This window comes from Sulfuricurvum sp. RIFCSPLOWO2_12_FULL_43_24 (assembly GCF_001829605.1).
Taxonomy (GTDB): Bacteria; Campylobacterota; Campylobacteria; order Campylobacterales; family Sulfurimonadaceae; genus Sulfuricurvum.
Map to the genome: position 1 here is coordinate 1 of NZ_MIBT01000096.1, position 45,612 is coordinate 45,612.

A 45,612-nucleotide genomic window follows, 5' to 3' on the forward strand; every position below is an offset into this window, starting at 1 on the left:
TATTCTCTTGGATGAGGGTTTTGAGCTCGCTCTTTTGGGTGTGAGCTTGGATTTCGAGTTGGTTCCCTTCGTACAATGCCATCAAGAGGTTGAGCTCACCGTACTCTTTTAGCTGGAGATTAATTTCACAATAGAACTTTTTGTCGGCGGTTTTTTTAAACGCCATAGAACCCGATTCGAGTTGATCCCATGAAAAGGGGATGTAAATAGAGTTAGAAGCACCCAGATAGGAGGTGAGCTGATGATAATCGATTTGGGTGAGGAGCTTGTCCGTTAGCTCCAACAGTTTCGGTGCATTGGGATCACTTGAACGGGAGAGCTCATTGTGCAGTGAGAGGAGATTCGATTTTAGATCATTGCTCATCGATTCACGTAAAAAGGTTTCGGTGACCAGCTCTTTAGGATTCGCAAACTCTCCTAGTTTCGTCATCAGGGTGGAGAGCTCTTTCGTGACATCTCCCTCTTTAATCGCGTTTTTGAGTTGCTGGGTAAAAGCTTTTAACTCATCGGTTGGGGAATCGGGCAAATTTTTGAGGAGTTTTTCGATGGAGTCGAGCAGATCATTGGTTTGTGTTGCGTTACTGGACAATAAAGAGCCATAGAGCTGCGAGAGGGTACTTCTGATCTCTTGGGCGACGCTGAGCTGGTCGAGTTTTTGGGCGAGTTCTGAGACCTCTTTGGAGTAAAGAGGATCGCTTTTGGAGAGGAGGGTGTGGAGATTTTCAGAGAGTTTTTTTAAGCTTTCGGTGAGGGTGACGGCGCTTTGCAGATTTTGTGAGGATGCGGTGAGAATGGGGTTTTCTAACAGTTTGGTGATTTGTGTCTGAAGTGCTTTTGCCTCGTTTTGGGGAGCCTGAGCGAGAACATTTTTAAGCTGTTCGAGGGTTTGGGTGAGATCAGGGAGCTTTTGTAACGCAGCGGCAAATTTGGATTCCATAAAAACCCCGCTGTTAGCCACTTGATTTTTCAGCGTTTGGGTATCTATGAGAGCGATATTTTTGAGAAATTTCTCCAACACGGCGGTTTTAGGGGAGAGATCGGGAGAGGTTTTGAGATCTTTGAGGAGCGATTCGAGGTTCTCGCTCAGGCTCCCCATCGTTTTAAAAGCGGTCGAGTTTTTTAAAATATCGAGTAAAACAGTATCGGATTTGGAGGCAGTGATTTTATCCTGAAACACCGAAGTAAGGAGGCCTTTGAGGTCTTTTCCCTCTTTGAGGGTTTCGAGTTGTTCAGGGGTAGCGTTTTGTATTGCTTCACCGAGGGCTTTGTTCATGTTGGGGAGGATGATGTTAAGCCGTGCTTCGGTATTTAGATTTATCATGAGTTTAATAATAACACAAAATCATTTTTTCGTTGCCGTGATAAAGATGAGGTTATCGATGATGTCGATGCTCTCACGGGTATAATTTTCTTCTATTTCACGAATCCCCTCTTCAATCTCTTCGTCGCTAAAGACTCCGAGATCTGACATAAAACGGTGCCGAAGCATCTCGTACCAGCGCTCTTTTGAGAGGGTGAAGGTATGGCTTCGTAAAGTGGTTTCAACCTCAAATCCGCACTCTCTCAACTGGGATTCGAAAAGTTCGTGCGGAGGCTGGTTTCGGGCAAAGGCTTCTTTAGCCGCTTTGAAAAATGGAAAAGCGACATGTTGCGGGCGGGTAATGATCAGGAGTTTTCCTCTATGAGGCAACATCGTATGCACGGTTTTCCAAAAAGCTTCTCTCTCAGGGATATGGTGGATAACCTCTTTGAGAAGTATTTTGGTAAATGGCGTTTTTGTGGCTAGAAAAGTATGAGCATCACCGCAGATTGCTGTGATATTGGTTAGTTTTGAAGCCTCCTCGCACATCGCAGATGCGGGTTCGATGCAGTACGCTTTTTTCAGACAGCTTTCCTGTTCGAGTCGGCTGGTAAATGTTCCTGTTCCCCCTCCGATATCGACGAGAATATCCTCCCCTGACAAGGTAAGCTCATCGATAATATGTTGAATCACAAAATCTTTGTAATCGTCGGAAAAATACCATAGACGGTTAAAACTATCTGCGATAGAATCGAAATGGTTGGAAGTACTCACAAAAAGTTCCTCAAAATATAAATTCATCTTTGGAAGTATGACGTAAAAAGAGAACACAAATCTTTTGTTTTGAGCAAATTTAAGAGATGTTTGGCTATTCTCTTTCAGATGACTAAGGATAGGAAACATGGTTGATCCCAATGCGCTGAAACAGTTACGGATTGCTTTGCAGCCTTATACTCTATTGTACGTAGAAGATAATGTTGGGCTAAATAACCAAGCAACCATTCTATTCCAAAAAATTTTTGAGACGGTGTACAGCGCGTATGATGGAGAAGAGGGATTAGCCCTGTTTAAAGAACACCATCCTGCCATCGTAATCACCGATATTATCATGCCGAAAATGGATGGCTTAGAGATGGCGGAAGCGATTTTGCATATCGATCCCGATGTAAAGCTAATCGTTACCACAGCCCATGATGATCATGATCTGCTTCATCGTGCGATTCGTGTCGGTGTGTTTGAATATCTTGCCAAACCGATGCATATTGAAAATTTGGTTGAAACGCTCACCCGATGTGCCATTATCCTAAAAGAAGAACTTCACCGTAAAATTTTTAACGCCAATTTGCACTCTATTTTTAACTACCAAAACAGCCTGACTCTTTTACTGCAAGATCAAAAAGTGGTGATGGCAAACCAACCTACTTTGGATTTTTTTGATGTACAGAGTGTTGAGAAATTACGAGACAAGTTTGTCTCCTTTGGAGAGATGCTGTTATCTCATAACACTTTTTTGTATAACCATGACGAGTGCGACTGGTTTAGTGAAATCTCTAAAAATCCAGGGAAACTGTTTAACGTCAAAATAGAGGGAAACGATGATGTTCATCACCATTTCATCCTTAGATTTCAAAGTATTCCCGATAAAGCAGGATATGGGGTGTTATCGCTGAATGATGTGAGTGAACTTGGGCTTCTCAAACTCTATGATGCTTCCGCAGTAGAACAAGAACGTTTGGCCAAAGATGAAAAAATCGTTCGAGGCTTACTCGATATGGCGATGCGAAGCGGAGCAAAAATACGGGCACACAATCTGTATAAAGGTCTCAGTATCACCAATGATGCGTTAATAACCGGGGTCGCTAATGCAGAAGTTATCCTTCAAACTCCGTATGTACAGCTTAAGGCGATGCAATACGAAGAGGTGTTTTATCTTACGTCTGAGCTGTTTCCGACGGCAATTTTTTGTGAGGGAATCAAACGGTTTGATTTTGAGGCACAGCGTGTCCATTTTAGCCATTATAAAATGGTGAAAACTTCTCCGACGCGCAGGGCCGCAATTCGGGTGATTCCCGATGATAATTTGACGATTACCTTTTTGTACGAGGGGAGAAAATTTGAAACCGACGTAGATATTTTAGACATTTCAATCAATGCCGTACGGTTGTCTTTTCCTTCGCTTCCCGCAGGTTTGGCCCTGAAACAGTTCGTTGTGCTGGACATTGTTATAAAATCGGTACAACGTCCGGTTATTATTAACACAGAAGCCGAAGTGTATCGGATACAGGAGAATCAACGTCATTATGAGGTGGTTTGCAGCTATGAACTTCATGCTCAAGCTCAAAAAAATCTGATCGATTACATCGCAAAACGACAGATGGTGTTAATTCGCGAATTTAAAGGACTGCAATTATGAATAATGAAACTCTGCTGTATCAAGATGAAAAGCATAAATGTGTGATGTTCAGTCTCGAAGATGAGGAACATCAAGAATACTCCCTCTCGGTAAATCAGTTTTTGATTATTCAAAATGACAGTGCGGTGTTGATCGATCCGGGAAGCGGAGGGATCTTTGGGGAGTTATACGATGCTGTATCCCGTCATATTGACCCGCAAAAGATTAAATTTATCTTTTTCTCTCACCAAGACCCTGACGTTGCCGGGGCAATTGCCGAATGGAGTGTTGCCACGTCGGCTAAACTGGTGATGTCACAACTGTGGACCCGTTTTATGGGGCATTACGGTTTGATGGATATGGGGCGGCTTGTGGCTCTTGAAGATCATGGTGCACGTATTAAATTCGAGCACGATTTTTTACAATTCATTCCGGCTCATTTCCTCCACTCTCCGGGAAATTTTTCGCTCTATGACAGCCGCTCAAAAATCCTTTTTTCCGGTGATATCGGAGCAGCGGTTCTCTCTCCTCAAAATCTCAATAAAAACGTTGATAATTTTGAAGAACACCGTGTGTTTTTGGAGAGTTTTCACTCTCGTTACATGGCATCAAACCGTTTTTGTCGAGCATGGGTTCAATGTGTACGAAAATACGAGGTTGAGATGATCGCTCCTCAACACGGCTCTTTGTTTAAAGGGATAATGGCACAACACTTTTTAGAGTGGTTTGAAAATGTCGAAGGTGGCTTGGAACAGTGCGAGAAGCTTTACGGGTGCAACTGATATAGACTATCACCCGCTCATTCACGTTAAGTTGAAGATTTTCAAATAAAGTGACAAAAAAAAGATACTGATATTAATGATTTAAGCCTATACTACAATTATCTAAACAGTGGAGAATTACCATGTTAAAAGAATTACTGTATACGGGAATGGGTGGAGCGCTTCTTTTAAAAGAGCGCGTTGAAGAGGAGCTAAAAAAACTCGAAGAGAAAGGGAAACTGAACACCAGCGATACCAAAAGCTTTTTAGAGAGCCTGAAAACCAAAGGGGAAGACGAAGAGAAACGTCTCAAAGAGGAGCTTAAAACTGCGATCAAAGAGGTGATTGAAGAGCTTGGAATTGCGACGAAAAAGGATATCGAATCGCTGCGATCGTAAGTTCTCTCTATTCGCCACGACGGCTTTGGAGTGTTTTTCGGCTTCTATTGTCCTTTTATCTGCTGATTAAAAAGAGGGAGAGTTTTTTAGGCTTTTCGCCTCTCTCACCCGATAAACTTGCTTTCACGATCACACGTTTGGGGGCGAGTTTTATCAAGCTGGCACAGGTGTTGGCAACGCGAAACGATTTTTTTGATGAATCATATCTAAATGCCCTCAAAACCCTTCATGATGATCTCCCCCCGATGCATCAAGCGGCTTATGAGCGGGTAATGGCAAAGGCTTTTCCCTCTTCGCCGTTTATCCGTTTTGATCCCCAGCCGATTGCTTCGGCATCGATCGGACAGGTGCATGCGGCATGGATCGATGAGAGTACGAAAGTAGCAGTGAAACTGCGACGAGAGGGGATCGAAAAACAGGTGCGTGCCGATATACGGATACTCATTCTCTTTAACGGACTGTTTAGACCCCTCTTTTCTCATACCACCGCGCACTCGATCGAATCGGTTATTGCCGAATTTGCTTCGATGATCGTCCAAGAGTGCAGTCTTAACCATGAACGAAGCAATCTGGAAAAATTTTCAGCGATGTATAAAGGCTCAGGGATTATTTTTCCTAGTTGTTATCCCTCTCTTAGCTGTGATGACGCACTGGTAATGAGTTTCGAGGAGGGGTGGCGGTTTGATGATCGTGACGCTATCCTTTCACACGGATTGGATATCAAATCACTCATCAATCAACTGGTCCGTTTTTATACCGATCAAATGTTGGTAAAAGGGTATTTTCATGCCGATCCTCATCCCGGAAATCTTTTGGTCAATTCGCAGGGAAAATTGGTACTTCTTGATTTTGGAATGGTAAAACGGGTTCCTAATGAGACCCGTATCGCCATCATCGAGTTGATCAAAGCAGCGAATGAGCGTGATTTTGATGCGTATGTGAGTGCGGCCAAACGGCTGGGAACGGTAGCATACGATGCACCTGCCGCAGAACTGGCTGAATTTACGGAACGGATGTTTGATATTTTCGGTAATGATGCATTAGATAGCGGCAGTATGCAAAAGCTGGCATTCGAAGTGTTGGAACAGACCCGTAATCTCCCTTTTAAACTTCCGCAAGAGGCGATTTACATTCTCCGGGTGAGTGCGATTATCGAGGGGCTTGGAACCACCTACATTGAAAATTTTAACGGGATTAAAGACATTCTCCCGATCTTGCAGAATAATATCCCAAGAGCGCTAGGGATGAAAGAGTCGATCATCGAGACATTAATCGATGAGATAAAGCGTATTCCTACTGATATCGCGGCGTTTCGACATGTCATCGAACGTGCCAGCAAAGGGGAACTCAACGTACATCTCTCAGCACTGCAGTATGGAATGATGAAAAAAGAGCTGCGTGAAGCGACAGCTCCACTCTATGGCGCACTGATTCTCGCATTGGGAGCGTTCGGTGCATGGATGGGAGGAGTAGAAGAACTCGCCTACGCACTTTTAGGCGGAGCAATTCTGAAGCTGTGGTTTAGATAAAGAAGATTGAGGAGATAGGTTCTTTTTCTCTTAATCCTCACAAATAACCCTAAAAAGGGTACGAATATTTCAAGAATTTCATTACAATGGCATGATTAAATACAAAGGAACTCTCAATGGCATCGTATGACGCACTTTTTGAAGATGAAGACGATATTTTCGGAGGGACTCCCGAATCGAAATATTGGGATATTGTAAAACAGGTCAGCACCGATATCGCACGTTATGAGTTTGATACGATGATCGCTAAAATGGCGGCCATGGAACAGATGCTGATGGAAAAATACGATGAAGAATCACTTGATAAAGTGATTGATCGGCATATTTGCTCGAATGAGAGTGCCATCGAAAACCGAAAAAAAAGTCTTTACATGGAATACGCAGGACGTCTTATCTATAAACTTTCAGATTGAACCTCTAAAGAGGTTCCCAACATCTATTCTTTGCCCTCTTTTGCTTCTGCATACATAAGTAACCCCAAAGGATCAAAGCGGTATTCTTATAACGAATTAAAACAATAACATTTTTAGACAAAGCAGAAAAATTGAAAGAATACAATACGTTTCTATGGCAATTGCATGACCGTAAGTGGATTCAACCCAAGCCTTTGACGCGACGTTTAATGATCCCCCTGACACTGCTCATCTTTGTGTGTACATTTGGAGCAGGTCTATTACTTTACCAACTGCATTTCCACTATCTGCATGACACATTTCATAATAATATTGCTGAACTCAATCACGACATGGAAGTATTGCTGAATGAACAATCTTCAGCACTCTCTCTCGCCATCAAACCGATCGCAAACGATCCCGTAGTCCTAAAAGCGTTGCGTGAAGGAGACAGTAATACCCTTTTGATACGCTGGCAAGATGTTTTTGAAAAAATGAAAGAGGAAAACAGCCTTACCCATTTTTATTTTTTGGATAAAAATCGTGTTTGTTTGCTGAGAGTTCATAACCCCGGGAAAAAAGGGGATGTGATTAACCGTTTTACCGCATTGGAAGCGGAGTGGACACATAAAAGTTCATCGGGGCTTGAGATAGGTCCTATGGGGACATTAACCCTTAGAGTGGTTCAACCTGTGATCGTGGATAATGAACTGATCGGATACATTGAACTGGGCAAAGAGATCGAAGATGTACTTCAACAACTCCATTTCCAATCTTACAATCATGTCGCAGTCGTTTTACATAAAAAGGGGTTAAAGCATTCCGATTGGGAACAAGGGATGCGATTACTCTCCCGGGAAGGGAATTGGAATCTTCTCAAAAATGATGTTCTTATCTACTCATCACTCGAGAAGCTCTCTCCTCCTTTGGTAGAGATGATGAATCAACAATTAGAGATGCGACAGGTACTCAAAGAGGAGGATGAAGAGGTTTATGCGCAGGGGAATACCTATCGCGTCTCGATGGTAAATCTCAAAGATGTATCCGGTAAAGAGGTGGGCAATCTCTTTATCATGAGGAATATCACCAATGAAAATGTCGAGTTTTTCGATGAGACGATGATTGGTGCGATGCTGGGATTGGTAGTGATTGGATTGGTCACCACGTTTGTCTATTTGCTGCTTCGCCGAACCGATAAGGGGATAAAAAATCAACAGCACTATTTGTATGAGAGTCAGCAGCGTTTGGAACAGCTGGCGCGACACAGCCGAAGTATTGCTTGGGAAGTGGATATTGAGGGTATGTATACCTTTGTGAGTGATGTCGCATATGAAGTTTTAGGTTACACGCGTGAAGAAGTGATAGGAAAGTATTTTTATGATTTTCATCCCATCAGCGGACGAGAAGCATTTATGAAAGCTGCTTTTGAGGTTTTTGAACGCAAAGAGCCCTTTAGCAATGTTAAAAATAGAGCGGTGACTAAAGATGGAATCAATATTTGGTTCATGACGAACGGTATCCCGATCATTTCGCCTGATGGGCGATTAGTCGGATATCGTGGAAATCATACCGATATTACGGCGTGGCAAAAAGCCGAAGATGCGATTATCGAATCGCGTAATCTTCTGAATACGATTATTGATACGATTCCGATTCGTGTTTTTTGGAAAAGCAAAACATTGCGCTATTTGGGGTGTAATACCCTTTTTGCCCACGATGCAGGATTGAAATTACCGCAGGAACTTATCGGAAAAGACGATTATCAAATGCGATGGGCTCCGCAAGCTGATCTTTACCGTGAGGATGATCATGCCGTAATGGAGTCGGGGGAATCGAAACTTTTTTACGAAGAAGAACAAACGACACAAGATGGAGAGAGTATTTGGCTGAGTACTTCAAAAGTACCGCTTAAAAACAGTTCGGGAGAAATTATCGGAATCTTAGGGACGTATGAAGATATTACGGCGCAAAAAGAGATGCAGCTCAAACTCCTTTTAACTGCGAAAATGCTTAATGAAGCACAGCATTTTGCACGTATGGGGAGTTGGTCTCTTGATTTGAGAGAAAATACCCTTGTGTGGTCGGATGAAGTTTATCGGATATTTGAAGTCGATAGTGAACGTTTTGGGGCAACGTATGAAACCTTCTTGAGCCGAATCCATCCCGAAGATCAAGAGTTGGTCAACAGTGCCTATCTTAATTCCCTCAAAAACAAGCAGCCATATGAGGTGGTACATCGTCTTTTGATGGAAGACGGGCGGATAAAATGGGTTCATGAAGTTGGAATGAATGATTTTGATGAAGAGGGGACCCCATTACGTTCTATGGGGACGGTTCAGGATATCAGTGAACGTAAAACGGCGGAGGAGGCGATTAACAGGTTGGCATTTTTTGATTCTTTGACGGCACTGCCTAACCGTACATTGCTAATTGACCGAATCAATCAGGCGCGTGTATTGAGTGATCGAAATAAACAATTTTACGCTCTTTTATTTATCGATTTGGATAACTTTAAAACACTGAACGATACGTTGGGGCATGCAACGGGGGACAATCTGCTGCGCCAATCGGCCCAGCGGCTTATGAGCTGTGTCCGTGATGAAGACAGCGTTGCACGGTTGGGAGGTGATGAGTTTGTTGTTCTCCTCTCAGGCTTGGGAAGGGAAGAACAACATGCCGCAGCATCGTGTGAGATGATCGGTAAAAAAATCTTGACAGTTTTGAATGTACCGTATGAACTGGAGGGGACAACGTATCAATCGACTGCCAGTATCGGAGCTACCCTCTTTAACGGAGATGAAGTGAGCGATGATGAACTGATGAAGCAGGCCGATTTGGCAATGTATAAATCCAAAGAGGGAGGGCGAAATGCTCTGAGCTTTTTTGATCCAAAAATGGAAAGTTCTCTCAAAGAGCGTGCATTGCTCGAAGAGGAGATCCGCAGAGGAATCGAAGAGGAGCAGTTTCTTCTCTATTATCAGCCGCAGGTACGGCAAGACGGGAGAGCTTACGGAGTCGAAGTATTGGTTCGCTGGAACCATCCGCAGCGAGGGATCGTATCACCGGCGGAATTTATTCCGATTGCAGAAGAGACGGGGCTTATTTTACCGCTGGGAGAGTGGATTTTAAAAACAGCTTGTTCTCAAATTACGCGTTGGGCAGCTCAGGAGATCTTCAAATCTTTAAGTGTAGCGGTGAATGTGAGCGCACGCCAGTTTAATCAGAATGATTTCGTGGAACAGGTTCTGAAAATTTTGGAAGAGAGCGGTGCTGCCCCGGATCGTTTGAAACTCGAACTCACCGAAAGTCTGCTGATTCAGAATGTCGAAGAGACAATCATGAAAATGGAGCACCTAAAAGCAAAAGGGGTCCGTTTCTCACTCGATGATTTCGGGACAGGGTATTCCTCGCTCTCCTATCTTAAACGGCTTCCGCTCGATCAGCTCAAAATCGACCAAAGTTTTGTACGGGATGTTTTAACAGATCCTAATGATGCTATTCTCTGCAAATCAACCATAGCCTTAGCCGATAGTATGGGGTTATCGGTTATTGCTGAGGGGGTTGAAACACAAGAACAGCTCGATATGCTTCTTTCATTTGGGTGTTACGCGTATCAAGGGTATTGGTTTAGTCGGCCATTGACATTGGAAGCATTTGAAGAGTATCAGCGCAATACTATTTTAGACTATTTGCAAGAGGAGATCAAAAGATGAAAAATATAAAATATAAAATCATTCTCATCTTGAGTTTCCTGATCGTTATCGTTTCATCGATCATTACGATTTATAACCTCTATCATGAGAAGCAAGAAGATCAGCGGCGGCTTAGTGAAGCGTACAATCAAGTCCATCGTACCTATCATGAAACGCTTCACGATACCATCCGTTTTTATTCTTCCAGAGCCGAAGCCAACCTCCGTTCTCCGGGCATCATAAAAGCATTTAAAGCAAGAGATCATGATAAACTTTACGAGCTTGTTCGTCCCCGTTGGGAAGTGATGCAGCGCGAAAATCCTTGGTTGGTTGTCATGCAGTTTCATAATGCGGACGGGACATCCCTTCTCAGACTTCATCAACCGAACGTGTATGGGGATAAAATTGCTGCACAGCGTTCGATGGTAGCGTATGCACACAAAAGTGCTCAAAGTGTTTCAGGGTTTGAAGAGGGACGTCAGGGGCTGGCGTTTCGTATTCTTGTTCCGGCATTTGATAAAGGAGTCTATGTCGGTTCCGTTGAGTTTGGTATTTCAGCCCCTTATTTCACCGATAAAATTCGCCGGTTTGCGGGGTATGAATCTTTTTTCTTTGTGAATGAAAATGCTTTGGGGATGTTTGGACGGATCACTCAATTGATCGCTATCGGCGATTATATCGGAGTAGACATCCCCACTGGATTTCGTCCTCTGATACAAAAATATGCTCAGGAGCGTTCAAAACTCGAAAATGCTATTATTCATCATGCTAACCAAAGCTATGAAGTGAATGTGTTAACGGTTGGAGATTACCGTGAGGAGCCGGTCGGAGCGATTATGTTTATCCGTCCGGTCAGTGATTTCAGTGCACATGTCCGACACATGATTGTTGCATCTTCCCTTATAGTGATAATCCTGATACTGATGAGCGTGGTCATTGTGGATCGGATTTATACGATTGTGACGCAAAAAATGAGTTTTCAGGAACGGTATGCTCAGATGATTCTCGACTCCGTTCCTTCTCCTGTGATCGTCACCAACGGAGAATATCTTATTGCCGCTAATGATTCATTTTTGGGATATTTGCAGTATCCAAATATCGAAGCATTCAAAAAAGAGCATAATTGTGTCTGTGAATTGTTCGAAGAGGGAGATACGAATGAATATCTGATGCCGATGCATGATGACCAGCGTTGGACCGAATATATGATTGATCATCCTCTCAAAGTTCATAAAGCAAAAATAACATTCAATGGACTTACCACGATTTTTGAAGTCCGTATTTCGGTTCTGAAAGTGAATGAAGAGACCCGTTATGTTGTGATTTTCAACGATATTTCGACGATGCAGATGCAAACCATGACGGATGCGTTGACGGGAGTTCCTAATCGGCTCCATTTCAGCATGGTGTATCAGCATACCATCAATATGGCACGAAGAGGAGAAAAACCTCTGAGTATTATCTTTTTTGACATTGACCATTTTAAAAATGTGAATGATCGTTATGGTCATCTCATTGGAGATGCTGTGTTAAAACAGATCGCGGCACTGGTACGACAGCGTATACGTAAAAGTGATATTATAGCCCGTTGGGGAGGGGAAGAATTTGTTCTTCTGTTACCGGATTCTGAACTCGGTGAAGCCATTAAAATTGCACAGATGCTTAGAAAGGTGATTGATGAAGAAGATTTTGAGAGTGTCGGACAGATCACCTGTTCGTTTGGAGTTGCCGCACTCGAGGGGAATGAAGATGCTGAACATTTGTTGAATCGTGCCGATGAGTTGTTATACGAAGCGAAAGCAAATGGACGCAATAGAGTTGTGTCATAATGATGAAAACGTTATAGACCGCATCATAAAAAAAAGGATATGAAAGTTTGCATAAAGTTGTTAAAAGAGTTATTAACCACAGATATACTGCGATAAAACCGACGTTTTTAGTAGAAGAGAGTGTTATTGATTTTGACTGCTTCATCAAACGATTTGATGATTACGTCATCATCATTGAAAGCGGAACTTTTATTACGGTTGAATTGGCCCATCGAGTTAAACAAAATGAGACAATCTATATTTTGACACTCGATAGTGAGAAAGTACAAATCTATAAAAAAATGCATGGAACACAAGATTATCATCTTCCTTTAAAGAATCTGCAACAGGTCGCGCTGAGTGTGATGGATCTCAAGGAAAAAATTGAATCGCTGAGGAATGATGAAGAAAAATTAGAGACACTTTATACAACGACGACACTGTTATTGGAATCCATCTTTGAGGAAATGAGTGAAACACTACCGCTCGAAGCCCTAAATCTTTGCATAGAATCGATGCTTCAATGCATAAATTCGATTGATACGGATCTTATGCCGAAGGTGTTACGATTAATTCCACATGAATACAGTACGCATCATCACAGTACAAATGTTGCAATATTTTCAATTATTCTAGCTAAATCAATCGGTTTGTCTCAACAAGATTTACTGGATTTAGCGTTTGTAGGATTGCTGCACGATATCGGAAACATACGGATAAATAAGAGCATACTGAATAAATCTTCGACCTTGGATGATGAAGAGTATATCCTTATTCAAGCGCATTCAGAATATGGGGTGGAGATTCTGCAAAAAAACGGTATCGTAAACCAAAAAATTCTGGATGGCGTTCGCTATCATCATGAAAAACTCGACGGGAAAGGGTATCCAGGCAAATTGCGTGGTAAGCGTATTCCTAAATTTGCACGTATTATCGGTATGTGTGATGTCTTCGATGCATTGACCACACGGCGCACTTATCGTATGAGCTACACCAGTTACGAAGCGCTGATGCTCATGAGGCAAGAGATGGAAGATCAGTTTGATGTCTATTACAGTGATACCTTTATACGGCTTCTAGCCTCGTCGTAACTTTTTTTCCCGTCTGTTAATCGTACATAGGAATTTTGAGAGGAGAGTGTGGTAAAATACCACTATTATTTGCGCCTACGGTTGGCGCTCTTGACGAACTTGCGTTAAACTGCACTTTTCACCTAATTTTCCCCCTTGCCTAAAACCGTCCACAGTTGCGACTTTGGTTGGGCCGAACCACCAAAGGAATCCCTTTATGACTTTCACCGATTTAAAACTAAATGACTCGTTGCTCAAAGCAATCAATGACCAAGGCTATACTACCCCTACGCCCGTTCAGGCACAAGCGATCCCTTATATCTTAGAAGGGCGTGATATGCTCGCAGGGGCTCAAACCGGTACCGGCAAAACCGCTGGCTTTACCCTCCCGATGCTCCAAATCCTCAGTGAGCAAAAAATGCCGAAAAATCATCGTAAAATCCGTGCTCTTATCCTTACGCCAACACGTGAGCTTGCGGCACAAGTGGCGGATAGTGTCAAAATCTACGGTAAATATCTCCCCCTCAAAAGTGCCGTTATTTTCGGCGGGGTGGGGATTAATCCTCAAATTACGATGCTCAGAAACGGAATCGACATTCTTATCGCTACTCCGGGACGTTTACTCGATCACGTAGGGCAGGGGACAGTTGATTTGAGCGCGGTAGAAGTTTTTGTCCTTGATGAAGCGGATCGTATGCTCGATATGGGATTTATTCGCGATATTCGCCGTGTTATCACCATACTGCCGAAAGTGCGTCAAAACCTTATGTTCTCTGCGACCTATTCGGATGAGATTAAAACATTGGCAAATACCTTGTTGCGCAATCCGGCTGAAGTCGAAGTAGCACGCCGCAACACCTCCAGCGAGCTTGTAACCCAAAGTGTAATCTTAGTCGATTGCAAACGTAAAAGTGCCCTTTTGGGAGAGCTCATCGGCAAAAATAAATGGGAACAGGTTCTCGTCTTTACCCGCACCAAACACGGAGCCAACAAACTCACCGAGTATCTTCAAAAGATCGGTATTACTGCCGCCGCGATCCACGGTAATAAAAGTCAAGCCGCACGTACAAAAGCGTTGAATGATTTTAAACTTAGCTCGGTTAGAGTCCTGGTCGCCACCGATATCGCCGCGCGCGGTATCGATATCGATGCACTCCCGCATGTGGTAAATTTTGAGCTTCCTAATATCGCCGAGGATTACGTTCACCGTATTGGACGAACAGGGCGTGCAGGATGCGAGGGAGAAGCACTTTCACTGGTATGTGTCGATGAATCCGATTATCTGCGCGGCATCGAAAAATTGATCAATAAAAAGCTTCCATCCCGTATCGTAGAAGGGTACGAACCTGATCCTTCTATCAAAGCCGAACCGATTCAACGCGGCCGTGGCGGCGGAGGCGGAAACCGTGGCGGGAATAGCGGCGGTGATCGCAGCGGCAAACCGGCACAAAAACGTGACGGTGGACGCCATGAGCCTAAAAAACGTAATTATGACGGACGTCGCTAAGTTTTTTGATTTAAGGAAAATATTTATATTTTCAAGTGTAGAATAAAGAATATGCTTTTGTGAGAGTAGAAAATTGGTTGGTGCATGGTGATACGTTTTTTCATTGTTTGTATAGCACTGGTTTCGCTTTTAAACGGTGCAGCGTTGGAAAAAGTATCGATCCAGCTCGATTGGAAATATCAGTTTGAGTATGCCGGTTATGTCGCGGCAAAAGAAAAAGGCTTTTATCAAGAAGCAGGCTTGGATGTCGAGCTGCGTGAGTATCAGAGGGGCATTGATGTCGTTTCCGATGTATTGAACCATAAAGCCCAGTACGGTATCTATAACAGCAGTATCGTTGTAGAAAACGGTCGTGTTCGCCCTATCGTTTTGTTGGCAACCTATTTGCACCATTCTCCTTTGATATTTGTAGCTCAAAAAGGGCTCGAAAACCCTGCTGATCTCATTGGTAAAACCCTCATGGGGACAAAAAATGAGCTTAAACACAGCTCTTTGTCCCTTTTACTCTCCCATTTCGGCATTACTCCTCAAAATAGCCGTCTAATCGATCAAACGTTCAGCATTGACCCTTTTATTCGCCGTGAGATAGATGCAATGAGTGTGTATCGCTCCAACCAGCTTTATGAACTTGATCGGCTTAAAATCCCTTACGATATCATCGATCCGGTTGAATACGGATTTGTGATGAATGCCGGAAATCTTTTTACTTCGTATGAAGAAGCAACTGAACATTCTAAACGGGGCGAAAAGCTGATCGAAGCGACCAATCGAGGTTGGGAGTATGCACTCGAGCATCCCGGAGAAATGAACGATATTCTGAAAAAAAAATACGGTGTTAAAAAGTCCTATGAAGCGCTTTCCTATGAAGCTAAAGTGATTAAAAAACTGATGATGACGGACTTGTACGGTATCGGAGAAACAAACATCGAACTCACTCAACGTCTCTTTAAACAGCTGCTTCGAGCCGGTATTATCCGTGAAGATCAAAAATTGGGACAGTTTTTATTTCAAGATATTGTAGCCAGTTCGAAAAATACCTTTCAACTCACCGCCAGTGAAAAAGCCTATCTTTCAGAAAAGAAAAAAATCACGATGTGTGTTGACCCGGAATGGTATCCGTTAGAAGCAATCAGAGAGGGGAAACATATCGGAATAGCTTCGGATATTATGAAAACCTTCGAATCTAAAATCGGTATTCCTATCGAGTTGGTTCAAACATCTACATGGAGTGAATCATTGCAGAAGGCTAAAAATCGTCAATGCGATATTTTATCCTTAGCAGCCAAAACTCCTGAACGTGAGAAATATTTGGATTTCACATCGGCCTATTTGGCTTTGCCGTATGTCATGGTGACAACGATGGAGAAACCTTTTAGTGAAAGTATAGCCCTTCTTAAAGGGGAAAAAATCGGAGTAGTCAAAGGGTATGAAATTGTTAATCGATTAAAATTTTATTATCCTGCACTTACCATTGTCGAAGTTGAATCGATTAGTGATGGATTAACAAAAGTCGAAAACGGCGAAATATATGGATATATTGATAACTTGATGGTTGTTTCATCGTATATTCAAAAAGAGTATACCGGTAGCTTAAAAGTTTCATCGCGATTGGAAGAAAAAGATGAATTACATGTCGCGGTACGTAATGATGAAACGATACTCCATACTATTTTTCAAAAATTGGTTCTCCATCTCGATGAGTCTACGATGCAGACTATTTATAACCGTTGGTCATCGACGATCGAGCAGGTAGCATGGATTGAACGTTCTCTCATTTGGAAGGTACTGGGGATAGTATTATTGGGAATCCTTGCGTTTGCATGGCGTTATTTTATCCTTAAGCAATACAACGCAAAACTGCTTGAACTTTCGATAACAGATAAGCTGACAGGGTTGTATAATCGGCAAAAAACCGATGAAATGTTGGGCATTGAGCAGCTAAAAGTGGATCGATATCCAACGTATATGTGCACTATTATGATAATCGATGTGGACTATTTCAAGACAGTGAATGATCGATACGGCCATCAAACGGGAGATACGATTTTACGGTTACTCGCTCATATTTTTAAAACGACTCTCCGTCAAACCGATGTGATTGGGCGATGGGGCGGTGAAGAATTTATCGTTATTCTTCCTCACACTTCGATAGAAGAGGTTGCTGTTGTGGCTGAAAACCTTCGACATACGGTAGAAGTGTACCCTTTTGAGTTGGAACAACCGATTACGATCAGTATAGGTATTGGAAAACTCAAAAAAAATCAAAATATACATGAAACGATCGGTTATATTGATGAAGCTCTTTATGAAGCTAAAAAGCGTGGCAGAAACAAGATTTACAGTGCAGACTGAATTCATTCAATAAACTTCCCTAGGATTTTAGGGAAGCTGTAAACGTATTACGTTCGAAAGACGGAAATTTGTGCGGTAAGCTGTTCGGTCATTTGGTGTAGATGTTCAGCAGCAGCAGCGATTTCTTCGACACTGCGGGCATTCGAAGTCGAGAGATCGTTAATGTTTCCGATTTTTTGGATGATCGATTCGGTTGTTGCGGCATTGGTTTGAGTGTCGTTTGAGAGTTTTTCGATGGCTTGGACCGTATCGGCTAATGCACTGACGGCAGTTTCCGTATGATCGTTTACTTCTGCGGATGCATCCACGAGGCTCTCAATCCGTTTAGTATTGTGGTTCATCTGATCGGTGATATCATTGATCGATTGAACGATAACATTAACCGTAGCATTCGTTTCGACAAGGCTTTTCTGGGTACGTTCAGCCAGTTTTCGCACTTCATCCGCCACAACGGCAAATCCGCGTCCGTGTTCACCTGCACGCGCTGCTTCGATCGCTGCATTAAGGGCAAGGAGATTCGTTTGATCGGCGATATCGGCGATAACGGTAAGGACTTGTTTGACTTGGGATGCTTCTTGGGAGAGGGAGTTGAGACGATCATTAATCTCCCCTTCCATTTGAACCGTGAGTGAGAGCTGTTCGATGGTGTTATGAAGAGCCGATTGCGCTTCTTGAAGGTTTTCGCGTGCACCGATCGCTTTTTCTTGTACCACCTTGGCTTCTGCAGCAGAGGCTTTCATTGCCTCTTTCATACGATCGGATTCATTGGTCGTTTGGGCAACGATTTTGGACTCTTCTTCGGCCGCTTTGCCGATAGCGAGAGTAGTCGCTGAGAGGTCGGCCGAAACCGAAAGATTTTCGCTTGATGCGGAACGGATCCCTTGGAAGGCTTGGCGAAGTACACTGACAAGATCGTTTACTTTGTGGCTCATGTGAGAAAGTTCATCGTTCCCTTCTACCTTTGTGCTGCGGGTAAAGTCACGATCCTGGGCGACCGCTTGGATAGTCTCTTCAAGACGCGCGATAGAATGAGTAATATTTTGGATGATAAAATAAAAAATAATCATCATAACAGAGGCACTGATCGCGATGATGGTTTCCATAAGCATTGCATTCGAATCGAGAGTATCGAGATTTTTTTGCTGCATGGATTGTACCAAATCGCTCTCTTCTTTGACAATTCCTTCATAGCTGGAAGCCGATTCTCTCGTTATTCGTTGAAGATTTTTCCCCTCTTGTGTTGCTAAGAAATCAAGGCTGTGTATTTCATTTTCATTTTCGCTAATGATAGTGATACGAGGCTCATTGACCTTAATCCACTCTGCGTGATGAGAGGCGATGTTTGACAAACGTTCTTGATTTTCTTTTGAACGGGTTATATCTTTTAGTTTCTGAACGGCTTCAGCCAATTTGCTATTGTGTTCGTTGTAACGATTTAGGAAATCTTCACTGTAGAGGAGTTGGTAGCCACGGAGCTCCATCATCGCACCATTGGTATACGTACGAATATCTCCGAGAAGAACCATTCTTTCGGCAGTTTTTTGGGCGTCTTTGTTATTAGAGTAGGCAAGATAGCCCAATGTGGCATAGGTAATGAAACTAAGTGCCATTAAGGCGGCCAGCTTTCCTTTGATGGTGGATAGATTGAACATAAGCAGCCTCCGTGCTGTAAGAATAAAAAATTATAGCATTAAATAGGTATGAAAACCTCATTAATATCTTATTCGTGTAAGCGCAAGGTTGTCGTTTGTGTGTCCAGCGGCCTGTCATAGAGATAACCTTGCGCCAGTGTACAACCATTTTGGAGGAGAAAGTTTTCTTGTTCAGCCGTTTCAACCCCTTCGGCAATAACATCAAGCTTGAGATTCCGGGCTAAGCCGATGATGGTTTTTGTAATTGCCATATCATCTTCATCCTCAGGAATATCATGTATGAAACTCTGATCAATTTTTAGTTTATCGATGGGGAGTCGTTTGAGATAAGAGAGGGAGGAATATCCGGTTCCAAAATCATCAACCGATATCTCTAATCCTAATGCTTTAAACTCACCCAAAATTTCGATCGCTTCTTTCGGATTACGCATAATTTGGGATTCCGTTACCTCTATTGCAATACACTGATACGGGCAATGGTAAAACTCCAAGATGGACCAAACCTCTTTGGCAATGTTTCGATTGGCGAGTGTTTTGGCGGAGAAATTGACAGCGGTTTTTGGGGCGCATATCCCTTCGTTTTGCCATAGGATATGTTGCTTTACAACATTTTCCAAAACCATAAAATCAAGCTCTTGAATCAAGCCCATCTCTTCACACAAAGGGATAAAACTAGCAGGCGAGACCACTCCCAAAGTTGGATGAATCCATCGTACCAGAGCCTCCATACCGACCCACTTATGGCTGAGCAGATCAACTTGCGGCTGATAATAGACTGCAAATTGATGCTCTTTGAGGGCTATGCGTAACGAATTTTCCATCATAACACGCTCAACAGCTTTGTCTCCCATCTCATTGGCATAAAATCGGTAGGTATTTCGCCCCTCATTTTTGGCTCGGTACATCGCGGTATCGGCATTTTTAAGGAGGAGTTCGGTTGAGATACCATCATCAGGAGAGAGGGCGATACCGATGCTGAGCGTTGTGTATAAAACATGTCCTTGGATGGAGAAGGGTTCTTTGAAAGCGTGGATTAATTTCTCTAGGATGTCAATAAGATTTTCGATTTGATGCAGCGAATCGATAAGGATATTAAACTCATCTCCCCCCATACGGGCTATGGTATCGCATTCCCGTAAAATCGATTGAAGCCGAAGGGCTACTTGAATCAGGAGTTTGTCACCCATTGGGTGTCCCAATGAATCATTGATCTGTTTAAAGTGGTCGAGATCGATAAAAAGTACCGCTATTTTTTCATGATGGCGCTGATTCTTTTTTATAGCCATTTGGAGGCGATCATTAAATAAAATACGGTTAGGCAGCCCGGTCAGTGAATCGTGTGTTGCAAGATGAAGCAGCTTGTTTTGGGTTTCATTGAGTTCTGTAATATCGGTATCAAAAATAACCACAGCGGGTCGTCCGAGATAACTTAATCTATGTACGCTTGCCTGTACGGGGTAAATGGTTCCATTTTTTCGTTTATGATAAGAGATGTTACTGAGTACAGGGCTGATCGTGTTGAGATATTGCCGAAACGTTTCGATTTGCTCCTGCGTCAGTTCGGGATTGATATCGGTGATAGAGAGTTGCTGGAGATCTTCCAGCGTATACCCCAGTGCTTTTAACGCCCCGTCATTAGCATAGAGGTATTTGAGAGTTTCGGCATCGGCGATATAAACCTCCATCGTAGCATGCTGGACGATGGTGGCGAGTTCCTCTTTGTGGTTTTCGAGCTCGACTTGATGAGTGATATCGGTTCGAAATCCCGCAACGATAAGGGGGTCTCCGTTCGCATCAAAGAGAATCTTAGCGCGGTCGTATATCCAGAGCCAGTGACCGTTTTTATGACGAATGCGATAGCGCACGTGTGCGCTTTCGATTTTGTTCGCAATGGAGTTAAAGAGAACCCCTACGGCCTTTTCGACATCATCGAGATGAAGCATCGACTTCCATGTTTCGATGGAACTGTGATACTCATTTTCAGCGTAACCGATAATTTCAAGCCATCGTTTTGAGACATAGGTTGTGTTTTTTTGGATATTGTATTCCCAAATGCCGTCTTCGGAAGAGCTGATGGCAAATTTCAGCCGTCGAAATTCTTCTAACTGCTCGTCGCTCATACAATCAAATGCCGGAATAAGAGTATTGCTGTCCAAGGTTCAACGCTCCTTTCAACAAAAAACATCGTAAGTAAATATGATAGCACATTTTTGAGGGATTTATTTTGAATTGTAATATTTATAGAATAAGCGTCGTGTTGTTATTCCATAGCGCCTATAGTCAGTGTTCAGGAGGAGGAGGGGTATATTTGTTTCGTTGGTACTCTTTGGAGAGCTTCTGCAACTCAGAATCCATTGTTTTTTGCGGCACCTTATCAGGATGAATAGGGAGAATGAAAGCGAGGAGGATAAAGATGAGACTAAAAACGACACCGCTTAAAATAGCAAGCATTACTTTGAGCTTATCATCATTCATAATCATCCTCCCCTGCGCAGTAGATAGGATATTATAGCTTAAAAATTATGATAGCTTACCCGAAGAGACGAGATGGTTGACCAGGTTCATATTCTTCATGACACGATTGTAATAGGGACGATTTGAAAAACCGCCGTTGTAGCCGCTAATGGCATAAAAATTATCCAATCGTTTATTTTGGAGCAAAACCAGATAGTGGGTAGCGACTTGAGCAGAGAGTTTAATATCTCCCAACAATCGTCCAGCCAACTGTACGTCGCTAAGCTTATTAAGCCAGCGGAGTTTTTTAACGTTTTGTGAGACGTGGCGTGCGGTAGCAACTTGAATCTGCATCGGACCCAGAGAAGCTTTGGTAAATGATTTTTTATGTCTGAAGTCGCCTATGGTATTTTTCCCGGCACTGCTCTCCGTTAAACAAATCGCACTGACTGTATTTTCATACGTGTTGCCGTTTCTATCGGGAATCGATTTTGCGACATCGCGTACGGTTTGTAATACATGGAGTTGTTTAGGGGTCATAGAATCACCAAAAAGTGATAAAGCAAGCAGTAGTATTAGGGAAAGAAATCTCAAATTTGCACCTCGATTATGGAATATGAAATTTTAGGGTACTGGGAGGATTATAACAATGGTGTGTCCTTTCTAAATGAATCAGTTAAGAAAAAGTAATAGAAAAGGGGGGTACGCTACCGTACAGAGGGAAAGCTGTGTTTAAGTTTAGGCAACGATATGGTTGTATTATGTGTTAAAATGTTAAATATATTGCTGTTACTTTAAGTTTCAAGCTAAAAAGTTTTCTAAAAGCTGTAAAAAAAAGGTTAAAAAAATAGCTCATGAGTAAAAATGAAACATTTTTTTCCAACGGTTTACGACTCTTCGCTGGTTAAATAGATCCAATACTCTTTGTGACTTTTTCCCTGATCGAGAAAGTAGAGCTGTAAAATGGCAACCCGATAAAGGGTAATGACCATTTTAGCGTAGGGGATAGCGAGTGAGAGAGAGAGCCACCATGGTTGCTCGCGATCTCCTTTGGAGTGCATCATCTCTTCGACTCCGATATTGTTGCTGAGATAAAGACCAAACGCAATCGAAAAGATAAAATTAAGTATCAGTCCAAAAATCGCATAGGCAAAAAAATCGCTAGAGCCGAAATCGATCATCTTTGTTTACTCTTTGTAATTTTTGATAGCATCTTCTAAGATTTTAGTTGCGGATGCTTTGTCTTCAAACCCTTTTACTTTTACCCATTTACCCGGTTCAAGCATTTTATAGGTTTCAAAGAAGTTTTTGATTTTAGCTAAGGTGTGTTTTGGAATATCACCGAGGTCTTGAATCTCTTCGAATGTCGGGTCGATTTTTGAGGTTGGAACGGCAAGCAATTTTTCATCGATACCGCTTTCGTCTTCCATAATAAGAACACCGACTAAACGACAATTAGTCACACACCCCTCAACCATAGGATACTCGGTAAGAATCAAGATATCAGCCGGATCGCCGTCTTGGGAAAGTGTTTTGTTGACAAAGCCGTAGTTTGCCGGATAGTACATAGCAGAGTGCATAACGCGGTCAAGCACAAGTGCACCGCTCTCTTTTTCAACTTCATATTTGATGTTTGATCCGCAGGCAATCTCAATAATTGCTTTGACTTTATCCGGATTTTCGCCGTAACCGATTTTGCTTAGATCCATAAGGCACCTCTGTGTATAAAATAATGAGGCGGATTGTAACGAAAGAAACTAAAAGGTTCATTGAAACCGGTCGCAGTAAATCTTTTTTAATGAACTTTATACTAGAATCACGCATCGTGTAAAGATTACGCGTGCAAATTAACTATGGGGATCTCGAATGGAATTACTCAATAAAGTAATGAAATATTTGACTATGTTTCAATCCAAGAATGCCCCGGAATCTCAAAACTTTGCAGGTGAGGGTGCCGTTGCATCTTCATGTGATCGTACACAAGGTGCCAAAGTAGCAGCGATTGCAGCAGCATTACACCACCATGATTTGGAAAACAGTGATGTAAGAGCAAAAGTAGCTGCGATTGCAGCCGCGCTTCATCATCATGAAATGGAAAACTCTCAAAATGGCGGTTTATTAGGAATTGCGGCACTTGCTGCTGTGATTCACCACCATAATAATCTAAAGAAATAGGGCTACACGTAAATGGCAAAAAAATACATTGATGTAATGGACACTACGTTCCGTGACGGCTTTCAGTCCGTATTCGGCGGACGGGTGTTGATGGAAGATTTTTTCCCTGCGGTTGAAGCGGCTGCGGAGGCGGGAATCCGACATTTCGAATTTGGAGGCGGTGCCCGTTTTCAAAGTCTTTTTTTCTATCTGAATGAAAATGCATTTGATATGATGGATCGTTTTCGTGCTATCGTCGGGCCGGATGCAAATCTTCAAACCCTTGCACGCGGGGTGAATACGGTGATGCTCGATACGGGCAGTCGTGAAATGGTCGATTTGCATGCCAAAATGTTTAAAAAACACGGAACGACAACCATTCGTAATTTCGATGCCCTCAATGATGTCGAAAATCTGAAATATTCGGGTGAACGTATCGCTCATCATGGATTGAAACACGAAGTCGTCGTTACGATGATGGATTTGCCTCCGGGATGTGTCGGAGCGCACGACGTCGCGTTTTATGAGAAAACACTTCGTGAAATCCTAGATTCCGGGATTCCATACAGCTCTATCTGCTTTAAAGATGCGAGTGGAACGTCGAGTCCGCAAAAGGTGTATGAAACGTTAACAATGGCACGTAAACTCGTTCCCGAGGGGACCCATTTGCGTCTTCATACCCATGAGACGGCAGGGGTCAGTGTTGCATGTTATCTTGCAGCGCTCGATGCCGGAGTTGACGGGATTGATATGGCGGCGGCTCCAGTGAGCGGCGGTACGTCACAACCCGATATTTTGACTATGTTGCACGCGGTTAAAGGAAAAAATTTCGATCTTGGCGGGCTTGAACTCGAAAAAATCCTCAAATACGAAGATGTTTTGGGTGATTGTCTGAAGGACTATTTCATGCCGCCGGAAGCGACACAAGTATCGCCTCTCATTCCATTTTCTCCGATGCCGGGGGGAGCGCTTACAGCGAATACCCAAATGATGCGTGATAACAACATGCTCGATCGCTACCCAGAAGTAATCCGTGCGATGCGTGAAGTGGTTGAGAAAGGCGGATACGGTACATCGGTTACTCCGGTATCTCAGTTTTACTTCCAACAGGCATTGAACAATGCCCTTATGGGGCCATGGAAAAAAATTGCTCCGGGTTATGGAAAAATGGTTTTGGGGTATTTTGGTCAAACACCTACAGCACCGGATCCTGAAGTAGTTCGTATTGCGCATGAACAGCTTAAACTTGAACCGACTACCGATCATGCTATCGATATTGCCGATCGTGATGAAACCAAATCGGTCGCTTATTGGACTAAACGTTTGAGCGACGAAGGGATTGAAGCAACGGATGAAAATATTTTCATTGCCGCTTCATGTGATGTTAAAGGGATTGCTTTTCTTAAAGGGGAAGCGACGGTCAATGTTCGAAAAAATAGCCCGAAAACGGCAGAATCTAAAATTCAATCAACACTACAGGAGAATTTAATTATGGCAAATGGTACTTACACAGTAATCGTAGACGGACAACAATACAACGTACAAATCGTAGGCGGAAATGCAACGGTTCAAACTGCTCCGGCAGTATCGGTAGCACCTGCTGCTCCAGTAGCAGCACCGGCGGCAGTTGCCGCTCCTGCAGCGAACGCAAATGCGATTTGTGCTGAACTTCCGGGTTCTGTCTTTAAATTGGTTGCTGCAGTTGGCGACAGTGTGAATGCCGGCGATAAAATTATGATTTTGGAAGCGATGAAAATGGAGATTGACGTAGTTGCTCCACGCGCCGGAAAAGTAACATCAATTAATGTAAATGTTAATGATAAAATCGAAGCAGGTCAAGTCTTGGCGGTTGTCGAATAACTCTTTTGATCTTCTCCCTTATTTTGGGAGAAGTCTCATTTCCATCTCATTCATTTTTTCCACAATCAACGGTAAAATATTTTCACTTTTTGTTTTATCGATAAACCCATCCGCTCCCAAACTGGCCGCTTCTCGTTTATTATTATCACCGGTCATTGAACTGTTAACGATGATAGGGATAGCTTTTGTTTCGGGATTTCCTTTTAGGCGCTGGATAACCGTAAACCCTGACATTTCAGGCATTTCAATGTCGGTGATGATGGCGGGGATAGAGGAAGGATTTGGATGTCTGGCAATGAACTCAATCATATCTTTGCCATTATTGAAAATCTGATAACCTATATGGGCATGTTCAAAAATATGGATTAAATGGCGCTGAGCCGTTTTGGAATCTTCAGCGATGAGGACCACACCGTTTTTGAGTTTAGGCGGCATTGTAATATTTGCGAGTGATTTTGATGCAATTTCAACATTGACCATTGCTTGGGGAATAACTTCAGCGAGAAGCTTTTCGTAATCGAGGACCAGACACAAACTTCCATCATCCAGACGGGTATCGTTGATCACTAAACCATCGTCTCCCAAACGATAGCTGTCAGGCGAGTGCATTTCGTTCCAATTCTTTTTGATAACACGATACGCATACATGATACGAATTCCGATAATGATTCCGTTAAAATCGCATATGAGGAGATTAGAGGCTTTTTTATGGGCATCATCCAGTTCACTATCAAGCCATCGTGGGAGATTGAGGATAGGGATCTGCATTTCGCGCAAAACGATGGTACCCTCCAATAATGGATGCGCCCCGGGAATTTGGGTAAGGTGATGGCGTTTGGCTTCAACGACTTCGCGGGTTTTAAATACGTTAATAGCATAATAGGGCGATGATTCTGCCGAATCAATTTTAAAGACTAAAAGTTGGACTTCGTTGTTTTTCGCTAAGTTGGTTGCAGCGTCAACGTGTTCAAGTAGAGACATAGTGACCTCAATAATTTTATATTTCTTTATCATATCCTATTCGAGAGTTTTTTTTACTAAAAACTAAAGGGTGTGAAGGGTAAAATGCGCACAGGATCACAATCTTTTTTATCTAAACACCTATTTTTAAAAGAAAAGTAATAGAACATGAATCAAGCTACTGCCTGCCCTCTCGATTGTTACGATGCATGCCGTATACTCCTGGATGAGAATCAGAAGCTAAAGGGCGATAAAACCCATCCTGTTACGCGAGGTTTTTTGTGCCCGAATCTCAACCATTTCACAGAACAGGATCGTTTGATTACTCCCAAGCTTCGAGGGCAAGATATTTCGATGGAGACAGCGATACAAACTCTGATAGAAGTATTGCAAAGTTCTAAAAGCGATTCTGTCCTTTATTATCGCGGAAGCGGAAATGTTGCTCTGATGCAGCGTGTAAGTGAGCATTTTTTCGCTTCCATCAAAGCAGTCGGAACGTCAGGATCGTTATGTGACGGTGCAGGAGAGGCCGGTGTATTAGCGGGACGCGGTAAAAATGAGGTACTAACACCGCAGATGATAGCACAGAGCGAGGTGGTGATTTTTTGGGGACGCAACCCCCATACGACCCACTCTCATCTGTTACCGTTTTTGGAGGGGAAGACGATCATTGTGATCGATCCGATAAAGACTCCAATGGCACAAAAGGCCGATTTACATATTCAAATCAAACCTCATTGCGATTTACATTTGGCATTGCTGCTCAGCCGATTCGCCATGATTGAAGGGCTGCATGACAAAGAATTTTTAGAAGAATATGCCAGCGAGTACAACGATTTTTATGAACTAACCCAGACCGTTCGAATCAAAGCGACCCTTGATGCAATCGATGTGAGTCTAGGGCAAATCGGAGCAATGCTGGAATTGATGCAGGGAAAAAAGACAGCTGTTTTGGTCGGTATCGGTGTTCAAAAATACCGTAACGGTGCCGATGTACTCCGCGTTATTGATGCCTTTGGAGCGATTATGGGACTTTTTGGCAAGTGCGGAAGCGGAGTAAGTTATCTTGGGAATTCTCTGAGTGGTATCGAACTTCCGTTTAAGAGTATTTCTCATCGTGTCAGTAAGCCAACAGTTGATTTTTCGAAGTATAATTGTGTTTTTATTCAAGGTGGCAATCCCCTCTCACAAATGCCCAATACGGCAGTGGTAAGAGAACGGTTTGCCTCCTCAGGATTTAGTGTTTATTTCGGATTGTATGAAAACGAGACTTCGCGCTTGGCTGATTTGGTGATACCGGCAAAAACATTTTTAGAAAAAAATGATTTTCGCAGTTCGTATGGTGATTATACGCTTCAAGAGATGCCACGATTGCTCAAGAGTGAGATCGGGATCTGCGAATATGAATTGACTCGTCAGTTGTGCGAAGCGTTCGGGGTAGAGTTGGAGAGCGAAGAATATTATCTGGATTTTTTTCGACAACAAATCGAGTTTTCTGAGGGTGTCGGATATCGTCCAAATTCTCCTAAAATCGCCTATGCAGAGGGATTTGAAAACGGTGAATTTGAATTTTTAGACGAGGTCGATTTAGAGATTGATAAAGAAGAGGGATTTTATCTCATCACCTCGAAATACACAAAAGGGCTTAATTCGCAGTTTAAAAGGGCTGAGGGAGTTTATCTCCATCCTGAGGCAGGATTTGAAGAGGGGGAGATCGTTCAGCTCTCTTCGCACACGGGAACGGTTGATATGCCAGTGCGGCATAATGCCTCTTTGAGGCGCGATTGCGTGCTGATTTATTCAGGAACTCCTCATGTGAATGTACTTACTCCTTCATTGCTAAGTTATGAGGGGGAGAGTGCCGTATATCAAGAAAATAAAATAAAGGTGACAAAAAAATGACTAAAAATTTTGATAATTATGTATTGCCGACGTATGGACGCCAAAACGTCAGTTTTACGGCAGGAAAAAATGCGATTCTGATCGACAGTGAGGGGAAAGAGTACATTGATTTTGCAGCGGGAATCGCAGTGTGCAGTGTCGGACATGCTAATGACCGTCTTACCAAAGCAATATGCGATCAAGTCAGTAAAGTGATCCACGTATCGAATCTCTATTACATCGAACCCCAAGCCGAATGTGCACGCCGTATCGTTCAGCTGAGCGGCTATGACATGAAATGTTTTTTCGGCAACAGCGGTGCCGAAGCAAACGAAGGGGCTATTAAAATTGCCCGCAAGTACGGAGAGATAGAAGGGCAGCCAAAGCGCTATAAAATCATCACGCTCGATCACTCCTTCCACGGTCGTACGATTACGGCGCTCAAAGCGACGGGACAAGAGTCGATGCATAATTATTTCGGTCCGTTTCCAGACGGATTTGTGTATGCCAAAAATATCGATGAGATCGAATCATTAATCGATGATCATACGGTTGCGGTGATGATCGAATTGGTACAAGGGGAGGGTGGAGTCCAGCCACAGGATCGCGCGAAAGTGCAAGCATTAGCAGCGATGCTCAAATCACGCGATATCTTACTGATGGTGGATGAAGTGCAGACGGGAATTTACCGTACAGGTGAGTTTTTGGCTTCAAACCTTTATGGGATCGAACCCGATGTTATCACGTTGGCAAAAGGGCTTGGCGGGGGTGTCCCGATCGGTGTCGTTATGACAAGTAAAAAAGATATTTTCGCCCCAGGAGATCACGGATCGACTTTCGGGGGGAACTACCTCTCAACCGCAGCGGCGAATGAGGTGCTTGACATCCTTGAAGAGATTAAAGAGAGCGGCGAACTGGATGAACATCTCCTCTATTTCGAAACGTCTTTAGCGAAATTCGCAAGTGCTCATCCTGCGATTTTCTTAGAGCATGTCGGTTTGGGAATGATGCGCGGGCTTCGTGTCGTAGACGCTGATACTTTGGGTAAAATTATCAATGCCGCACGTGAAGCAGGGGTAATCGTCCTCAAAGCGGGGCGTAATACCCTTCGCTTCCTCCCGCCGCTCACGATCACCAAAGCGGACATCGATGAGGGGTTTGCGCGTCTTGAAAAAGCGATCGCAACTCTTTAAGGGCAGACGTGCAATTTAGCGAGTATATGGAGCAATGGCTTTATGGAGCCGAGGGGTATTATGCCTCGTATCGTCCGATCGGTAAAAAAGGGGATTTTTACACGGCGGTGAGTACGTCCAAATTCTTTGGAGGCTCTATTGCCAATCATATCATTAAACGCATCGATGATGGGTTTTTACGTTCCGACTCTCTCATCTGTGAGATCGGTGCCCATCACGGCTATTTACTCGCCGATATCATCGAGTTTATCCATACCCTCCGACCGCAATTAGTGCAGAGTCTTCGATTTGGGATCATAGAGCGGTTTGAAAACCTAAGGATGGCTCAACAAAATTATTTTGACGAATCGTTCGGCAATGCGGTTTCTTTAGAACACTACAGCGATTTGTGTGAACTGAATGAACAATCGACTTTTTTTATCGCCAATGAGATTTTTGATGCGTTTTCGTGTGAGCTTTTTTACAAAGGGAAAATCGCGCACGTGGAGAATCATGAAATCCATTTCGATATTGATGATCCTAAAATTGCTGCATTGGCACAAAAATATCAGCAAGATCGTGGGGAAATTGCTTTAGGATACGAATCATTCGCTCACGCGATGCAAAAGAGCTCGAAGCGGTTTGAGTTTATGAGCTTTGATTACGGTGAACTGAGTGCACGGAGTGATTTTTCGATCCGTGTCTACCAAACGCATCAAACCTTTCCCCTCTTTGATGAAGCACTCAATCGCTCTGAATCTTTTGGAAAAAGCGATATCACGTATGATGTCAACTTTACGCATGTGAAAGATGCCTACGCAGAATCAGGAGTAGCGTGTGCCCAGTATGCAACGCAACTGGTCGCATTGGTCGAAATGGGGATTTTGGATCTCCTTGCGATGCTTAAAGAACATGCCGGAGAGGATATCTATGCCCAAGAGCTGGAAAAAGTAAAAATTCTCATCACCCCCTCGTTGATGGGGGAACGATTTAAGATGATACGGTTTGTTAAGGAGTAATCAATGCGTTTAGCTTTAATCACTATTTTTATTTCAACACTCCTTTATGGAGGAGTGTTACATGATTGTGCTTACGAGGGAAACAGTGAAAAAATCAAAGCACACTTGAAACTTTATAAAAATGTTGATGAACAAAACAAAGCCGGATTGACGGCACTGCATGTAGCTATCAAAATGGGTGATTTGAAAATTTCTCAGCTTTTGCTCGATTACGGTGCCGATATCAACGCACAGGATTTTCAGGGTAATACGCCGCTGATTTTAGCGATAAAGAAAAAAGATTTGGAGCTGGTTACGTTTGTAGTGATGCGCAAAGCCGACGTCAATCTCGCCAATAACGACGGGATTACACCGCTCCATCAAGCCGCATTCAGCGGAAATGAAAAAGTGGTCGATTTTCTCCTAAAAGCGAAAGCTGATCCGAATGTAAAAAATAATGACGGAGCAACACCGTATGATTTCGCAATGGCAAAGAAAAATTTTGCTATTGCCCAACTGATTAAAATGTCGATGTAGGAGAGAAAATGAAGATAAAAGTAAACGGTGAGATGAGGGAGATAGCAGAGGGATCGAGTATGCTCGATCTTATCAGGTCTTTGGGATTGGAAGAGCGTGTTATGGCATCGGCTTTGAATATGGAGATTGTGAAACAAGACGCTTGGAGCAGTACCCTTTTAAAAGAGGGTGATACGATCGAATTGCTTGATTTTGTCGGGGGAGGGTGAAAAATTGAGGGGGGGCAAGGGGTAAAACCCCTTGGCTACGTCAGGATCACCTGAGCATAGGCGCAAAAATGCACATAAGCAGTAGTGCTAGTATCAGCTTATCCATAAAGAACCCCCTTCACGTATCGTTTTTGGAGGGCAAAAAAAAAGGCCGAAGGCGATTAAACCCCCGACCTTGTCTTGCCGCTCCATTAACGATACGGAAAGTGATACTAGCGAAAAAATTATACCACAAAAAATAAATAAAAACGTAGGCAGACTGAATAAATCTCCCGTCATTCCGTACTCGATACGGAATCTAACTTTTACCCCTCGAGCATATCAACGAGTTTTTGATACTTCGTTTTTAAAATCAGATACTCTTTGTTCAAATCTTCATACGCTTTTTTATAATCGATTTCAAACTCTTCACTACTGGTATTGTTTGTTTCTGATTGAGGCTGGCTTGATGATGGGTTCATAACGATATAGGTTACCTCTTTGCCGTTCTCTTCTTTGACCACGGTGGGCAACTCTCCGCTCATCGTTTTTTTAATGACATTAAATGTACTGATATGGTGTTTTGATGCATATTTTTGAATGCTTAGGAGTTCTTGCATAGGGATTACCTTAAGATATTGGATTCGAGTGCAACGACAGCAATCGCATACTCTCCGTCATGGGTGATCGAGACGCTGAGGCTTTGGATAGCAAACGCTTCTTTGACATGGACTGAGAGGTCGATGAGGGGTGCACCTTTGGGTGTCTTGGAGAGGAGGATGTCATGAAATCCGCATTCGTGCCCTATACCGCATCCCAAAGCTTTAGCACATGCCTCTTTGGCTGCCCAAAAACCGGCGGCGTTACGATAGTTTTTGATTAAAAGAACTTCATTCTCGGATAAAAATTTATGAAGACCACGGTCGCCGAAACGCTCCATAAAACGTTTCATCCGATCGAGTTTGATGAGGTCGATGCCGATCATTGCACCACGAAATCAGTAAAATAGACGTTTTTGACTTTTCCGTCTTTCAGACGGGTATTGAGTTCGCTGACGATTTGTTCTTTGAGTTTTTCTTTCCCTTTGATCGTAGAGATCTCTTCAAGGGATTTTGAACTTAAAATACGGATAATAATATCGCGGAAGACCGGTTTTTTCTGCTCGAGTTCCGGCGATAGCTCTTCCCCTTCGATTTCAAGATTCATTTCGACTTTGAGATAGCGGCGTCCACTCTCACTGAGTAGATTAACCGTGAAAATATCAAGCGGGTACATAAGGCCAACTTCTGTCGATTCTCCACCGCCGTGTGATTCTTCATCCGCATGTTCAGCATCGGCTTTTGCTTCTGCATCGTGTCCATCGGCAGCTACTTCCGTTTTAGCTCCATTTCCCCCTTCGGCTTCAGTGTCGTGATTACCTAGCATCAGGGCCGCTACAACACCACCTATGATTAAAACCAATACCAATACAGCAATAATAATGATTAATAGAAGATTACTTTTTTTCTTTTCACCACCCTCGGGTGCTTGTTCTTCGTGTTCTTTCTCTTTATCGGCCATCCGTTGCTCCTTTGAAAATATTCATCGCTTATTGTAGCGAGAAACTTTTGAATTTTGGTTTGATTTAGCTAAACTTACTTCAAGAAAAGAAGGGAAACATTATGCTTGAGACGCTTTTAGGTTATATCGGTCGTCCATTTGTCCATTTTTATGAGACAATTGAGCGATTTGGCCTATTTATTTTATTCCAATTAAAACTTTTTAGACTTTATCCCCTCGCTTTTAAACGGTATAAAATTGTGTTGACACAGATCGACGTGATCGGACTGGGATGTATGGGGGTTGTTACCCTTACCGCACTCTTTACGGGAATGGTTTTGGCCATACAGCTTTACAACGGGTTTCATCAATTCGGTGCCGAAAACTTTATCGGTTATACGGTATTTTTCTCGATAAGTCGGGAACTCGGTCCTGTTTTTGCCTCTTTGATGCTTATCTCCCGCTCTATCAGTGCGATGGCGGCGGAACTGGGGACGATGAGAGTAAGCGAGCAGATTGATGCAATCGATATTCTGGGGGTTAATTCGAAAGAGTATTTAATCACTCCCCGTATCATCGCGACGGTTATTTCACTCCCTTTATTGGTCATTTGGTTTGACTTTATCGCTATCGGTTCAGGTTATATGATCTCGACCGGCGTTTTGGGGATCAATCCGATATCGTATCAAGAGACGCTAATGCGATTGGGTGAATTCGATGATATTATGACGGGTGTGGTTAAAGCGGCAGTTTTTGGATATATTGTCAGTTCAATCGGGAGTTATATCGGTTATCATACCAGCGGTGGAGCTCGGGGAGTAGGGCAATCGACGATTTATGCTGTTGTCTATTCGGCAGTGGCGATTTTTATCACCAACTATTTTCTCTCGGCGCTGTTTTTATATTTGGATATGTAATGCAAAAGGGGAAAATTAATCCCCTAATTCGCTGAGTGGGCGGAATTGATAGATATCGGGGTCATAATATTCAATTCCTCCCGTCTCAATATCGTAATACCATCCATGAATAAATAGTTTCTCTTCTTCCACCATTTTTTTCACGTACGGATAAGTAAGAAGGTTTTCGATTTGGGTAACGATCGAGAGATGCTCGGTAGCTCGGAGTAACTCTTCGCGTGGAGCATTCTCTCCTAATGCCAACATCGCCATAGATTTTGCTTTTTCCCCAAGGGTAAGCCATTTTGCTGTATGGACCATTGAGGTATCGCAGGATGATTTGTAGAGCGCCTCGATAGCACCGCAGTGAGAATGACCGCAGATAATAACCTCGGATACTTCTAGCACCAATACGGCATATTCTATCCCTGCCGCCGTGGAGTGAAAATCTTCATCCGGTTTGTAGGGGGCCACAAAGTTACCGACGTTACGAACGACAAAAAGGTCACCCGGAGTTGATTGGATGATGAGATCGGGAATAACCCGTGAATCGGAACACCCGATAAAAAGAGCTCTCGGATTTTGACCCTCTTTGACAAGACTGAGTAATTGGGTTTCATGTTTTTTAAAATAGGTTTGTTGAAACGTTTCGTTACCGTCCGCAAACTCTTTGAGACGTTGGATACTTAGGTCTGCAGCATTTTTGCTTAGTGGCACTGATCAATTCCTAAGTGTTTAATAATAGCGTCAAAAACTTTCCCGCCTTCACGATCGCAATCATCATGATATTCAATCGTGACCATTTTTTTTCCGCCGGTTACATCACCACTGTAAATATTTGGAGTGATAGGGCACAAAGGAGTACACACATTTATCGCTTCTTCGATCATTTTGTGTTCCTCTTCGGTAGAATAGGCTAACGAGAGCTTGCAATAGCGCTCTTCAGATTTATGATCGGCAAAAATGGAACACATTGGCATGCGGGTTCTCCTTGATTTTTGTAATAGTGAATTATACTTTGTTTAAATTAAAACCACTCTAGCAATTTGCTTACTTCATCGATTTCATAACATTTAACGGCTGTTTTTTCGATCGGTTTTTTGGGTATTAATGCTTTGGTAATTTGCTGAGAAGCCGCTTCTTTGAGCCGCTGATCGAGCTGATATACTTCTCGGATATCTCCGACGAGGGAGACTTCACCGATAAACACGGTCTCTTTGGAAATGGCACGGTTGCGAAAACTGCTGATGATGGCGGCAAGAATCGCCAAATCGGCAGAAGTTTCGGTGATTTTGATTCCACCTGTGATGTTGATAAATACATCGTAGCTATTCAGCGGTATTTCGAGTTTCCGTTCTAACAATGCCAGGAGCATATTGAGACGGTTGTTTTCAAATCCCGTCGCCTGACGTTTCGGATTCGGGGCATGGGTATCACTGACGAGTGCTTGCACTTCGAGCACTATCGGGCGAGTCCCCTCCATGATAACGGTGAGGGCGGAGCCGCTTTGCGATTTCGTACGGTTAAAAAAGCGCGAGGAGAGGTCTTTTGCCGAGACAAGTCCGTCGTGGCGCATCTCGAAGACGCCGATCTCACTCGTGGGACCGAAACGGTTTTTAAATCCGCGTAAGATACGCAGTTCATGAGAGCTGTCTCCCTCGAAATAGAGGACGACATCGACCATGTGCTCCAAAACACGAGGCCCTGCGATGGAACCCTCTTTGGTGATATGTCCGATGATAAAGATGGCAATGCGGCGCTCTTTGGCAATCCGCATCAGATCAAAGGTAATTTGACGAACCTGTGTCACCGATCCGGGTGCTGAAGCGATGGTTTCGGAGTAGAGGGTTTGGATGGAGTCGATGATGATACACTCATACGCGCGTTCATGCAGTTCTGCGAGTACCTGCTCCAGTCGTATCTCGGCAAGAAGGTAGAGGTTGTCGACGTTCGCACCCAGACGGTTTGCACGGAGTTTGATTTGCCCTTCGCTCTCTTCTCCTGATACATAGAGAACGTTGCGGCGCTGTTTCGCCAAATTTGAGCCGATTTTGAGAAGGAGGGTTGATTTCCCGACTCCAGGACTTCCGCCGATGAGCACCAGCGAACCGGGAACGACACCGCCACCGAGCACCATGTCGAGTTCGGCATCGTCACTGGTGAATCGTTCGGTATGCTCCTCGAGTATTTGGGTGATCTCTTTGGCTTTTGCCCCGGCTGATGGTGAAGAGGTCGAGGTGAGTTTGATCACCTCTTGCTGTTGTTCACTCAGCTCGACAAAACTGTCCCATCCGCCGCAGTTGGTACATTTTCCCATCCATTTTGGGGTGGTGAACCCGCAGTTTTGACATTCGAAGAGGACATTTTTTTTCTTTGCCATTATTTGTTGGGTTCTTCCCCAAAAATTGCATCCAAAATTCCATCCACAAATTCGTATTTATTAAACGGAATTAAATGCTCAGGTTGTTCACCAACCCCGATATAGAGAATCGGGAGCGAGAGGGCATAGGCGATAGAGAACACCGATCCACCTTTGGCCGTACCGTCGAGTTTGGTGATAATGATTCCATCTACTCCTACCATCTCGTTAAACGCTTTGGCTTGCGCAATGGCGGAAGAGCCTTGAGTCCCGTCTAGGATGAGGATTTTACGGTGCGGTGAGCCTGCATGGGCTTTGTCGCAGATACGGACAATTTTTTTCAACTCATTACCGAGGTTTGTCTGGGTATGGAGCCGTCCGGCAGTGTCGATGATTACCTGCTCAAATCCGCGTGCTTTGGCTGATTCGATCGTATCGTAGGCAACTGCGCTCGGGTCATGCCCTTGGCGCGATGATATGATCGGGACATCGAGTTTATCCGCCCATCTCGTGAGCTGCTCGATGGCGGCGGCGCGGAACGTATCACCCGCACCGAGGATTACCCGCTCACCGTTGTTTAAATGATGTTGAGCCAGTTTAGCAATTGTCGTTGTTTTGCCGGCACCGTTGACCCCGATGATAAGACTCACCGTCGGTTTGTCGGGATTATCGGCAAGGGTGTTTTGGGCGAAACTGAGCGTTGCAAGAAGTTTGGAACGGAGTTGATCGCGGGTGATGTTCTCTTGATAAAGTTCACGAAGGATGATTTCGACAAGATCGTATTCGACATCGGCTTCGAGGAGGATATTCTCAAGATCGTCTTTGCTGATGGTCGCTTTTTTATCGGGGATAATGGCACTGATAGCTTCAACGGTTTTTTGAAGCCCTTTTTTAATAAAACTGAACATATTTATTTTCCTAATGCCGTAGCGATATCGTGATCGATGATCTCTTCTTGGGTGGCTCCGGCATAGTGGGTAACATACTCACCGTTTTTATACAAAACCATCAACGGAATCGGAAACTGTTGTCCTACCCCAATCGTTGAAGCAATGGCGCGGGCGAGCTCTTGGTTATCGGCTTTGTTGGAGATGAGGTATTCGCCCCCTTTGTATTTTTCACGGAAGGCATCAAGTTCAGCATTACTTTTATCCTCTTCGATGGTAACTCCCATGATAATCAGATCGTCTCCGTATTTTTTCTGTAAATTCCCCAGATGCATCACTTCGGCTTGGCAGGGAGGACACCACGTAGCGAAGATATCAAACAATACGACTTTGTCCTCTCCGGCATCAAGGGTAAAATTAGTCCCTTTTTTTTCAACGTTGTAACTTTTGCCTTGGGTGTCCATAAGGGCAAAATTAGCCGTTGAAACCATTGCCTCATCAGAAGATTCTTCGGAACAACCTTGAAAGAGGAGGGTTAATGAGAATAAAGGGATTAGGAGTGTTGAAAAACGCATACAAAACCTTTTTTTAGATAAAATAATGAAGATTATAACGAAGCAAAGGTAAAAAGTGTCCAAAAGTGATTTTAGAGCTCATTGTTTGAATCGGCTCAAGTCTCTCTCTCCCAGTACCAAAAAAGTTCGTGATGCAACCGTTAACAGCCAATTGCAACAGGTCTTAAAAGCTTTAGCGGGAAAACGGATATTGGTCTATTGGCCGATTGGTTTTGAAGCCGATATTCGTAAAACAATTCAATTATTGCGTCGTACAAAAGAAGTATATTTACCGTTTATGGATGGCGTCAGTTTCAAAATGGTACCATTTAGGCACCCGTTGGAATGTAAAGCTTTTGGGATTTATGAGCCACGGAATTCGTATAGAAAATATAATTTAATAGATGTAGCTATTGTCCCTGTAGTAGGGGTAGACGGGTCATTGCGCCGAGTAGGTTTCGGTAAGGGGATGTATGATCGATTTTTTCCGACCCTGAAAACGAAACCATTTACGATTTTTATTCAATCATGCGCGTGTCAAACGGCGCAAAATGTATGTGATGATTACGACGTGCAAGGAGACCTGCTCATTACCCCTTACGGGGCTCAGGGCATGAGGAAAACCAATGTTAAACGAACTACTCGTAGGGGGCGCAGTTGCCCTCATCAGCGGGTTAGTCGGATTTTTAATTTCAAAAAAGATTACCGCCTCACATTTTGATCTTTATTTAGAACAAGCGAAAGCAAAATCGAAAGCGATTGAAAACGAAGCACAAATGATTTTAGAACGTGCTTCACTGCGATCGCGTGAGATCGAAAAAGAGGCACAAAAACACTACGATGAGACGTATGATCAGGTCAAAAAAGATCTCTCGATGCGTGAAGAAAAAATTGAACGCGTTGAGCGTGAATTTGAACTGCTTCGTCACAATGAAGAAGAGAAGATAGCGCAAGAGCGATCGAATGTTGAAAATCGACGTCTCAATTTAGAACGTAATGAACGTGCTTTAGAGAAATTAAAAGAAGACTACCGCCAAAAAAGTGAACAAGTTAAGGTGATCGTTGAACAGCGTGCCGGATTATCGGTGCAGGAAGCAAAAACGATTCTTTTAGAGCAGGTGCGCGAAGATGCCCGTTTGGATTTAGCGCGACACATGCGTGAATTGGACGAACAATCCAAGGAACAGCTTAAGCGTAAAGCCAACTATATTTTGGCGCAAGCAACGTCTCGCTTTGCGGGAGAGTATGCGGCTGAACGGCTGATCAGTGTTATCCACCTCGATGATGACGAGCTCAAGGGGCGTATTATCGGAAAAGAGGGGCGTAATATTAAGGCGCTAGAGATGGTGAGCGGAGTCGATATTATCATCGATGAAACGCCGAACGCGATTATCGTGAGTTCATTTAATCTCTATCGTCGTGCGATTGCGGTAAAAACGATCGAACTGTTGGTTCAAGACGGTCGGATTCAGCCTGCACGTATCGAAGAGGTATACCAAAAAGTATGCGATGAATTTGATGAGGAAATGACCCGTGAAGGGGAAGAGATCATTTTTGAGATGGGATTACAAGGTATCCATCCAGAGCTCACTAAACTGATCGGACGGCTCAAATACCGCTCCAGTTATGGGCAAAATGCATTGGCACATACCCTCGAAGTAGCTCATCTGGCCGGAATTATGGCATCTGAGATGGGAGGGGATGTGAAACTCGCCCGTCGTGCCGGATTACTACACGATATCGGTAAAACTCTGACTCAAGAAAATGGAGGGAATCATGTCGATATCGGCGTGGAACTCTGTCGACGTTACAACGAGGATCCGGTGGTGATCAACGCTATTTATGCTCATCACGGTCATGAAGAGATCAAAAGCATCGAGTGCGCCGCAGTGTGCGCCGCAGATACCCTCTCTGCCGCCCGTCCGGGTGCTCGTCGAGAAGTGCTGGAAAGTTTTTTACGCCGGGTAAGCGAAATCGAAGAGATTGCAACCCAAAAAGCAGGGGTTAAACAAGCCTATGCGATTAATGCAGGGCGTGAAGTTCGGGTTATCGTGAGTGCTCAAAGTGTCAATGATGATGAAACGGTATTGATTGCACGAGAGATTGCTGATGAGATTTCTCAAAAAGTGCAGTTTCCGGGTGAAATCAAAGTGAGCGTGATACGTGAAAGCCGTGTGGTAGAATACGCCCGATAATCGTATTTTTGTTAATTATTTTATAGATCAGTGTTATATTGTTGTGATATAAAAATGGTATTATTATCCTTTTAATGGCTAATAATCTCAAATGAAAGAATATTATATGAAAAAAGAAGAGACTCTTACCCATCTTCATAACGCGAAAAAGGCTCATATCTCATGGGTTCATCGCGCACATGCCCTTATCGAAGGGCTTCCGGTTGAAAAAGAACAGGTCCCGGTCAGCTGTACCGATTGTAAATTTGGACAATGGTTTTATGGCGAAGGACAAAGACTCAATCGGATTCCAAGTATGGATTGTCTCAAAGAGATTGAGGCGCTCCATTATGAACTTCACGATATCTATATGAAAATCTTTAAAATTTATTTCAGTGATGAAGACCGCTCTTTTTTCTCAAAATTTTTTGGGACACGAAAAAAAATCTCTCCGGAAAGTCAAGAAATTGCAAAAGAACATTATAAAGAGCTAAAAACAATTTCTGAAAAGCTGATAACGGCAATCGAACGTTTAGAGCGAAGATTGTTCGCTCTCCAAGAGAGTAATTTCGTTTAAAAACTTGCTAATTCTCAATCTTCTACTTCAGAATCATCGTACGGATCGAGATGGATAAGGGGGTAAACATTATTTTCGGGGAAAAGATTTTTAAGAGCCAGTTCAATCCGATCTCCTACCATGTGAGCATCATAGAGCGATGTGCTGATACTAAAAACAACATGAACACTCAGATAAATATCGGATCCTGAACTGCGCGTACGGAGGTCATGATATCCGCTGATATCGAGCTGATTATTGAGTAATTTATTAATCTTAGTGACACTTTGAGGATCGAGTGCCGCATCGAGGAGCATGAGAACCCCTTCTTTGATGATCGGATAAGCCGAATAAATCATGTAGATACTGATTCCAATCCCCAATAGAGGATCGATAAAGGTGTAGTCGGTAAAGGTGATAACAATCAGTGAGATTAAAACAGCTCCGTTACTCAGTAAATCGGTTTTGTAATGGAGTGCATCGGCTTGAATGACCATATTGCCGGTTTTCTTAGCGATCAACGTTAAAAAGATGACAAGACCTGTCGTGATGATCAGTGACGCACCCATGACCCAGATGGAGAGATCCAGATGGTTTATTACGCTCCCTTGAACCATTTTAGAAATAGCGGTGTAGAGGATAAAAAGTGCTGAAAGGCTGATGATCGTCCCTTCGATTACTGCGGCAAGCGGTTCAAGTTTTCGACGACCGAAGTTGAAATGCTCATCCGGTTCTTTATCGGAATTATGCAGTGCAAAATAGTTAAAGAGGGAAATAACCGTATCGAGGAGTGAGTCGATAGCGGAAGCAAGGACGGCAACGGAGCCGCTGATAATCCCGACAGTGAGTTTAAATGCCACCAGTAAAAAGGCGACGATGGTGGAGATGAGAGTGGCTTTTTTTTCTATACGCATGGTGCCATTTTAGCCTAATATGGATAAAATTTCGAGATTATTGTGAGGAGCCATGATGGATTTAAATGCAATTCGGCAAGAGCGACAAAAATGGATGACATGGAAAAATATTGCTCCACTGCGTGAAGCGCTGAATCAGCTTCCTCATATCACTGCCGAGGTTGATTTAGATAATACGGTAAGCCTCAGAAGCAATGATGCGGTTGATGTAGATGAGCTTGAACGAATCGCACGTTTGATGATGCCATGGCGCAAAGGGCCATTTGATCTGTTTGGTCTGTTTATCGATACTGAGTGGCGCAGTGATCTTAAATACAATTTTCTCCGTCCCCATTTTAATTTGAGCGGTAAAAAAGTAGCCGATATCGGGTGTAACAACGGCTATTATATGTTCCGATTCCTCGAAGACGCTCCGGCAAAAGTGGTCGGCTTTGATCCATCGGCTCTGTTTAAATCACAGTTTGATTTGATCAACCATTACGTTAAAAGCGAAATTGTGTATGAACTTCTGGGGGTGGAACATCTCCCGTTTTACGAGGAAAAATTTGATATCATTTTTTGTCTTGGGGTATTGTATCACCGCAGTGATCCCATTGCAATGATTAAGGCCTTGGGACAAGGCTTGGCGGAGGGGGGTGAGATTTATCTCGACACCTTTATCATTGAGGGGGAAGAACCGTACGCTCTTTGTCCGAGCGAGAGTTACTCGAAAATTACCAATGTTTATTTCGTTCCGACCCTTAAAGCGTTAGAGAACTGGTGTATCCGTGCCGGATTTACCTCTTTTGAAGTACTTGGCAGTGTTGTGACAACCTCGGATGAACAGCGCAAAACATCTTGGATTGAATCGCAAAGTCTTGAAGATTTTCTCGATCCTGCCGATACTACCAAAACAGTTGAAGGATACCCGGCACCGGTTCGGGGATATGTTCGGATTAAAAAGGGATAATTTTGTCAAACAATCAAACAGAAACAGAAGAATCGATTCAGGTCGCGATCAATCAGCAAACTTCGTTGAATACTCATGAGAGAATCAATACGGTTTACAGTGGTGAAATAGTCAAATTACAAATTGGCTACGCAAAAGTTTCGCTAGAAACAACAGAAGTAATGCGTGCGGATGAAGTGGGGCTGGTACATGGCGGCTTTATTTTCAGTGCAGCTGATTTTGCCGCTATGGCAGCGGTCAATGAACCTAATGTCGTATTGGCTTCGTGCAATTGTCTTTTTTTAGCTCCGGTGAGAATCGGGGATATCGTTACTTTTGAAGCAAGTGAACACCAAAAAGAGGGACGAAAACGAAACGTATCGGTTAAAGGTTATGTCCATGAGATCAAGGTCTTTGAAGGGGATTTCAAAACTGTTGTCACCGAACGCCATGTATTGCGTTTGGATTTGATGAAGAATACGGACGTTTAAATCGCGCGAATCCAATAATCGACATGGCGTTGTTCCGCCTCTACGCTGGTCGCTTCTCCATGTCCGGGATAGAGTGTTTTGTTCCCGCTCATTTGTGAAAACTTTTTCAAGCTTATTTTCATCGCTTCGGGGTCAGAGTAGGGAAAATCAACTCGCCCGATCGAATTTTTAAATAAAAAATCGCCGCTAAACATCACATCACCGATTTCGATCATCGAGCACCCCGGACAATGTCCCGGAAAGTGATGAAATTTTACCTCAATCCCTGAAATATCAAAGATTTCATCACCATTTACTTCAATATCGGGTTTGGATGGCGGTAATCCCGGCATCCATGTACTGTTTTGGAGCAGCATGAGATCCCCTTTTGGGGTGTAAAGAGGGATCTTCAATTTTTGTTGCAGTTCGCTGTTACTCCACACGTGGTCAAAATGCCCGTGGGTATTGAGAATAGCGACGGGGTTTGTAACGTTTGCCAGTACCCACTCGGTTGCCCCCATCCCCGGATCGATGATGATCTCTTTATTGCCCTCTTTTACAATATAACAGTTGGTTTGATACTCACCCATCGGGTGTTTTAGGATTTCCATCATAGGCTCTTTTTTTAGTCGGATTGTAACATAAAAGGGGATTGGTATCTTGATTTGCTATAATATCCTCACTTTAACAGTGAGGCACAAAATTTGTCCATTTTCCAAAAATCCATTTTAAACTCCATCAAACAAGATGAAAGCTTAGTTGCTCTACGATGGGCGGCATATCAAAACTATATCGCCAAAATCGATGCTATCCGAGGATTCAAAGAGGAAGTTTATCAAGACGGCTTTTTCAAAGACGTTTTCGAATCGTGTCTGGGCTATACTCTCAAAACTACCAATCCATCCGATTACAATTTAGAGCGTGAAAAGAAGAACGAAACCGACGGCAAAAAAGCCGATGGCGTTATTTATGTCAATGGTGAGATTATCGGGGTAGTCGAGCTAAAAGATCAAAAAACGAAAAACCTTGATGCCGTAGAGTCTCAGGCATTCAACTATCACGCCTCTCACTCCAATTCCAAATACATCATCATTTCTAACTTCGATGAACTGCGCTTTTACATCGATAAAAAAACAGCGTATGAGAAATTCAGCCTCTTTAACCTCACCTATGAGGATTTTAAAATTCTTCATTATCTTATCAGTTATGAGAGTATCAAAGAGAATACCCCTTTAAAGCTCAAAGAGAAATCATTAGGTGAAGAACAACGAATTTCCAAAGAGCTTTACCGTGATTTCAGCCAGTTCCGCACCCACCTTTTTGAAAATATCATCAAAAACAATGAGATGGATAGGTCGTTATTGTTGCGTCTCACTCAAAAGCTATGCGACCGTATCATCTTTATCCTCTTCGCCGAAGATCGCAATTTATTGCACTCTAACACGATCAAAGAGATACGAGAAGAGTTTAAAAACCAAAAATTCACTCATTACGCCCTCTATGACATTTACAAATTTTATTTCAACGCTATCAACGAGGGGAATGATAAATTAGGCATCCCTAAATACAACGGTGGATTATTCGCTACCGATGAGCTTTTAGACTCTCTCATTATCGATGATACCTACCTTGATATGGAAGCGCAAAAGCTTTCCGACTTTGATTTCGAGAGTGATATTAGTGTCAATATTTTAGGGCATATTTTTGAGCAATCACTTACCGATCTCGAAGAGCTAAACGCGTCGATCAACGACACAGAGTTTGATAAAAAGAAATCCAAGCGTAAAAAAGATGGAGTGTTTTATACTCCTGAATACATCACCCGATATATTGTTGAAAATACTCTCGGTAAATTGTGTAGTGATAAAAAATCAGACTTGAAAATCGAGTCCGAAACAGTAGTCATCAACCCTCGCAAACTTACAAAAGCAGAACAAAACTACAAAGAAATATTGATAACTTACCGAGAATGGCTAACCCACCTAAAAATCCTCGACCCTGCGTGTGGAAGCGGTGCGTTTCTCAATCAAGCCTTAGAATTTCTAATACGGGAACATACGCTTATTCGGGATTTGCTATTGCCCTATGAAGATTTAATGATAGGATATGAAATCGAAAAAAGTATTCTTGAACATAATCTTTATGGTATAGATATAAATGAAGATGCGGTAGAGATTGCAAAACTTTCTCTATGGCTACGGACGGCGCACAAGGGGCGTGAGCTTACAAGCTTGAATGATAAAATTGTCTGTGCTAATTCACTTTTGACAATTCCATTTGAGGAAAACAGTTTTGATATAGTTATTGGTAATCCTCCGTATGGAGCAAAAACATCAAAAGAAGACCAAAAATATTTTAGAGAAAATTACAAAACAGCTTCTTTTAAAATGGATACATATTCTCTGTTCATAGAAAGGGGATTTCAGTATCTAAAATCAGATGGATTTTTTTCTTATATTGTTCCTTATACTTGGATGAGTATTGGACAGCATTTTGAATTGCGAAAGTTTCTACTTGGTAAGCAAATCGTTGAAATTATTGATTTGCCAACAAAAATATTTGATGATGCAGATTTGGATACAACTATCCTTTTTGTTAAAAATTCGATTTTACAAAATCAATCTATCAAGATTGGAACTATTGAAAATGAATATGTTGTAATTAATGGTGAATTGCCAATTGATACCATCAATCAAAACAAAGAGCTGGTAATTAGTCTTAACACTTCTGCTCAAGATACAGAAATATTAATGAAAATTGATAAGCTATCAACTACGATGATTAATAATTTTCAAGTTTCACAAGGATATATTCCATATAGAAGAAGCGACTTAATCAAAAATTTTGGTGAAGACATAGGAAATAAAATAGTCGATGAGAGACTTTGGCATTCTAATACAAAATTATCCGATGAGTTTAAACAAGAAATACAAGGAAAAGATGTTTCAAGATATGAATATTCAGAAAGCTTTCAATATATTAAATATGGAAAATGGTTGGCAGGACATGTGCCTGAAAGGTTTTTCACATCTCCAAGAGTTTTAATTATGGAAATCACTAGGGGGGATTCCTATAAAATCAAAGCTACCTATCTTGAAAAAGAATTTTATAACACTCCATCAGTTATAAATATAATCCATCCAAGTAATGACACTAAACAACTGAAATTTATATTGGGATGTATTAATTCAAGGCTCTATATGGAATGACCCCCGTTTTATAGACACATTAGTTTTCCGCTAACACCTCATTTTTCGTTGATTCCAAAAAGTATCTTA

Annotated in this window: 43 protein-coding genes; 24 read left to right on the top strand and 19 right to left on the bottom strand. The window is 42.9% G+C overall.

Translation table 11 applies throughout. The features are described from left to right. Together A3G19_RS09155 and A3G19_RS09160 are read right to left on the bottom strand one after the other, a co-directional pair. A partial coding sequence (locus tag A3G19_RS09155) for a hypothetical protein (protein ID WP_294872230.1) occupies positions 1-1,321 on the bottom strand: 1,321 nt, incomplete at its 3' end. Between the two features lie 21 nt (positions 1,322-1,342). Next, positions 1,343-2,101 carry a class I SAM-dependent methyltransferase gene (locus A3G19_RS09160; RefSeq protein ID WP_291750936.1) on the bottom strand — a complete coding sequence of 253 codons (759 nt, stop codon included), beginning with the start codon at positions 2,099-2,101 and terminating at the stop codon, positions 1,343-1,345. Between the two features lie 100 nt (positions 2,102-2,201). Here A3G19_RS09160 and A3G19_RS09165 point away from each other — a divergent pair, with 100 nt between their 5' ends. From A3G19_RS09165 to A3G19_RS09210, 10 genes are all read left to right on the top strand, one after another. Continuing rightward, positions 2,202-3,713: a response regulator gene (locus A3G19_RS09165; protein ID WP_294872234.1), complete on the top strand. Its 1,512-nt coding sequence runs from the start codon at positions 2,202-2,204 to the stop codon at positions 3,711-3,713. Next, positions 3,710-4,474, top strand: a complete 765-nt coding sequence (locus A3G19_RS09170; RefSeq protein ID WP_015653238.1) for an MBL fold metallo-hydrolase — start codon at positions 3,710-3,712, stop codon at positions 4,472-4,474. Before A3G19_RS09165 ends, A3G19_RS09170 begins: the two co-directional genes overlap by 4 nt. Positions 4,475-4,596: 122 nt before the next feature. Continuing rightward, complete coding sequence (locus A3G19_RS09175) at positions 4,597-4,851, top strand: hypothetical protein (protein WP_015653239.1); 255 nt, start codon at positions 4,597-4,599, stop codon at positions 4,849-4,851. A 47-nt stretch (positions 4,852-4,898) separates the two neighbouring features. After that, on the top strand, positions 4,899-6,380 hold the full coding sequence (locus tag A3G19_RS09180) for an AarF/UbiB family protein (protein WP_015653240.1): 1,482 nt from the start codon (positions 4,899-4,901) through the stop codon (positions 6,378-6,380). A gap of 116 nt (positions 6,381-6,496) precedes the next feature. Then, the gene (locus A3G19_RS09185) at positions 6,497-6,793 is read left to right on the top strand and encodes a DUF2018 family protein (protein WP_015653241.1); all 297 of its coding nucleotides are present in this window, start codon (positions 6,497-6,499) and stop codon (positions 6,791-6,793) included. Between the two features lie 131 nt (positions 6,794-6,924). Then, positions 6,925-10,485: an EAL domain-containing protein gene (locus A3G19_RS09190; protein ID WP_294872238.1), complete on the top strand. Its 3,561-nt coding sequence runs from the start codon at positions 6,925-6,927 to the stop codon at positions 10,483-10,485. Continuing rightward, the gene (locus tag A3G19_RS09195; protein ID WP_294872242.1) at positions 10,482-12,293 is read left to right on the top strand and encodes a diguanylate cyclase; all 1,812 of its coding nucleotides are present in this window, start codon (positions 10,482-10,484) and stop codon (positions 12,291-12,293) included. The genes A3G19_RS09190 and A3G19_RS09195 overlap by 4 nt, the downstream gene beginning before the upstream one ends. Before the next feature lie 47 nt (positions 12,294-12,340). After that, the gene (locus tag A3G19_RS09200) at positions 12,341-13,363 is read left to right on the top strand and encodes an HD domain-containing phosphohydrolase (RefSeq protein ID WP_015653244.1); all 1,023 of its coding nucleotides are present in this window, start codon (positions 12,341-12,343) and stop codon (positions 13,361-13,363) included. 196 nt (positions 13,364-13,559) lie between these two features. Continuing rightward, on the top strand, positions 13,560-14,849 hold the full coding sequence (locus A3G19_RS09205; RefSeq protein ID WP_015653245.1) for a DEAD/DEAH box helicase: 1,290 nt from the start codon (positions 13,560-13,562) through the stop codon (positions 14,847-14,849). Between the two features lie 84 nt (positions 14,850-14,933). Then, positions 14,934-17,201, top strand: coding sequence for a diguanylate cyclase (locus tag A3G19_RS09210; RefSeq protein ID WP_015653246.1), 2,268 nt, complete (start codon positions 14,934-14,936; stop codon positions 17,199-17,201). Between the two features lie 47 nt (positions 17,202-17,248). Here the strand turns inward: A3G19_RS09210 and A3G19_RS09215 are convergent, their stop codons facing one another. The 6 genes from A3G19_RS09215 to ppa all read right to left on the bottom strand — a co-directional run bounded on the left by A3G19_RS09215 (position 17,249) and on the right by ppa (position 23,016). Beyond that, a complete protein-coding gene (locus A3G19_RS09215) occupies positions 17,249-18,853 on the bottom strand; it encodes a HAMP domain-containing methyl-accepting chemotaxis protein (protein WP_294872245.1) in 1,605 nt (534 codons plus the stop codon). Between the two features lie 68 nt (positions 18,854-18,921). Next, positions 18,922-21,009, bottom strand: coding sequence for a GGDEF and EAL domain-containing protein (locus A3G19_RS09220; protein ID WP_294872248.1), 2,088 nt, complete (start codon positions 21,007-21,009; stop codon positions 18,922-18,924). A 124-nt stretch (positions 21,010-21,133) separates the two neighbouring features. Then, on the bottom strand, positions 21,134-21,328 hold the full coding sequence (locus tag A3G19_RS09225; protein ID WP_015653251.1) for a hypothetical protein: 195 nt from the start codon (positions 21,326-21,328) through the stop codon (positions 21,134-21,136). A gap of 45 nt (positions 21,329-21,373) precedes the next feature. After that, entirely contained in the window at positions 21,374-21,847 is a 474-nt protein-coding gene (locus tag A3G19_RS09230) for a transglycosylase SLT domain-containing protein (protein WP_015653252.1), read from the bottom strand. A gap of 347 nt (positions 21,848-22,194) precedes the next feature. After that, the gene (locus A3G19_RS09235) at positions 22,195-22,488 is read right to left on the bottom strand and encodes a hypothetical protein (protein ID WP_015653253.1); all 294 of its coding nucleotides are present in this window, start codon (positions 22,486-22,488) and stop codon (positions 22,195-22,197) included. Positions 22,489-22,494: 6 nt separating this feature from the next. Next, positions 22,495-23,016 (bottom strand): inorganic diphosphatase, encoded by a 522-nt coding sequence (gene ppa, locus A3G19_RS09240; RefSeq protein WP_015653254.1) that lies wholly within the window; start codon positions 23,014-23,016, stop codon positions 22,495-22,497. Positions 23,017-23,173: 157 nt separating this feature from the next. Between ppa and A3G19_RS09245 the strand changes: the two genes are divergently transcribed. Both A3G19_RS09245 and A3G19_RS09250 read left to right on the top strand, forming a co-directional pair. Next, on the top strand, positions 23,174-23,482 hold the full coding sequence (locus A3G19_RS09245) for a hypothetical protein (RefSeq protein ID WP_015653255.1): 309 nt from the start codon (positions 23,174-23,176) through the stop codon (positions 23,480-23,482). 12 nt (positions 23,483-23,494) lie between these two features. Beyond that, positions 23,495-25,321 (top strand): biotin/lipoyl-containing protein, encoded by a 1,827-nt coding sequence (locus A3G19_RS09250; RefSeq protein ID WP_294872251.1) that lies wholly within the window; start codon positions 23,495-23,497, stop codon positions 25,319-25,321. 18 nt (positions 25,322-25,339) lie between these two features. Here the strand turns inward: A3G19_RS09250 and A3G19_RS09255 are convergent, their stop codons facing one another. Next, positions 25,340-26,302 carry a chemotaxis protein gene (locus A3G19_RS09255; protein ID WP_294872254.1) on the bottom strand — a complete coding sequence of 321 codons (963 nt, stop codon included), beginning with the start codon at positions 26,300-26,302 and terminating at the stop codon, positions 25,340-25,342. Positions 26,303-26,449: 147 nt separating this feature from the next. Between A3G19_RS09255 and A3G19_RS09260 the strand changes: the two genes are divergently transcribed. From A3G19_RS09260 to thiS, 5 genes are read left to right on the top strand one after another with little or no spacing between them, the layout of a single operon-like run. After that, positions 26,450-28,183, top strand: coding sequence for a molybdopterin-dependent oxidoreductase (locus A3G19_RS09260; protein WP_294872257.1), 1,734 nt, complete (start codon positions 26,450-26,452; stop codon positions 28,181-28,183). After that, the gene (locus A3G19_RS09265) at positions 28,180-29,355 is read left to right on the top strand and encodes an aspartate aminotransferase family protein (RefSeq protein ID WP_294872260.1); all 1,176 of its coding nucleotides are present in this window, start codon (positions 28,180-28,182) and stop codon (positions 29,353-29,355) included. The genes A3G19_RS09260 and A3G19_RS09265 overlap by 4 nt, the downstream gene beginning before the upstream one ends. An 8-nt stretch (positions 29,356-29,363) precedes the next feature. After that, complete coding sequence (locus A3G19_RS09270) at positions 29,364-30,353, top strand: SAM-dependent methyltransferase (protein ID WP_294872262.1); 990 nt, start codon at positions 29,364-29,366, stop codon at positions 30,351-30,353. A gap of 3 nt (positions 30,354-30,356) precedes the next feature. Beyond that, positions 30,357-30,869 (top strand): ankyrin repeat domain-containing protein, encoded by a 513-nt coding sequence (locus tag A3G19_RS09275; RefSeq protein WP_294872265.1) that lies wholly within the window; start codon positions 30,357-30,359, stop codon positions 30,867-30,869. An 8-nt stretch (positions 30,870-30,877) separates the two neighbouring features. Then, positions 30,878-31,078: a sulfur carrier protein ThiS gene (gene thiS, locus A3G19_RS09280; protein ID WP_294872266.1), complete on the top strand. Its 201-nt coding sequence runs from the start codon at positions 30,878-30,880 to the stop codon at positions 31,076-31,078. Positions 31,079-31,383: 305 nt separating this feature from the next. Here thiS and A3G19_RS09285 read toward each other — a convergent pair whose 3' ends face one another. The 3 genes from A3G19_RS09285 to fliL are packed head-to-tail and all read right to left on the bottom strand — an operon-like array spanning position 31,384 to position 32,617. Further along, on the bottom strand, positions 31,384-31,677 hold the full coding sequence (locus A3G19_RS09285) for a hypothetical protein (RefSeq protein ID WP_294872268.1): 294 nt from the start codon (positions 31,675-31,677) through the stop codon (positions 31,384-31,386). A gap of 5 nt (positions 31,678-31,682) precedes the next feature. Next, the gene (gene acpS / locus A3G19_RS09290; RefSeq protein ID WP_015653265.1) at positions 31,683-32,042 is read right to left on the bottom strand and encodes a holo-ACP synthase; all 360 of its coding nucleotides are present in this window, start codon (positions 32,040-32,042) and stop codon (positions 31,683-31,685) included. Beyond that, entirely contained in the window at positions 32,039-32,617 is a 579-nt protein-coding gene (gene fliL, locus A3G19_RS09295; RefSeq protein WP_294872270.1) for a flagellar basal body-associated protein FliL, read from the bottom strand. The genes acpS and fliL overlap by 4 nt, the downstream gene beginning before the upstream one ends. A gap of 101 nt (positions 32,618-32,718) precedes the next feature. Between fliL and A3G19_RS09300 the strand changes: the two genes are divergently transcribed. Next, positions 32,719-33,513: an ABC transporter permease gene (locus tag A3G19_RS09300; RefSeq protein WP_015653267.1), complete on the top strand. Its 795-nt coding sequence runs from the start codon at positions 32,719-32,721 to the stop codon at positions 33,511-33,513. Between the two features lie 15 nt (positions 33,514-33,528). Here A3G19_RS09300 and A3G19_RS09305 read toward each other — a convergent pair whose 3' ends face one another. Genes A3G19_RS09305 through A3G19_RS09325 form a run of 5 tightly spaced genes read right to left on the bottom strand, consistent with a single transcriptional unit; the run spans position 33,529 to position 37,313 of the window. Further along, positions 33,529-34,209: a carbonic anhydrase gene (locus tag A3G19_RS09305; protein WP_015653268.1), complete on the bottom strand. Its 681-nt coding sequence runs from the start codon at positions 34,207-34,209 to the stop codon at positions 33,529-33,531. Next, positions 34,200-34,472: a hypothetical protein gene (locus A3G19_RS09310; protein WP_015653269.1), complete on the bottom strand. Its 273-nt coding sequence runs from the start codon at positions 34,470-34,472 to the stop codon at positions 34,200-34,202. Before A3G19_RS09310 ends, A3G19_RS09305 begins: the two co-directional genes overlap by 10 nt. A gap of 47 nt (positions 34,473-34,519) precedes the next feature. After that, on the bottom strand, positions 34,520-35,872 hold the full coding sequence (radA, locus tag A3G19_RS09315; protein ID WP_294872272.1) for a DNA repair protein RadA: 1,353 nt from the start codon (positions 35,870-35,872) through the stop codon (positions 34,520-34,522). Continuing rightward, on the bottom strand, positions 35,872-36,759 hold the full coding sequence (gene ftsY, locus A3G19_RS09320; protein WP_294872274.1) for a signal recognition particle-docking protein FtsY: 888 nt from the start codon (positions 36,757-36,759) through the stop codon (positions 35,872-35,874). Before ftsY ends, radA begins: the two co-directional genes overlap by 1 nt. Positions 36,760-36,761: 2 nt before the next feature. Beyond that, the gene (locus A3G19_RS09325) at positions 36,762-37,313 is read right to left on the bottom strand and encodes a TlpA disulfide reductase family protein (protein WP_015653272.1); all 552 of its coding nucleotides are present in this window, start codon (positions 37,311-37,313) and stop codon (positions 36,762-36,764) included. Positions 37,314-37,368: 55 nt separating this feature from the next. Here A3G19_RS09325 and A3G19_RS09330 point away from each other — a divergent pair, with 55 nt between their 5' ends. The 3 genes from A3G19_RS09330 (at position 37,369) to A3G19_RS09340 (ending at position 40,043) form a co-directional block, all read left to right on the top strand. Then, the gene (locus A3G19_RS09330) at positions 37,369-38,013 is read left to right on the top strand and encodes a 5-formyltetrahydrofolate cyclo-ligase (RefSeq protein WP_294872276.1); all 645 of its coding nucleotides are present in this window, start codon (positions 37,369-37,371) and stop codon (positions 38,011-38,013) included. Continuing rightward, the gene (gene rny / locus A3G19_RS09335) at positions 37,919-39,487 is read left to right on the top strand and encodes a ribonuclease Y (RefSeq protein ID WP_294872278.1); all 1,569 of its coding nucleotides are present in this window, start codon (positions 37,919-37,921) and stop codon (positions 39,485-39,487) included. Before A3G19_RS09330 ends, rny begins: the two co-directional genes overlap by 95 nt. 91 nt (positions 39,488-39,578) lie before the next feature. Next, positions 39,579-40,043, top strand: a complete 465-nt coding sequence (locus A3G19_RS09340) for a CZB domain-containing protein (RefSeq protein ID WP_291750938.1) — start codon at positions 39,579-39,581, stop codon at positions 40,041-40,043. Between the two features lie 14 nt (positions 40,044-40,057). Here A3G19_RS09340 and A3G19_RS09345 read toward each other — a convergent pair whose 3' ends face one another. Further along, positions 40,058-40,936 (bottom strand): cation diffusion facilitator family transporter, encoded by an 879-nt coding sequence (locus A3G19_RS09345; protein WP_015653276.1) that lies wholly within the window; start codon positions 40,934-40,936, stop codon positions 40,058-40,060. 55 nt (positions 40,937-40,991) lie between these two features. On the opposite strand from A3G19_RS09345, the gene cmoB reads away from it, so the two are divergent. Continuing rightward, complete coding sequence (cmoB, locus tag A3G19_RS09350; RefSeq protein ID WP_015653277.1) at positions 40,992-41,885, top strand: tRNA 5-methoxyuridine(34)/uridine 5-oxyacetic acid(34) synthase CmoB; 894 nt, start codon at positions 40,992-40,994, stop codon at positions 41,883-41,885. Positions 41,886-41,887: 2 nt separating this feature from the next. Then, the gene (locus tag A3G19_RS09355; RefSeq protein WP_015653278.1) at positions 41,888-42,355 is read left to right on the top strand and encodes a hotdog domain-containing protein; all 468 of its coding nucleotides are present in this window, start codon (positions 41,888-41,890) and stop codon (positions 42,353-42,355) included. Here A3G19_RS09355 and A3G19_RS09360 read toward each other — a convergent pair. Then, positions 42,352-42,945, bottom strand: a complete 594-nt coding sequence (locus A3G19_RS09360; protein WP_294872284.1) for an MBL fold metallo-hydrolase — start codon at positions 42,943-42,945, stop codon at positions 42,352-42,354. The two genes, A3G19_RS09355 and A3G19_RS09360, sit on opposite strands and share 4 nt — an antisense overlap. A 93-nt stretch (positions 42,946-43,038) precedes the next feature. Here A3G19_RS09360 and A3G19_RS09365 point away from each other — a divergent pair, with 93 nt between their 5' ends. Further along, entirely contained in the window at positions 43,039-45,543 is a 2,505-nt protein-coding gene (locus tag A3G19_RS09365) for an N-6 DNA methylase (RefSeq protein WP_294872281.1), read from the top strand. The last annotated feature ends 69 nt before the right edge of the window (positions 45,544-45,612 follow it).

What these genes read in the sequence shown, in the direction of transcription:
- A3G19_RS09160 (WP_291750936.1), bottom strand. Translation starts at nt 2,101, where the DNA reads ATGAATTTATATTTTGAGGAACTTTTTGTGAGTACTTCCAACCATTTC.
- A3G19_RS09165 (WP_294872234.1), top strand. Translation starts at nt 2,202, where the DNA reads ATGGTTGATCCCAATGCGCTGAAACAGTTACGGATTGCTTTGCAGCCT.
- A3G19_RS09170 (WP_015653238.1), top strand. Translation starts at nt 3,710, where the DNA reads ATGAATAATGAAACTCTGCTGTATCAAGATGAAAAGCATAAATGTGTG.
- A3G19_RS09175 (WP_015653239.1), top strand. Translation starts at nt 4,597, where the DNA reads ATGTTAAAAGAATTACTGTATACGGGAATGGGTGGAGCGCTTCTTTTA.
- A3G19_RS09185 (WP_015653241.1), top strand. Translation starts at nt 6,497, where the DNA reads ATGGCATCGTATGACGCACTTTTTGAAGATGAAGACGATATTTTCGGA.
- A3G19_RS09195 (WP_294872242.1), top strand. Translation starts at nt 10,482, where the DNA reads ATGAAAAATATAAAATATAAAATCATTCTCATCTTGAGTTTCCTGATC.
- A3G19_RS09205 (WP_015653245.1), top strand. Translation starts at nt 13,560, where the DNA reads ATGACTTTCACCGATTTAAAACTAAATGACTCGTTGCTCAAAGCAATC.
- A3G19_RS09210 (WP_015653246.1), top strand. Translation starts at nt 14,934, where the DNA reads ATGGTGATACGTTTTTTCATTGTTTGTATAGCACTGGTTTCGCTTTTA.
- A3G19_RS09215 (WP_294872245.1), bottom strand. Translation starts at nt 18,853, where the DNA reads ATGTTCAATCTATCCACCATCAAAGGAAAGCTGGCCGCCTTAATGGCA.
- A3G19_RS09225 (WP_015653251.1), bottom strand. Translation starts at nt 21,328, where the DNA reads ATGAATGATGATAAGCTCAAAGTAATGCTTGCTATTTTAAGCGGTGTC.
- A3G19_RS09230 (WP_015653252.1), bottom strand. Translation starts at nt 21,847, where the DNA reads ATGACCCCTAAACAACTCCATGTATTACAAACCGTACGCGATGTCGCA.
- A3G19_RS09235 (WP_015653253.1), bottom strand. Translation starts at nt 22,488, where the DNA reads ATGATCGATTTCGGCTCTAGCGATTTTTTTGCCTATGCGATTTTTGGA.
- ppa (WP_015653254.1), bottom strand. Translation starts at nt 23,016, where the DNA reads ATGGATCTAAGCAAAATCGGTTACGGCGAAAATCCGGATAAAGTCAAA.
- A3G19_RS09245 (WP_015653255.1), top strand. Translation starts at nt 23,174, where the DNA reads ATGGAATTACTCAATAAAGTAATGAAATATTTGACTATGTTTCAATCC.
- A3G19_RS09250 (WP_294872251.1), top strand. Translation starts at nt 23,495, where the DNA reads ATGGCAAAAAAATACATTGATGTAATGGACACTACGTTCCGTGACGGC.
- A3G19_RS09255 (WP_294872254.1), bottom strand. Translation starts at nt 26,302, where the DNA reads ATGTCTCTACTTGAACACGTTGACGCTGCAACCAACTTAGCGAAAAAC.
- A3G19_RS09260 (WP_294872257.1), top strand. Translation starts at nt 26,450, where the DNA reads ATGAATCAAGCTACTGCCTGCCCTCTCGATTGTTACGATGCATGCCGT.
- A3G19_RS09265 (WP_294872260.1), top strand. Translation starts at nt 28,180, where the DNA reads ATGACTAAAAATTTTGATAATTATGTATTGCCGACGTATGGACGCCAA.
- A3G19_RS09275 (WP_294872265.1), top strand. Translation starts at nt 30,357, where the DNA reads ATGCGTTTAGCTTTAATCACTATTTTTATTTCAACACTCCTTTATGGA.
- thiS (WP_294872266.1), top strand. Translation starts at nt 30,878, where the DNA reads ATGAAGATAAAAGTAAACGGTGAGATGAGGGAGATAGCAGAGGGATCG.
- A3G19_RS09285 (WP_294872268.1), bottom strand. Translation starts at nt 31,677, where the DNA reads ATGCAAGAACTCCTAAGCATTCAAAAATATGCATCAAAACACCATATC.
- acpS (WP_015653265.1), bottom strand. Translation starts at nt 32,042, where the DNA reads ATGATCGGCATCGACCTCATCAAACTCGATCGGATGAAACGTTTTATG.
- fliL (WP_294872270.1), bottom strand. Translation starts at nt 32,617, where the DNA reads ATGGCCGATAAAGAGAAAGAACACGAAGAACAAGCACCCGAGGGTGGT.
- A3G19_RS09300 (WP_015653267.1), top strand. Translation starts at nt 32,719, where the DNA reads ATGCTTGAGACGCTTTTAGGTTATATCGGTCGTCCATTTGTCCATTTT.
- A3G19_RS09310 (WP_015653269.1), bottom strand. Translation starts at nt 34,472, where the DNA reads ATGCCAATGTGTTCCATTTTTGCCGATCATAAATCTGAAGAGCGCTAT.
- radA (WP_294872272.1), bottom strand. Translation starts at nt 35,872, where the DNA reads ATGGCAAAGAAAAAAAATGTCCTCTTCGAATGTCAAAACTGCGGGTTC.
- ftsY (WP_294872274.1), bottom strand. Translation starts at nt 36,759, where the DNA reads ATGTTCAGTTTTATTAAAAAAGGGCTTCAAAAAACCGTTGAAGCTATC.
- A3G19_RS09325 (WP_015653272.1), bottom strand. Translation starts at nt 37,313, where the DNA reads ATGCGTTTTTCAACACTCCTAATCCCTTTATTCTCATTAACCCTCCTC.
- rny (WP_294872278.1), top strand. Translation starts at nt 37,919, where the DNA reads ATGTTAAACGAACTACTCGTAGGGGGCGCAGTTGCCCTCATCAGCGGG.
- A3G19_RS09340 (WP_291750938.1), top strand. Translation starts at nt 39,579, where the DNA reads ATGAAAGAATATTATATGAAAAAAGAAGAGACTCTTACCCATCTTCAT.
- A3G19_RS09345 (WP_015653276.1), bottom strand. Translation starts at nt 40,936, where the DNA reads ATGCGTATAGAAAAAAAAGCCACTCTCATCTCCACCATCGTCGCCTTT.
- cmoB (WP_015653277.1), top strand. Translation starts at nt 40,992, where the DNA reads ATGGATTTAAATGCAATTCGGCAAGAGCGACAAAAATGGATGACATGG.
- A3G19_RS09360 (WP_294872284.1), bottom strand. Translation starts at nt 42,945, where the DNA reads ATGGAAATCCTAAAACACCCGATGGGTGAGTATCAAACCAACTGTTAT.